General features: G+C 65.1%; 53 protein-coding genes (1 of these 53 running past the window's edge). 29 read left to right on the forward strand and 24 right to left on the reverse strand.

Annotation, left to right across the window (positions count from 1 at the left end; all coding sequences use genetic code 11):
- The 4 genes from GR158_RS08030 to GR158_RS08045 form a co-directional block, all read right to left on the reverse strand.
- Positions 1-407, reverse strand: the 5' portion of a protein-coding gene (locus tag GR158_RS08030; protein ID WP_160870675.1) for a 16S rRNA (uracil(1498)-N(3))-methyltransferase. Its footprint begins 331 nt before the window's first position; only the first 407 of its 738 coding nucleotides appear in the window; it begins with the start codon at positions 405-407; its stop codon lies off the left edge, out of view.
- Between the two features lie 10 nt (positions 408-417).
- On the reverse strand, positions 418-1,920 hold the full coding sequence (locus GR158_RS08035; RefSeq protein ID WP_160870676.1) for an inorganic phosphate transporter: 1,503 nt from the start codon (positions 1,918-1,920) through the stop codon (positions 418-420).
- Between the two features lie 71 nt (positions 1,921-1,991).
- Positions 1,992-2,504, reverse strand: coding sequence for an NUDIX hydrolase (locus tag GR158_RS08040; RefSeq protein WP_134649042.1), 513 nt, complete (start codon positions 2,502-2,504; stop codon positions 1,992-1,994).
- Between the two features lie 83 nt (positions 2,505-2,587).
- The gene (locus GR158_RS08045) at positions 2,588-3,382 is read right to left on the reverse strand and encodes a FadR/GntR family transcriptional regulator (RefSeq protein ID WP_134649041.1); all 795 of its coding nucleotides are present in this window, start codon (positions 3,380-3,382) and stop codon (positions 2,588-2,590) included.
- A 141-nt stretch (positions 3,383-3,523) separates the two neighbouring features.
- Here GR158_RS08045 and GR158_RS08050 point away from each other — a divergent pair, with 141 nt between their 5' ends.
- Positions 3,524-4,801, forward strand: coding sequence for a DUF3422 family protein (locus GR158_RS08050; protein ID WP_160870677.1), 1,278 nt, complete (start codon positions 3,524-3,526; stop codon positions 4,799-4,801).
- 15 nt (positions 4,802-4,816) lie between these two features.
- Here the strand turns inward: GR158_RS08050 and GR158_RS08055 are convergent, their stop codons facing one another.
- Together GR158_RS08055 and GR158_RS08060 are read right to left on the reverse strand one after the other, a co-directional pair.
- Positions 4,817-5,326: a hypothetical protein gene (locus GR158_RS08055; RefSeq protein ID WP_160870678.1), complete on the reverse strand. Its 510-nt coding sequence runs from the start codon at positions 5,324-5,326 to the stop codon at positions 4,817-4,819.
- Between the two features lie 15 nt (positions 5,327-5,341).
- Complete coding sequence (locus GR158_RS08060; protein WP_134648981.1) at positions 5,342-6,238, reverse strand: LysR family transcriptional regulator; 897 nt, start codon at positions 6,236-6,238, stop codon at positions 5,342-5,344.
- Positions 6,239-6,344: 106 nt separating this feature from the next.
- Between GR158_RS08060 and GR158_RS08065 the strand changes: the two genes are divergently transcribed.
- From GR158_RS08065 to glcF, 3 genes are read left to right on the forward strand one after another with little or no spacing between them, the layout of a single operon-like run.
- Positions 6,345-7,781, forward strand: a complete 1,437-nt coding sequence (locus GR158_RS08065) for an FAD-linked oxidase C-terminal domain-containing protein (protein ID WP_160870679.1) — start codon at positions 6,345-6,347, stop codon at positions 7,779-7,781.
- Positions 7,778-8,977, forward strand: a complete 1,200-nt coding sequence (locus tag GR158_RS08070; protein ID WP_160870680.1) for an FAD-binding protein — start codon at positions 7,778-7,780, stop codon at positions 8,975-8,977. Before GR158_RS08065 ends, GR158_RS08070 begins: the two co-directional genes overlap by 4 nt.
- A 14-nt stretch (positions 8,978-8,991) precedes the next feature.
- On the forward strand, positions 8,992-10,314 hold the full coding sequence (gene glcF / locus GR158_RS08075) for a glycolate oxidase subunit GlcF (protein WP_160870681.1): 1,323 nt from the start codon (positions 8,992-8,994) through the stop codon (positions 10,312-10,314).
- 35 nt (positions 10,315-10,349) lie between these two features.
- On the opposite strand, the gene GR158_RS08080 is transcribed toward glcF, so the two are convergent.
- Positions 10,350-11,054 (reverse strand): L,D-transpeptidase, encoded by a 705-nt coding sequence (locus GR158_RS08080; protein WP_160870682.1) that lies wholly within the window; start codon positions 11,052-11,054, stop codon positions 10,350-10,352.
- 192 nt (positions 11,055-11,246) lie between these two features.
- The gene (locus tag GR158_RS08085) at positions 11,247-11,987 is read right to left on the reverse strand and encodes a L,D-transpeptidase (protein ID WP_134648977.1); all 741 of its coding nucleotides are present in this window, start codon (positions 11,985-11,987) and stop codon (positions 11,247-11,249) included.
- Between the two features lie 211 nt (positions 11,988-12,198).
- Here GR158_RS08085 and GR158_RS08090 point away from each other — a divergent pair, with 211 nt between their 5' ends.
- Both GR158_RS08090 and GR158_RS08095 read left to right on the forward strand, forming a co-directional pair.
- A complete protein-coding gene (locus GR158_RS08090; protein ID WP_160870683.1) occupies positions 12,199-12,828 on the forward strand; it encodes a DNA-3-methyladenine glycosylase I in 630 nt (209 codons plus the stop codon).
- Positions 12,829-12,985: 157 nt separating this feature from the next.
- Positions 12,986-13,204: a hypothetical protein gene (locus tag GR158_RS08095; RefSeq protein ID WP_134648975.1), complete on the forward strand. Its 219-nt coding sequence runs from the start codon at positions 12,986-12,988 to the stop codon at positions 13,202-13,204.
- Between the two features lie 118 nt (positions 13,205-13,322).
- On the opposite strand, the gene GR158_RS08100 is transcribed toward GR158_RS08095, so the two are convergent.
- From GR158_RS08100 to GR158_RS08110, 3 genes are all read right to left on the reverse strand, one after another.
- Entirely contained in the window at positions 13,323-13,691 is a 369-nt protein-coding gene (locus GR158_RS08100; protein ID WP_160870684.1) for a DUF305 domain-containing protein, read from the reverse strand.
- Positions 13,692-13,760: 69 nt separating this feature from the next.
- Complete coding sequence (locus GR158_RS08105; RefSeq protein ID WP_160870685.1) at positions 13,761-14,075, reverse strand: hypothetical protein; 315 nt, start codon at positions 14,073-14,075, stop codon at positions 13,761-13,763.
- Positions 14,076-14,114: 39 nt separating this feature from the next.
- Entirely contained in the window at positions 14,115-14,552 is a 438-nt protein-coding gene (locus GR158_RS08110) for a hypothetical protein (protein ID WP_160870686.1), read from the reverse strand.
- Between the two features lie 287 nt (positions 14,553-14,839).
- Between GR158_RS08110 and hisS the strand changes: the two genes are divergently transcribed.
- The 6 genes from hisS (at position 14,840) to GR158_RS08140 (ending at position 23,480) form a co-directional block, all read left to right on the forward strand.
- Positions 14,840-16,354, forward strand: a complete 1,515-nt coding sequence (gene hisS / locus GR158_RS08115; protein WP_160870687.1) for a histidine--tRNA ligase — start codon at positions 14,840-14,842, stop codon at positions 16,352-16,354.
- 194 nt (positions 16,355-16,548) lie between these two features.
- Complete coding sequence (locus tag GR158_RS08120) at positions 16,549-17,682, forward strand: ATP phosphoribosyltransferase regulatory subunit (RefSeq protein WP_160870688.1); 1,134 nt, start codon at positions 16,549-16,551, stop codon at positions 17,680-17,682.
- Positions 17,679-18,374 carry an ATP phosphoribosyltransferase gene (hisG, locus tag GR158_RS08125; RefSeq protein ID WP_134648969.1) on the forward strand — a complete coding sequence of 232 codons (696 nt, stop codon included), beginning with the start codon at positions 17,679-17,681 and terminating at the stop codon, positions 18,372-18,374. The genes GR158_RS08120 and hisG overlap by 4 nt, the downstream gene beginning before the upstream one ends.
- Positions 18,375-18,477: 103 nt before the next feature.
- Positions 18,478-19,185: a glutathione binding-like protein gene (locus GR158_RS08130; RefSeq protein WP_160870689.1), complete on the forward strand. Its 708-nt coding sequence runs from the start codon at positions 18,478-18,480 to the stop codon at positions 19,183-19,185.
- A 91-nt stretch (positions 19,186-19,276) separates the two neighbouring features.
- Positions 19,277-20,494 (forward strand): NAD(P)/FAD-dependent oxidoreductase, encoded by a 1,218-nt coding sequence (locus tag GR158_RS08135; protein ID WP_371731630.1) that lies wholly within the window; start codon positions 19,277-19,279, stop codon positions 20,492-20,494.
- A gap of 187 nt (positions 20,495-20,681) precedes the next feature.
- Complete coding sequence (locus GR158_RS08140; protein ID WP_160870691.1) at positions 20,682-23,480, forward strand: EAL domain-containing protein; 2,799 nt, start codon at positions 20,682-20,684, stop codon at positions 23,478-23,480.
- A gap of 9 nt (positions 23,481-23,489) precedes the next feature.
- On the opposite strand, the gene GR158_RS08145 is transcribed toward GR158_RS08140, so the two are convergent.
- From GR158_RS08145 to groES, 3 genes are all read right to left on the reverse strand, one after another.
- A complete protein-coding gene (locus GR158_RS08145; RefSeq protein WP_134648965.1) occupies positions 23,490-23,936 on the reverse strand; it encodes a hypothetical protein in 447 nt (148 codons plus the stop codon).
- Between the two features lie 487 nt (positions 23,937-24,423).
- Positions 24,424-26,064, reverse strand: coding sequence for a chaperonin GroEL (gene groL / locus GR158_RS08150; protein ID WP_160870692.1), 1,641 nt, complete (start codon positions 26,062-26,064; stop codon positions 24,424-24,426).
- A 53-nt stretch (positions 26,065-26,117) separates the two neighbouring features.
- Complete coding sequence (groES, locus tag GR158_RS08155; RefSeq protein ID WP_134648963.1) at positions 26,118-26,414, reverse strand: co-chaperone GroES; 297 nt, start codon at positions 26,412-26,414, stop codon at positions 26,118-26,120.
- A gap of 318 nt (positions 26,415-26,732) precedes the next feature.
- On the opposite strand from groES, the gene GR158_RS08160 reads away from it, so the two are divergent.
- From GR158_RS08160 to GR158_RS08180, 5 genes are all read left to right on the forward strand, one after another.
- Positions 26,733-27,581 carry a TIGR01459 family HAD-type hydrolase gene (locus GR158_RS08160; RefSeq protein WP_160870693.1) on the forward strand — a complete coding sequence of 283 codons (849 nt, stop codon included), beginning with the start codon at positions 26,733-26,735 and terminating at the stop codon, positions 27,579-27,581.
- A gap of 19 nt (positions 27,582-27,600) precedes the next feature.
- Positions 27,601-28,581 (forward strand): bifunctional riboflavin kinase/FAD synthetase, encoded by a 981-nt coding sequence (locus GR158_RS08165; RefSeq protein ID WP_160870694.1) that lies wholly within the window; start codon positions 27,601-27,603, stop codon positions 28,579-28,581.
- Between the two features lie 263 nt (positions 28,582-28,844).
- Positions 28,845-31,733 (forward strand): isoleucine--tRNA ligase, encoded by a 2,889-nt coding sequence (gene ileS, locus GR158_RS08170; RefSeq protein WP_160870695.1) that lies wholly within the window; start codon positions 28,845-28,847, stop codon positions 31,731-31,733.
- Between the two features lie 176 nt (positions 31,734-31,909).
- The gene (locus GR158_RS08175) at positions 31,910-32,524 is read left to right on the forward strand and encodes a hypothetical protein (protein ID WP_134648959.1); all 615 of its coding nucleotides are present in this window, start codon (positions 31,910-31,912) and stop codon (positions 32,522-32,524) included.
- A 4-nt stretch (positions 32,525-32,528) separates the two neighbouring features.
- A complete protein-coding gene (locus tag GR158_RS08180; RefSeq protein ID WP_160870696.1) occupies positions 32,529-33,014 on the forward strand; it encodes a GNAT family N-acetyltransferase in 486 nt (161 codons plus the stop codon).
- Positions 33,015-33,021: 7 nt separating this feature from the next.
- Here GR158_RS08180 and GR158_RS08185 read toward each other — a convergent pair whose 3' ends face one another.
- On the reverse strand, positions 33,022-33,324 hold the full coding sequence (locus GR158_RS08185) for a hypothetical protein (protein ID WP_160870697.1): 303 nt from the start codon (positions 33,322-33,324) through the stop codon (positions 33,022-33,024).
- A 5-nt stretch (positions 33,325-33,329) separates the two neighbouring features.
- Complete coding sequence (locus GR158_RS08190; protein WP_160870698.1) at positions 33,330-33,773, reverse strand: nucleoside deaminase; 444 nt, start codon at positions 33,771-33,773, stop codon at positions 33,330-33,332.
- Positions 33,774-33,842: 69 nt separating this feature from the next.
- Here GR158_RS08190 and GR158_RS08195 point away from each other — a divergent pair, with 69 nt between their 5' ends.
- From GR158_RS08195 to GR158_RS08205, 3 genes are read left to right on the forward strand one after another with little or no spacing between them, the layout of a single operon-like run.
- Positions 33,843-35,714: a pseudouridine synthase gene (locus GR158_RS08195; protein WP_160870699.1), complete on the forward strand. Its 1,872-nt coding sequence runs from the start codon at positions 33,843-33,845 to the stop codon at positions 35,712-35,714.
- A gap of 6 nt (positions 35,715-35,720) precedes the next feature.
- Positions 35,721-36,281 (forward strand): 16S rRNA (guanine(966)-N(2))-methyltransferase RsmD, encoded by a 561-nt coding sequence (gene rsmD, locus GR158_RS08200; protein WP_160870700.1) that lies wholly within the window; start codon positions 35,721-35,723, stop codon positions 36,279-36,281.
- Positions 36,282-36,308: 27 nt separating this feature from the next.
- Positions 36,309-37,178 (forward strand): patatin-like phospholipase family protein, encoded by an 870-nt coding sequence (locus GR158_RS08205; protein WP_160870701.1) that lies wholly within the window; start codon positions 36,309-36,311, stop codon positions 37,176-37,178.
- Between the two features lie 20 nt (positions 37,179-37,198).
- On the opposite strand, the gene GR158_RS08210 is transcribed toward GR158_RS08205, so the two are convergent.
- Positions 37,199-38,983 carry a monovalent cation:proton antiporter-2 (CPA2) family protein gene (locus GR158_RS08210; RefSeq protein WP_160870702.1) on the reverse strand — a complete coding sequence of 595 codons (1,785 nt, stop codon included), beginning with the start codon at positions 38,981-38,983 and terminating at the stop codon, positions 37,199-37,201.
- A 108-nt stretch (positions 38,984-39,091) separates the two neighbouring features.
- Between GR158_RS08210 and GR158_RS08215 the strand changes: the two genes are divergently transcribed.
- From GR158_RS08215 to lpxK, 6 genes are all read left to right on the forward strand, one after another.
- A complete protein-coding gene (locus GR158_RS08215; protein WP_160870703.1) occupies positions 39,092-40,438 on the forward strand; it encodes a TldD/PmbA family protein in 1,347 nt (448 codons plus the stop codon).
- A 4-nt stretch (positions 40,439-40,442) separates the two neighbouring features.
- Complete coding sequence (locus tag GR158_RS08220; RefSeq protein ID WP_160870704.1) at positions 40,443-41,246, forward strand: 3'(2'),5'-bisphosphate nucleotidase CysQ; 804 nt, start codon at positions 40,443-40,445, stop codon at positions 41,244-41,246.
- A 59-nt stretch (positions 41,247-41,305) separates the two neighbouring features.
- Positions 41,306-41,542 carry a DUF4170 domain-containing protein gene (locus tag GR158_RS08225; protein ID WP_134648949.1) on the forward strand — a complete coding sequence of 79 codons (237 nt, stop codon included), beginning with the start codon at positions 41,306-41,308 and terminating at the stop codon, positions 41,540-41,542.
- Between the two features lie 107 nt (positions 41,543-41,649).
- Positions 41,650-42,966: a lipid IV(A) 3-deoxy-D-manno-octulosonic acid transferase gene (waaA, locus tag GR158_RS08230; protein WP_160870705.1), complete on the forward strand. Its 1,317-nt coding sequence runs from the start codon at positions 41,650-41,652 to the stop codon at positions 42,964-42,966.
- An 11-nt stretch (positions 42,967-42,977) separates the two neighbouring features.
- Positions 42,978-43,712 (forward strand): HAD family hydrolase, encoded by a 735-nt coding sequence (locus tag GR158_RS08235; protein WP_160870706.1) that lies wholly within the window; start codon positions 42,978-42,980, stop codon positions 43,710-43,712.
- Between the two features lie 106 nt (positions 43,713-43,818).
- Positions 43,819-44,856: a tetraacyldisaccharide 4'-kinase gene (lpxK, locus tag GR158_RS08240; RefSeq protein WP_160870707.1), complete on the forward strand. Its 1,038-nt coding sequence runs from the start codon at positions 43,819-43,821 to the stop codon at positions 44,854-44,856.
- 106 nt (positions 44,857-44,962) lie between these two features.
- On the opposite strand, the gene GR158_RS08245 is transcribed toward lpxK, so the two are convergent.
- The gene (locus GR158_RS08245) at positions 44,963-45,199 is read right to left on the reverse strand and encodes a DUF2093 domain-containing protein (RefSeq protein WP_134648945.1); all 237 of its coding nucleotides are present in this window, start codon (positions 45,197-45,199) and stop codon (positions 44,963-44,965) included.
- 125 nt (positions 45,200-45,324) lie between these two features.
- Positions 45,325-47,124 carry a DNA mismatch repair endonuclease MutL gene (gene mutL, locus GR158_RS08250; protein WP_160870708.1) on the reverse strand — a complete coding sequence of 600 codons (1,800 nt, stop codon included), beginning with the start codon at positions 47,122-47,124 and terminating at the stop codon, positions 45,325-45,327.
- Between the two features lie 265 nt (positions 47,125-47,389).
- Here mutL and GR158_RS08255 point away from each other — a divergent pair, with 265 nt between their 5' ends.
- From GR158_RS08255 to GR158_RS08265, 3 genes are all read left to right on the forward strand, one after another.
- Positions 47,390-49,132: a response regulator gene (locus tag GR158_RS08255; RefSeq protein ID WP_160870709.1), complete on the forward strand. Its 1,743-nt coding sequence runs from the start codon at positions 47,390-47,392 to the stop codon at positions 49,130-49,132.
- Positions 49,133-49,273: 141 nt separating this feature from the next.
- Positions 49,274-50,629: a bifunctional diguanylate cyclase/phosphodiesterase gene (locus GR158_RS08260; RefSeq protein WP_134648942.1), complete on the forward strand. Its 1,356-nt coding sequence runs from the start codon at positions 49,274-49,276 to the stop codon at positions 50,627-50,629.
- Positions 50,630-50,725: 96 nt separating this feature from the next.
- Positions 50,726-51,061, forward strand: coding sequence for a PilZ domain-containing protein (locus tag GR158_RS08265; RefSeq protein WP_134648941.1), 336 nt, complete (start codon positions 50,726-50,728; stop codon positions 51,059-51,061).
- Positions 51,062-51,132: 71 nt separating this feature from the next.
- Here the strand turns inward: GR158_RS08265 and GR158_RS08270 are convergent, their stop codons facing one another.
- The 5 genes from GR158_RS08270 to GR158_RS08290 all read right to left on the reverse strand — a co-directional run bounded on the left by GR158_RS08270 (position 51,133) and on the right by GR158_RS08290 (position 55,280).
- A complete protein-coding gene (locus GR158_RS08270) occupies positions 51,133-51,804 on the reverse strand; it encodes a PRC-barrel domain-containing protein (RefSeq protein ID WP_160870710.1) in 672 nt (223 codons plus the stop codon).
- Between the two features lie 207 nt (positions 51,805-52,011).
- Positions 52,012-52,896 (reverse strand): SMP-30/gluconolactonase/LRE family protein, encoded by an 885-nt coding sequence (locus GR158_RS08275; RefSeq protein WP_160870711.1) that lies wholly within the window; start codon positions 52,894-52,896, stop codon positions 52,012-52,014.
- Complete coding sequence (locus GR158_RS08280; protein ID WP_160870712.1) at positions 52,893-53,531, reverse strand: 2-dehydro-3-deoxy-6-phosphogalactonate aldolase; 639 nt, start codon at positions 53,529-53,531, stop codon at positions 52,893-52,895. The genes GR158_RS08275 and GR158_RS08280 overlap by 4 nt, the downstream gene beginning before the upstream one ends.
- 52 nt (positions 53,532-53,583) lie before the next feature.
- Complete coding sequence (locus tag GR158_RS08285; protein WP_160870713.1) at positions 53,584-54,519, reverse strand: 2-dehydro-3-deoxygalactonokinase; 936 nt, start codon at positions 54,517-54,519, stop codon at positions 53,584-53,586.
- On the reverse strand, positions 54,519-55,280 hold the full coding sequence (locus tag GR158_RS08290; RefSeq protein WP_160870714.1) for an SDR family NAD(P)-dependent oxidoreductase: 762 nt from the start codon (positions 55,278-55,280) through the stop codon (positions 54,519-54,521). Before GR158_RS08290 ends, GR158_RS08285 begins: the two co-directional genes overlap by 1 nt.
- Positions 55,281-55,381 lie beyond the last annotated feature (101 nt).

Consider the following 55,381-nt stretch of genomic DNA (forward strand, 5'->3'; position numbering starts at 1 on the left):
GCGGCCTCCACGGCATTCGCCTCCAGCCGCTCGAGATTGGTGATCTTGCCCTGCACGTGCTGGGTCATCACCGGCTGAAGCACGCCGGCGCCCATTTCCACCGCCTTCTGCACGAGATAGTCCAGCCGCCCGACCTTGAGCGGCGCGAACAGGTAATGCAGGTCGCAAGGGGCGGGCTGCGGGCGCGTCTGTTCGACGGGGGTCAGCACGAGGCGCTTGCGGGTGGGGAAGGACAGCGTGGCGCGCCATTCCCCGTCCCGCCCGTTGAACAGCAGCACCGCGTCGTCTTCGCCCATGCGCAGCACGTTCGTCAGGTAATGAAAATGGTCCTTGGAGGCTTCGAACGGCTGGTCCGCCGCAAGCGCATCGTTCACGAAGAGGCGCTGCATCCGGTAATTGGCACGCATGATCGGTCTCTCAGCTGAACACGGCGTTGAGGGCGAGGAAGACGAGTGCGGACAGCACCGCCGAGATCGGCAGCGTCACGATCCAGGCGGAGACGATCGTCATGAAGTGGGAGCGCCGAACCAGATAGCGGCGGCGTGTCTCGTCGGGATTGGCGGGTGGCTCTTCGGGTGCGATGCCGTTGCCGCGGCTGCGGATATAGTCGATGCGGCGCTGCGAATTGCGGGTGTACCATTCGCGAAACAGGCCGACCCCGAAGACGGCGCCGACGGCGATATGCGTCGAGGAGACCGGAATGGCGAAGGCCGATGCCGTCAGCACCGCCACGGCGGAGGAGAGCGCCACGCAGAAGGCGCGCATCGGGTTGAGCTTGGTGATCTCGCTGCCGACGATGCGGATGAGGCGCGGACCGAACAGCAGCAGGCCGAGCGAGATGCCGAAGGCGCCGATGACCATCACCCAGAGCGGAATGCCGGTATTTCCCGAACCACTGCTTTCACGTAACGCCACGACGACGCCGTAGAGCGGACCGACCGCATTCGACACGTCGTTGGCGCCGTGAGCAAAGGACAGCAAGGCCGCCGAACAGATCAGCGGCAGACGAAACAGCGTGCGCAGAGACTGGTTGCGGTTGTCCAGTCCTTCCGCGTGCCGGCGCACGATCGGGCGCGTGACGAAATAGGTCAGCACGCCCACAGCCAGGCCGACCAGCAGGGCTGTGCCGAACGGCATATGATAGAAACCATTTGTGCCGCCGGTGGCGAGAAACGCCGAGAAAGCGCCGGCCATGATGGCGACGAGAACGGGAACCCAGGTCTTTGCCGCCGCGATCTTGTCCTCGCGGTAGATGATCGTTTCCTTGATGAAGAACAGGAACAGCGCGGCAATCACGCCGCCCAGGATCGGTGAGACGGTCCAACTGATGACGATGAGCCCCATCGCGTCCCACTGCACGCTGTGCAGGCCGCTTGCCGCGGCACCCGCGCCGATGACGCCGCCGATGATGGCGTGCGTGGTGGAGATCGGTGCATTGGCGAGGGTCGCGATGTTGATCCAGATCGCGGCCGAGACGAGCGAGGCCATCATTGCCCAGGCAAAGACCTCGGGGCTGGGGAAGTTCGCGCGGTCGAGAATGCCGGAGGCGACGGTCTCGGCAACGCCGCGACCGGCCAGAAGCGCGCCCGCGATCTCGAACACGGCTGCAATCGCCAGCGCGCCGCCCATACTTATAGCGCGGGCGCCCACCGCCGCCCCCACATTGTTCGTCACGTCGTTGGCGCCGATGTTCATGGCCATGTAGGCGGCCAGCGCGGCGGTGACGGCGATGACGAGAACGCCGGGCGTGCCGGTGGCGAATGTATGGGCGATGGCCATCGTCAGGAGCAGGAAGACCAGTGAAATTCCCGCACCCGTCCAGGAGCGCAGCACGAAATGCGTGGCCTGTTCGGTGAGGGTGAGTTTTTCCAGGTCCTTGTCCAGCGTCGGCTTGCGAAGCTGGACTTGAGAATTGGCCATTCATGCTGCTCCAGTTTTGCCGAGAGGCAGTAACGCCTCAAGGCATAGGCGGCAATATGGCGGAGGCCGTGTCAGGCGCCGGTCGTGCCGTTTTTTGCGATCGGGGGAAGCCCGGAGAGGATTTTCTGCTCGAAGGCGAGGAAGAGCTTCTTCAAGCCCGGCTCCTGAACGCGGTTGGCCGCCTCGGCACAATCGACCCATTCGGCGCGCCGCTGGTTCTTTTCCGGGAAATTCTTGCAGATGTCGTCTACGGCCAGCGCGAAGACGCGCACCCGGCAATCGACCTTCAGCCCTTCAGGCAGGCCCTTCATGTAATGATAGTCGCCGATCGCCTCGTCCGCGATCACCCCCTTGACGCCGGCCTCTTCCCAGGCTTCACGCGCTGCCGCTGCGGCGGCGCTCTTGCCGTCCATCGGCCAGCCCTTCGGTATGACCCAGCGCCCGGTATCGCGGCTGGTGATCAGCAGCACTTCGACCGCCGAGCGCTTCTTTTTCAGCCGGTAGCACAGCGCGCCATACTGTTCCCGGACGGGCCTGCGGAACATGAGCTGGACGTCGCTTGCGATGCGGCTGAGAATGTTCAAGGTCTTTTTCATTCCTCGTGTCGGGACGTGCGTGTCGAGTCGCTTTGTGACATATCTTGCTTGCGCGCAGATTGCAGCGCAAGTCAGGCTTTTGCGGGAAGATTGCGCTTTTGCATGCGCAGCTGGGAAATACGTTGCCATTCGCCGCTGCGTTCGGCGTCGCGGATAGCGACGGCAATATAGTCCATATGCGCCTGAGCGGCATTTCGTGCCGCGTTTCCGTCACGGGCCATGATGGCGGCGTAGATCGCCTCGTGCTGCGCGAGAAGGTGTTCGCGGGCTTCCTGCGAGGAGAAAACGAGATGGCGATGGAAAAAGATCCCCTGCGCCAGCAGCCGGTAGCAGGAGCGCAGCGTGTGCAGGAGCACGATGTTGTGCGCCGCCTCGCCGATGGCGTTGTGCAGCTCGACATCCGTCTCCAGTTCGTCGTCGAAGGAGCCGCCGGCGTGGGCGTCCCGCATCGCATCCATGATGCGGGTCAGCATCTGGCGGTCATAGTCCGTCGCCCGGCGGGCGGCGAGTTCGGCGGTGATGCCCTCCAGCTCGCGCCGGTATTCGATATAGTCGCCGGTCGCGCGCTGGTGACGGGCGATGAGGTCCACGACAGCCGGCGAGAAAACCTGGCCGATGATATCGGCGACATAGGTGCCGCCGCCGTGCTGGCTGATGAGCAGGCCTCGGGTTTCCAGCGCCTTCAGCGCCTCGCGCAGGATCGGCCGGGAGACGTCGAGGCGCTTGGAAAGTTCGCGCTCGCCCGGCAGCCTGTCGCCATCGCGCAGCACGCCTTCCAGCAGCAAAAGCTCGATCTGCCGCACGACCTCGTCGGCGGTGCGGTCATGGCTGATGGGGGCAAAGAGGTCGAACGCGGTTTCGGTCACGGCGCGATAGTACCAACCGACACGGAAACTGGTCAACAAACTTGTCCAATCCTCATCGTTGGCCTGCGTCAATGCGCCTCATCACCGGCGCCCTGACATTTGTTAAGAAAGATCTGTTGCACATGAGGGGAAGGTGCAGACATGGCAAAGGGCAGCTTCGCCTTTCCGCAGGCGACAATGCGTGCGCAGGCTCTTGGCGAGATCCATGCACGGCCGTATGCGCTCGTGCCGTCGCCGCGCGTCATTTTCCAGCTTGCATTCCTGACCGAGGGCGGCTCGGCCGTCGATCACGCCGTGATGGGCGAGTTGTCGCGTTCGCGCGGGGTCTCGCCGCCCGGCCGCGATTCCAACCACCACGCGCTGAGCTGGGGGCAGGGCACGCTGCGCTGGGAGCGGCACACCGAGTTCTCGACCTATTTCTGGGATGCGCCGGCGCCGGAGACCTTCGGCGGCGAGGTGCCCGTCCACCCGTTCGGCGACAGCTTTTCGCCGCCCGGCACGCTGATATCGGGCATTCGCCTGGAGATCCGCCCGGATTCGCCGGAAACGCGGGCGGCGATCGCCACCTTCGATCCCACCAGCCTCTGTTATAGCGAGATCAAGAACGGCCAGGGCGTCATCGTCACGGATTTCCGCCAGAACGGCGACGGACTGACGCCGATCCTCGTCGTCGACAAGGGCATGACGGAAGCCGGGCGCGGCGCGCTCGTCCAGCGCCTGCTCGATATCGAGACCTACCGCACGCTCGCCATGATGGGCCTGCCGCTCGCCCAGTCGCTGTCCCCGGAAATCCGTCGCATCGAGGACGGGCTGACGGGCATCACCAATGCGATGAAGCAGCACGCCCGCGACAAGGCCGACGCGCTTCTCTCCGAGATCACGCGCCTTGCCGCGGAACTGGAGGCGAATGCCGCGCTCAGCCTCTACCGGTTCGGCGCCAGCCGCGCCTATTACGGCATCGTGCAGGAGCGCATCCGCACACTCGCGGAAACCGCCGTGCCCGGCTATGAGACGCTCGGCTTCTTCCTGGAGCGTCGCCTGGCGCCCGCCATGCGCACCTGCCAGTCCGTCGAGGAGCGGCAGGCCAACCTGTCGCGCAAGCTTGCCCGCGCCACCGCGCTGTTGCGCAGCTGGATCGACGTGGAGCTGGAACAGCTCAACACGTCGCTGCTGAATTCCATGGATCGCCGCGCACGGTTGCAGCTTCGCCTGCAGCAGACCGTCGAGGGCCTCTCGGTGGCGGCGATCTCCTATTACGTCGTCGGTCTCTTCGGCTATGTCGCCAAGGCGGCGCACGGGCTTGGCGTGCCGGTGAAGCCGGAAACGGCGACCGGCATCGCGGTGCCTTTCGTCATCATCGGCATGTGGCTTCTCGTCCGCGCGATCCGCAACCGGCATGCCGAGGAAGACAAGCACTGAGACGATTGCGCCGGCTCAGGTGGAGAGGTCGCACATATAGCGCGGCACACCATCGATGACGGAAAAGCCGGTCTGCCATCCGAGGCCCGACTCGTCCTGCGCGGTCAGTTTCGTCTGCGCGGCCTCGCCCCGCGCCTTGAAGGTCTCTTCCGCCTGCTTCACCGCGCCTGCCGGGAAAATCACGGCGTGGGAGCTGAAGCCGCTTTCGAGTGCCGTGATGAAGACCTCGATTTCCTGCACGGGCACGCCGCGCCAGGTGCCGCCGCTTACCGGCAGGGTGATGTGCAGGTACTCGTCGACGGGCGCGACGGTCGGCGGACCGAAGACCGTCTCGTAGCCGGCCGGAATGACGATGTCGCCTTCCTTGCGGGCAAAGGCGTAGCTCGATTGAAGCAGCGTCGCGAGCCCGTCGCTGTAGTCGCAGGCGTCGTCGAAGCCTTCGAGCAGCGGATCGAGCGGCGCGGCGAGCGCCGGGGAGGCCATGAGCCCGAAGGCAAGTGCGAGCATGCTCAGTCTGCCAGTCATGTCTTCCTCCTTTGGTCAATGTTCCCAATAGGGCGTGGAACCATAGAGTTCGGCGAGATAGTCGATGAACAGCCGCACCTTGATCGGCAGGAATTGCCGGCTGGGATAGACGGCGGACAGGACCACGTTGCGCGAGCCTTCATATTGCGGCAGCACCTGCACGAGCCCGCCATCCTTCAGCGCCGGCCCCACATCCCAGCTTGAGCGCAGCGCAATTCCCATGCCGGAAAACACCGCCTCGCGCACCACCTCGCTGGAATTGGTGTAGAGCGGCCCCTGCGGCCGGAAGCTAACGCTGCCCTCCGGACCTTCGAGCCGCCAGAGGTCCTGCGTGTGCGGCGGCAGGCAGACATGCGCGGCGAGGTCGGCAAGTGTCGCGGGCATGCCGTGCCGGGCGATGTAGTCGGGCGAGGCGCAGAGCACGCGCCGGACCGGCGCAAGCCGCCGCGCGACCAGCGAGGAATCGGAAAGTTCCCCGATGCGGATCGCCAGGTCGAAACCGTCGCCGACGATGTCGGAGAAGTCGTCCGTCAGCACGAGATTGACGATCAGTTCCGGATAGGCATCCATGAAGCCCTTCAGATGCGGCGCGATATGCAGGCGGCCGAAGGATGTCGGGGCGGAAAGGCGCAGCGTCCCGCGCACCGCACCCGACCGGCCGGACACGAAGGCTTCCGCCTCCTCGATGCCGGCGAGAATGCCGACGATGCGCTCGTAGAAGCCCTGTCCTGCCTCCGTCAGCGAGATCTGCCGCGTGGTGCGCTGGAAGAGGCGGGTGCCGAGGCGCTCCTCCAGTCTTTTCACGCGCTTGGATACGACGGCTGGGGAAAGACCCAATGCCCGCCCCGCTGCCGACATACTTCCCATGGAGATGACGCGAGAGAAGATTTCGAGATCGCCGAGATTGGTCATTCCGTCGCGCCCATTGTTTCCGTAGCGGATAAAATGCTTATCATTTGCACCGGCTGAGAGAAAGTGGTAAAGAAAACAGACCACTTGTGGATTGGGGAGGCAAAATATGGATCAGATCGCGTTTCTGGAGCCGCGCCCGGCGGTTCTTTCGCGCCGGCGTGAAATCGTCGCCGATCTCCTCGATCTCCTGCCCGAAGGCTGTCTCGTGCATGAGCCGCGTGAACTCGTTCCCTTCGAGACGGACGCCTTCGTGTCCTATCGCCGCCTGCCGCTCGCCGTCGCCCTTCCCGAGACCACGCAGCAGGTCGCCGCGGTGCTGAAATACTGTCATCGTTACGGCGTGCCGGTCGTGCCGCGCGGCGCGGGCACCTCGCTTGCCGGCGGTGCGATCCCGCAGGAGGATGCCGTGGTCATCGGCCTTTCCAAGATGGCGCAGATCCTGGAGGTCGATTTCGCCAACCGCACCGCGACCGTCCAGGCCGGCGTCACCAATCTTGCGATATCCGATGCCGTCTCCGCCGACGGCTATTTCTACGCGCCCGATCCGAGCTCGCAGCTCGCCTGCACCATCGGCGGCAATATCGGCATGAATTCCGGCGGCGCGCATTGCCTGAAATACGGCGTGACGACCAACAACCTGCTCGGCGTCAAGCTCGTGCTGATCGACGGGACGATCGTCGATCTCGGCGGCAAGGCGCTCGATGCGGGCGGCCTCGATCTTCTCGGCGTCGTCTGCGGCGGCGAGGGGCAGCTTGGCATCGTCACCGAGGCGACCGTGCGCCTCGTCGCCCGGCCGGAAGGCGCGCGTCCCGTCCTCTTCGGCTTTGACTCATCGGAAGAGGCCGGCGCCTGTGTGGCCGATGTCATCGGCGCCGGCATCATCCCCGTCGCCATCGAATTCATGGACAAGCCGGCCATCGAGATCTGCGAAGCCTTCGCGCAGGCCGGCTATCCCATGGATGTCGAGGCGCTGCTTATCGTGGAGGTCGAGGGCTCCGAGGCGGAAATGGACGCCATGCTCGCCAGCATCATCGAGATTGCCGGCCGCCATGGCGTCAAGGTCGTGAAGGAATGCCAGTCCGCGACCGAGGCGGCGCTCATCTGGAAGGGCCGCAAGTCGGCCTTCGGCGCAACGGGCCGCATCGCCGATTATATCTGCATGGACGGCACCGTGCCGCTCAGCCAGCTGCCGCATGTCCTGCGCGGCACGGCCGAGATCGTCGCGAAACACGGCCTGCGCGTCGCCAATGTCTTCCATGCCGGCGACGGCAACATGCACCCGCTCATCCTCTTCAACGCCAATGATCCCGACGATGCCGCGCGGGCGGAAGCCGCCGGCAACGAAATCCTGAAACTGTGCGTGGATGCCGGTGGCTGTCTGACCGGCGAGCACGGCGTCGGCATCGAGAAGCGCGACCTGATGCGCCACCAGTACAGCGAGGCCGATCTCGCCCAGCAGATGGCCGTCCGCGCCGCCTTCGATGCGCAATGGCTGCTCAATCCCTCCAAGGTCTTCCCGCTCGAAGGGCGCCCCGCCGCATGACACCGATCCATGAACCGCTCTCCGAAGAGGCCGCAGCGCGCCTCGTCATGATCGCCGGCCTGTCCGCCACGCCGTTCTCCATTTCCGGTGGCGGCACGCGCAGCCTGCTGCCGGCCGCCGATGGCGCCGAGCAACTGTCGACGCGCGGCCTCAACGGCATCGTCGCCTATAATCCCGCCGAGATGACCATGACGGCGCGGGCGGGAACGCCGCTTGAAAAGGTCGAAGCAGCCCTTGCCGAAAACCGCCAGATGCTGGCGTTCGAGCCGGTGGACCTGCGCGGCGTGCTCGGCTCATCTGGCATTCCCACCATCGGCGGCGTCTTTGCGACCAACGCCTCCGGCCCACGGCGCTTCGTGGCGGGTGCTGCGCGCGACAGCCTGCTCGGCGTGCGCTTCGTCAACGGCAAGGGCGAGATCGTGAAGGCCGGCGGCCGCGTGATGAAGAACGTCACGGGCCTCGATCTCGCAAAGCTGCTTGCCGGATCGCACGGTTCGCTCGCGCTCCTGACGGAAGTCACCTTCCGGGTCCTGCCGATGCCGGAAACTGCCGTCACCATCGTCATCTCGGGTCTCAACGACGCCGAGGCCACGGCGGCGATGGCGACCGCCATGGCCCTGCCGGTCGAAGTCTCCGGTGCCGCGCATCTGCCCGAAAGCGTGCGGGGCCGGTTTGCCGGCGGCGCGCTGCCGGAGGGAGCGGCGACCGTGCTTCGGCTCGAAGGCCTTGCCGCCTCCGTTTCGGTCCGGGCGCAGAAGCTCGCCGATGCCATGGCCGGCTTCGGTGCGGTCTCGCAATGCGATGCCGGTCTGACACAGCGCCTCTGGCGCGAAATTCGCGATGCCGCGCCCTATGCGGATGGCACGTCGCGCCCGCTCTGGCGGGTTTCCGTTGCGCCCACGGCCGGCCAGCAGCTTGTCGCGGCCCTGCGCCTCGAAGCCGGTGTCGATGCCTTTTACGACTGGCAGGGCGGTCTCGTCTGGCTGCGCATGGAAAGCGACCCGGAAGCAGCCTTGCTGCGCCGCTATATCAAGGCCGTCGGCGGGGGCCATGCCACTTTGCTGCGCGCCCGGCCGGAGGTGCTTTCCACGACGGAAATCTTCCAGCCGCAAACCGACGCCGTCACCGCCCTCCAGACCGCCGTGAAGGCAAGTTTCGATCCGGGCGGGCTTTTCAGATCCCGCATGATCGGCTGACAGGACACCCGCTGATGCAAACCAATTTCACCGCCGAACAGCTTGCCGATCCGCATGTCGCAACGTCGGAAAAGATCCTGCGCAAATGCGTGCATTGCGGATTCTGCACGGCGACCTGTCCGACCTATGTGACGCTCGGCAATGAGCTGGATAGCCCGCGCGGGCGCATCTATCTCATCAAGGACATGCTGGAAAACGGCCGCCCGGCGGATGCCGAGGTGGTCACCCATATCGATCGCTGCCTCTCCTGCCTCGCCTGCACGACCACCTGTCCCTCCGGCGTGGACTACATGCATCTGGTCGATCACGCGCGCATGCATATCGAGGAGACCTACAGGCGGCCGTTCTGGAACCGCCTGACGCGCAACATCCTGGCGGCGACGCTGCCCTATCCGTCGCGCTTTCGCCTCGCGCTGAAGGCTGCGGCGCTCGGCCGGCCTTTTGCCGGATTTTTCAAGCGCTTCAAGGCCTTCGAGCCCTTCGGCGCGATGCTGGATCTGGCGCCGAAGACATTGCCCAAGGCCTCCGCCAGCTCGAAGCCGGGCACATATGACGCCGCCGGCGAGCGTCGCGGGCGGGTGGCGATCCTGTCCGGCTGCGCCCAGCCGGTGCTGAAGCCCGGCATCAATGAAGCGACGATCCGGCTTCTGAACCGGCTCGGCGTCGAGGTCGTGGCGCCGGCCGGCGAGGTCTGCTGCGGTTCGCTCGTCCACCATATGGGCCGGGAGGCACAGGCGCTGGAGGCCGCGCGGCGCAATGTCGATGTCTGGCTTGAGGAAGTGGAGAAGGGCGGGCTCGACGCCATCATCATCACTGCCTCCGGCTGCGGCACGACGATCAAGGATTACGGTTTCATGCTGCGGCTCGACCCCGTTTATGCGGGCAAGGCGGCGCGCGTCTCGGCCCTCGCCAAGGACGTGACGGAATATCTCGCGACCCTCGACCTGCCACAGCAGGAGGCGAAGGGGCTAACGGTCGCCTATCACTCGGCCTGCTCCATGCAGCATGGCCAGAAGATCACCATGGCGCCGAAGACGTTGTTGAAGAAGGCGGGCTTTACGGTGCGCGATCCTGCGGAAGGCCATCTCTGCTGCGGCTCGGCCGGCACCTACAATATCCTCCAGCCGGAAATCTCGGCCAAGCTGAAGGCGCGCAAGGTCAAGAACATCGAGGCGACGAAGCCCGACCTCATCGCCACCGGCAATATCGGCTGCATCACACAGATCGCGACCGGAACCGCCGTGCCGATCCTGCATACGGTGGAATTGCTCGATTGGGCCTATGGTGGCGAGAAACCCGTGGCGATCTCAAACCTTGCAACGAAAATGCCGGCCTGAGGCCGGCATTCTCTGACCCAAGCAAGTCCTGGCCGTTATCCGCCGAAGCCGAAGAGCGTGCCGAAGAAATCCACGCCGCGGTCGTTGTAGTTGACGGCGCCCTGCCGGTTGCCGGGACCGACGACGACGACCTTGGTGCCGACATCGGCGCGGGCGTAGAGATGCTCCACATCCTTGTTCATCATGCGGATACAGCCCGACGACATGTTCTGGCCGATCGTCCAGGGCTGGTTCGTGCCGTGGATGCGGAAGATCGTGTCGCGGCCGCCCTGGTAGAGATAGAGGGCGCGCGCGCCGAGCGGGTTGTCCTCGCCGCCGGCCTGCACGACGGGCAGGATGCGGCCCTTCTTGGCCTCGCGGCGGCGCATCTCGGCCGGTGGCGTCCAGCTCGGCCATTCGGCCTTGCGCCCCACCTTCACCACGCCCGACCAGCCGAAGCCGTCACGCCCGACGCCGATGCCGTAGCGTGTCGCCCGGTTCTTGCCCTCGACATAGTAGAGGAACTTGTTGTTCGTATCGACGATGACGGTGCCCGGCGCCTGGTCGGTGACGAAGCGGACCTTGGTGCGCTTGTACTTCTGGGCGACCTGCTTCTTGCTCTGCTGCACGAGCACGACGTCGCGCGCGGGGCCGGCCTGGTTCTCCTGCCGCGCGCCGGGAAAGGCGCTGGCCGCTGTCGCCGGCATGATCGCCGTGACGGCGACGGCGGCCGCCAGCAAGATCGATGCGTATGTCCGCATGTTGAATTCCCTCTCAATCCTCAATTCCGCAAGGCTAGCCGAGTCCTGATCAAATTCAAGTCGGCCTGCCGGAAGCGGAACGGTTGCGGGGGCGGATTTCTTCGAATTCTTTCGACGGTGCCTGCGTAAAACGAAAACATCTCCGGCAGCGGGGCGGCCGGAGATGTTCGAATTGCTTGGTGTCGTGCGGCGTCAGATCACGATGACCTTGGTGCCGACCTTCACGCGCTCGTAGAGATCGACGACATCTTCGTTGCGCATGCGGATGCAGCCGGAGGAGACCGCATAGCCGATCGTCCAGGGCGCATTCGTGCCGTGGATGCGGTAAAGTGTCGAGCCGAGATACATGGCGCGCGAGCCGAGCGGGTTTTCCGGTCCGCCTTCCATGGAGGCCGGCAGGTAATGGCCCTTTGCGGCCTCGCGCGCGACCATTTCCTTGGGCGGGGTCCAGCGCGGCCACTCGGCCTTGCGGGTTACGGTATGCGTGCCGGCCCATTCGAAGCCGGGCTTGCCGACGCCCACGCCGTAGCGGCGGGCCTTGCCATCGCCCATCACGAGATAGAGGAATCGGTTGTTGGTATCGATGACGATCGTGCCGGCCTTGTGCTTGCTGTCGTAGGAAACGATCTGCGGCAGATACATCGGGTCGAGCTTGGAGCGCACGGGCCTCTGCGCCTGGCCGGTCGCCGACACCTGCTCCACGCGGGCGACGCCGTCGCGGCGGATGACGCGGCGCTGCTCCACCCGCTGGCGCTGGATGATGCGGCGCGTATTGGCGGCGGGCTGCGCGCCTTCGCCGGTCAGCTGCATCAGCCACGGCGCGGTGAGGTCGGGGCTGACGATGACGGGCGGGCGGCTGCCGTACCGGTCGTTGGCGTGGGCAACCGTCGTGGTGCTCAGCAGGACTGCTGCTAGAAGGGTTCGTATCAACATCGGACGTACTCACTACTGATCGTCGCCGGTCTGCGCCGCCCCAATGCGGCGCCGGTTCGGGAAAATGCTTGCACCGTCAGATGAAGCGAATGGTAAACGGCCGTTCATTAAACATGCACGATGCCGATAAAGCGTTGAGTAGGGTTATTGCCGGCTTTCCAAAGGTGGTTGATGAGTGGTAAACGCGAACAAACAGGAAACGGAGACGGCGATGACGGAACGCGGATTGTCGGTGGGCGAGGACGGCAAGACGCGGTGCGCCTGGCACGGCAACCTCGACGACTACCGCCGTTACCATGACGAGGAATGGGGCCAGCCCGTCACCAGCGATATCCGTCTTTTCGAGAAGATCTGCCTGGAAGGGTTCCAGTCGGGGCTGTCCTGGCTCACCATCCTGCGTAAGCGGGATGGGTTCCGTGCCGCCTTCGCTGGCTTCGATTTCGACCGCGTCGCGGCGTTCGGCGAGGACGATATCGCGCGCTGCCTGGCCGACCCCGGCATCGTGCGCCATCGCGGCAAGATCGTCTCGACCATCAACAACGCGCGCCGCGCGCAGGCCCTGCGCGACGAGTTCGGCACGCTCGCCCGCTATTTCTGGAGCTTCGAGCCGGCCCCCGAGGAACGTCCGGCACGGGTGGACTGGGTGACGATTTCCGCCAACCCGACGACGCCGACATCCGTGCGCCTTTCGAAGGACCTCAAGAAGCGCGGCTGGACCTTCGTCGGCCCCACGACCGTCTATGCCTTCATGCAGGCCATGGGGCTCGTGAACGACCACATCGAAGGTTGTTGCTGCCGTGCGGAAGTAGAATGGAAGAGAAAAACGCTCAAAAGGCCATAAATCCGGACTTGTCCTGGCAAACAGCTATTTGATTTCGCAACGAATCATGTAGCTTAAGGTTGAGCGGCGAATTCATACATCGACAAGTCTGGGGCGACGTGTACACGTATGGTCGCGCGGTGCCGCTTTATGCTGAATGATTTGGCATGGGGGATTCATGGCGCCAAACCGATCTGCAATCGACGATACCCGGCTGGAGCTCTGGGCCTGTGACAAGGCGCAGGAGATCATGTTGCGCGAGGGCTTTCGTCTCATCCGGTCCGCACGAAGCGGCTCTAACACCGAACTGCGCGAAACGAGCCTGATGATGGCCCGCGCGATCGCCGCCTCGCTTGTCGAGGCCTCGGCGACGAGCCGGCCGCCGGCGGGCGAGTGAGCGATTGAAGACCCGCCGGTTCCGGCGGGTTTTTCATTCGGTCATATGGTCATCGCCCGTGTAGCGAAACGAGAGAAGCCCGCCTTGCGGCGAGCCTCCCGGTCTTCTCTGATGCGGTCTACTTGGCGTTCTTCGCCAGCCACGCTTCCATCATCCTGATCTCGCCCTCCTGGGCGGTGATGATCTCCTCGGCGAGCTTGCGGATGGCCGGGTCCTTGCCGTGTTCCAGCTCGACCTTCGCCATGTCGATGGCGCCCTGGTGATGGGCGATCATGCCGCGCACGAAATCCACGTCGGCATCGCCGGAGAACGGGATATCCATACCCTCATGCATCTTCGCATTGGCGTCCATGAAGGCCTGCGTGGATGCGCTGGCCGAAGGCTCCGCCACCATCTGATGGCCGGAGTGATCGGCCTCCTGTGCCATGGCCGGCAGGGAGAAGGCGAGCGTGAGGGCTGCACCAAGAAACAGGGTCTTTGCGTTCATTGTCTTTTCCAGTTCTGAAAACGGTTGATGATCGGACGCAAGGCGCGTCCGCATGTCATGCAATCGCGTTCAGGATCGGGGAGGGGGATCGAGCGGCGAAAGCGCACGGCCGGCAAGGCGCGGCTCGGCGCTGGACATGCGCGCGGAAATGTCGAGCCGCCGGCTTTCGGGGAAAAGCGTTTCCGCTTCTATCGCAAAACACGCGGCACATGCGACGGGATGGGCGGCCGGCTTGGATTTCCCATGGTCGCCGGAGCCGTGGTCATGCATCTGCACGGCCTGCGCCGCCGGTATCTGGGCCGCATGCAGCGTCCCCGCCATTGCCGGCACCCAGCCGGCGAGAACGGCGCCCAGAATGGCGAATATGAGGAAGAGCGTCCGCATGCATCAGAGATAGGCGCGTGCGGCGCAAAAGGAAAGGCCTCAGTTCAGCAGGGCCGGCATGGTCGAAGTCGTTTCGAGACAGCGCCGCGCGGTGGCGAAGGTGCCGACGATCGCGCCGCCCGTCGCGGTGATTTCCGAATGGCCGAAGCAGAACACCGGGCGGTAGAGGCCCGCCATGGGGCGGATCGATGTGCCGAAGCTGATATCGGTCGCCACGGTGGCGGCTTCCTCCAGCGCCAGCAGGATCTTGTGCCAGTCGGCGGGGTCATAGGGCTGGATGATGTCGAGGATGCCGCAGGTCTGGCCGGCCACACCGTGGAAGGCGGCGGTCTGCGGTCCGATCCAGACAATGCCCGTCGCGAGGTCCGCGCTCCAGGATTCGCAGACGAACATGTGGTCCAGTTGATCCGCCTTGATGCCGATGAAGTCTGCGACGGACGAGCGTTGCGCGCGGGAGATTGTCGATTTCGATGCCATTCGGTCGGTCCGGGCTGCTGTCGTCGCTGTCCGGGAGGACAAGCGGGCGGCGGCAAACCACACCCAGCCCTGCGTATGGTCGCCGTCTTTTCATACACACGTTCACTGGCAGCAACGACTGCGCGAGTGAGCGTTCGCTTTCATACGCCGAGCCGCAGCCGAAATCCACTAAAAGGAGAGCTGCCGGTTCGGTTCCATCAAAAAGGGCGTGTCTTTGCGCCCTTGCCGCTTCCGGCCCAATCCGCTAGGGAAACCGCAACGGAAATACAGGAATTTCGGCCGTCCCGATGAGCGAAAAGCAGAAGAAACCGCAGAAGCTGAAAGCCCGCCTGCCGCGCGGCTTTGTCGACCGCGAGGCTGCGGATATCCGCGCCGTCAACGAGATGACCGCAAAGATTAGCGAGGTCTACGAGCGCTACGGCTTCGATCCCGTTGAAACGCCGCTCTTCGAATATACCGATGCGCTCGGAAAGTTCCTGCCCGACAGCGACCGCCCCAACGAGGGCGTCTTCTCGTTGCAGGACGATGACGAGCAGTGGATGAGCCTGCGCTACGACCTGACGGCGCCGCTTGCCCGCCATGTCGCGGAGAATTTCAACGAGATCCAGCTGCCCTACCGCACCTACCGCGCGGGCTATGTCTTCCGCAACGAGAAGCCGGGCCCGGGCCGCTTCCGCCAGTTCATGCAGTTCGATGCCGACACGGTCGGTGCCGCCGGCGTCCAGGCGGATGCCGAGATGTGCATGATGATGGCCGACACGATGGAAGCCCTCGGCATCAAGCGCGGCGACTATGTCATTCGCATCAACAACCGCAAGGTTCTGGACGGCGTGCTCGAAGCCATCGGGCTCGGCGGCGATGACAAGGCAGGCGCACGCCTGACCGTGCTGCGCGCCATCGACAAGCTCGACAAGTTCGGACCGGAAGGCGTGAAGCTTCTGCTCGGCCCCGGCCGCAAGGACGAGTCCGGCGACTTCACCAAGGGCGCCGGGCTGAGCGAAGAGCAGATCGAAAAGGTGCTGTTCTTCGTCGGTATCCAGGATTACGCGGCAAGTGCCGGCGATCTGGCCAAGCTGGTCGAAGGCACGGCGAAGGGCGGCGAGGGCGTCGACGAGCTGAACCAGATCGGCCATCTCGTCACCTCTGCGGGTTACGGCCCGGAGCGCATCAAGATCGACCCCTCCGTCGTGCGCGGCCTCGAATACTATACCGGCCCCGTCTTCGAAGCCGAGCTGCAGTTTGCCGTCACCAACGAGAAGGGCGAGAAGGTCGTCTTCGGGTCCGTCGGCGGCGGGGGCCGTTATGATGGTCTCGTGTCGCGCTTCATGGGCCAGCCGGTCCCGGCCACGGGCTTCTCCATCGGCGTCTCGCGCCTGATGACGGCGCTGAAGAACCTCGGCAAGCTCGGGCAGGATGACGTCGTTGCCCCCGTTCTCGTCACCGTCATGGATGGCGACGTCGAGAGCATGGGCCGTTACCAGCGCTTCACCCAGGACCTGCGCAATGCCGGCATTCGCGCCGAAATGTACCAGGGCAACTGGAAGAAGTTCGGCAACCAGCTGAAATATGCCGACCGCCGCAACGCCCCCGTCGCCATCATCCAGGGCGGCGACGAGCGCGCCGAAGGCGTGGTGCAGATCAAGGACCTGATCGAGGGCAAGCGCCTCTCCGGCGAAATCGAGGACAACACGTCGTGGCGCGAGGCACGCGTGGCCCAGGTGTCCGTGCCGGAGGCCGAGCTGGTGGCAAAGGTCCGGGAAATCCTCGAGGCGCAGGCCGAAGACCGGGCGCGGGCCGGCTGAACGATGAACGTCGTGCTGCATGCCCCCCTCATCCGCCTGCCGGCACCTTCTCCCCGAGGGGAGAAGGGAGGTGTTGCGGTCTCGCGTTTCCCCTTCTCCCCTCGGGGAGAAGGTGGCCCGAAAGGCCGGATGAGGGGGGCGTGCCGCCGGCAGGCCGGAGGGGGGTATACTTCCCCGCGGCCGGAGCTTTTCCCATGCCTTTGATCAACCTGCCCGCCTTCGCTCTCGACCTCGTCGCCGATCTGGAAGCACGCGGTACCGAGCGTGTCGATACGCCGGTCATCCAGCCGGCGGAGCCTTTCCTCGACATGGCCGGCGAGGACCTGCGCCGGCGCATCTTCATGACGGAGAGCGAGACGGGCAAGAGCCTGTGCCTGCGCCCCGAATTCACCATTCCCGTGTGCCTGCGCCATATCGAGACGGCGACCGGCACACCGAGGCGCTATGCCTATCTCGGCGAGGTCTTCCGGCAGCGCCGCGAGGGATCGAGCGAATTCTACCAGGCCGGCATCGAGGATCTTGGCGAGCCGGATGTGGCGCGCGCCGATGCCCGGGCCGTCGGCGACGCCATTGCCGTGCTGACCAACCGCCTGCCGGGCGTCTCCCTGTCCGTGGTGCTGGGCGATCAGTCGGTGTTCGAAGCGGTGGTCGCCGCCTGCGGCCTGCCGGCCGGCTGGCAGAAGCGGCTGGTCCACGCCTTCGGCAACCAGACGCAGCTGCAACGGTTGATGGATACGCTCTCCAATCCCGCCCCGTCGGGCATTTTCGGTCCGGAAGTCGAACGCCTCGCCATTCTCGGCAAGCTCGACGACGAGGCGACGCTGATCGCTCATATCGACGCGACGATGGAAGCGACCGGCTATTCCACCAATGCCAGCCGCAGCCCCGCCGATATCGCGCGCCGCCTGCGCGAGAAGATGGAACTGGCGAGCACGCGTCTTGATGCGCGCACGCTGGCGCTGCTTCGGGAGTTCCTCGCGCTGGAATTGAGCCTTGCGGACGCTCCGCGGGCACTCGCCGCCTTCGCCGAGAAGGCCGGCCTGTCACTCGGGGAGGCGCTCGCCCGCTTCGAAAGCCGCGTTGCCGCCTTGCGCGAGGCCGGGGTGGACCCGTCCGCCGTGATCTATCGCGCCGCCTTCGGCCGCCCGCTCGACTACTATACCGGCCTCGTCTTCGAGATCACGCCTGAGCGCGATCCGCTGGTTCTTGCCGGTGGCGGGCGCTTCGACCGGCTGCTGACGCTGCTCGGCGCCAGGGAGCGTATTCCCGCCGTCGGCTTCTCGCTTTGGCTCGACCGCATCGCAAGCGTGAAGGAAGCTGCGGCATGACCATCACCATCGGCCTTCCCTCCAAGGGGCGCATGAAGGAGGATTCGTCCGCCATTCTCGCCCGTGCGGGGTTTTCCGTTGTCGCCGTCGGCAACGATCGGTCCTATCGCGGCCGCGTCGAAGGGCGCGACGATATCGAGATCGCCTTTCTCTCCGCCTCGGAAATCTCGCGCGAGATCGCCAACGGCACCGTCGATTTCGGCGTGACCGGTGAGGATCTGGTCCGCGAGGGGCTGGCGGAGGCCGATGCGCGCGTCGAATTCTGCGCCCGCCTTGGCTTCGGCCATGCCGATGTGGTCGTCGCCGTGCCGGAAATCTGGCTCGATGTCGATACCATGGCCGATCTCGGCGATGTCGCCGCCGATTTCCGCGCCCGCCACGGCCGCCGCCTGACGATCGCCACCAAGTACTGGCGTCTCACGCAGCAGTTCTTCTCCGGCAATCACGGCATCCAGCTCTACCGCATCGTCGAAAGCCTCGGCGCCACGGAGGGCGCACCGGCCTCCGGCTCGGCTGATATCATCGTCGATATCACCTCGACCGGGTCGACGCTGGTCGCCAACCACCTCAAGATCCTGTCCGATGGCGTGATCCTGAAATCGGAAGCCTGCCTCGTGCGCGCCCGCAAGCCCGAGCATGAGGGCAATCCGGTTGTGGCTGAGATCATCGACGCGGTGCGTGGGGCGCTCTGACGGGCAGGGGCCTTTCGGCTTCCACCGGAATTTTGTCGAGGCCACCCTGACATCGCCCGTCCACCTGTCCTATCTATGCGCTCCCGTGTCCAAGGAGCCGTTCATGTCCGACCTTTCCGCCTTCCCGATCACCAAGAAGTGGCCCGCCAAGAACCCCGATATCATCCAGCTCTATTCGCTGCCCACGCCGAATGGTGTGAAGGTCTCGATCGCGCTTGAAGAGCTCGGCCTTCCCTATGAGGCCCATCGCATCGAGTTCGGCCCGGATGGCGTGAAATCGCCGGAGTTCATCTCGTTGAACCCGAACGGCCGCATTCCCGCGATCATCGATCCGAACGGCCCGGACGGCAAGCCGATCGGCCTTTTCGAATCCGGGGCCATCCTCGTCTATCTCGCCGAGAAGACCGGCAAGCTCCTCCCGGACGATGCCGCCGGACGCTATGAAACGCTGTGCTGGGTGATGTTCCAGATGGCGGGTGTGGGCCCGATGCTGGGCCAGTTCGGCCATTTCTTCAAATATGCCGCCGACAAGGTCGCGAACAACGCCTATCCGATGGAACGCTACCGCGACGAGTCCAAGCGCCTGATCTCCGTGCTGGAAGCCCGTCTCAAGGACCGCCAGTGGATCATGGGCGACGAATACACCATCGCCGATATCACCACCTTCCCCTGGGTGCGCGGCGCCGATATCTTCTACGGCGGCAGCGAGGCGCTCGACTATGCGGGCTTCCCCTCCGTCCGTGCATGGATCGAGCGTTGCGTCGCCCGCCCGGCCTCCGCCAAGGGTCTTGAAATCCCGGCAAGCGCCTGACGCGAACGCAAAAACCGGTGGCGCGGCGCCTGTTGACGCCACCGGGTACGACGGGCTACCTCTCGGAAAACAAGAGCGGGACGGAAACATCGTGACGGGAAGACTGGTTGTTGTGGGCGGCGGTCAGGCCGCCTTTGCCCTCGTTGCCAAACTGCGTGCGCTAAAGGACGAGCGGCCGATCACCATCGTCGCGGCTGAGGCAAGCCATCCCTACCAGCGGCCTCCGCTCTCCAAGAAGTATCTGCTCGGCGAGGCGGACCTTTCCCGCCTCATGTTCCGCCCGGAGAACTGGTATCCCGAAAACAATGTCGAAATCCGCCTGTCGACCGAGGTGACGGCGATCGATCGCGCGGCGAGGACCGTCGCGCTCAGCGATGGCTCGACGCTGCATTACGCCTTCCTCGCGCTCGCCACGGGCGCCACGCCGCGCCGCCTGCCCGCCGAGATCGGCGGCGACCTGGAAGGCGTGTTTACCGTACGCGACTATCGCGATGCCGACCGTCTCGGTCTGGAAATGCAGGAAGGCCGCCGGGCGCTTGTCATTGGCGGCGGTTACATCGGCCTGGAAGCGGCCGCCGTCGCGCGGGGCAGGGGGCTGCATGTCACTGTCATCGAAATGGCCGAGCGCATCCTTGCCCGCGTCGCGTCGCCCGCGACGGCGACGATCCTCAAGGCCATCCATCACGCCCGTGGTGTCGATGTGCGCGAGAAGACCGGCCTGGTACGCCTGCTTGGCGAGAACGGCCGTGTCACCGGCGCGGAACTGACCGACGGTTTCGTGCTGCCGGCCGATGTGGTGATCGCCGGCATCGGTGTTACGGCAAACGACCAGCTCGCGCGCGCCGCCGGGCTGGAGGTGGCCAACGGCATCGTGGTGGATGAACACGCCCGCACCTCCGACCCCGCCATCTTCGCCATGGGCGACTGCGCGGTCCTGCCCTTCGAAGGAAACCGCGTCCGGCTCGAATCGGTGCAGAACGCGGTCGACCAGGCCGAGGCGGCAGCTGCCGTCATCGCCGGCGGCGACGCGCCCTATGAGCCCAAGCCCTGGTTCTGGTCCGACCAGTATGATGTGAAGCTCCAGATCGCCGGCTTCTGCGCCGGCTTCGACGACACGTTCGTGCGCCCCGGCCAGCGAGAAGGCAGCGTTTCCGTTTGGTACTTCCGGCAGGGGCGGCTGATCGCGGTCGATGCGGTCAACGATGCCAAGGCCTATGTCGTCGGCAAGAAGCTGATCGAGATGGGGCGCACCCCCGAGCGCGCAGCGCTGGAAGACCCGGCGACCGACCTCAAGGCCTTGACTCTCTAAGGCTTTAGCCCCGATGGTTGTGCTGCGCGCAGGGCGCCCTCGAACGCGGTTGCATATTTTCGAAATCTATTAAGTATGACGGAAGATGGAACCCGATAGCCGGCTTCCGTAACGTGAAGGGTTTATCGATTCTTCAGGATTGACGGCGTTTTTAGCGGTCACATAGCCCCACCCGGTAACCGTCTTCATGCTGTATATCCTGACCTGCCTGACCGTTGAGCACGACCTTCGTCTCGTCCTGCTCGCCGCTCTCATCTGCTTCCTGTCCTGCTACGTCGCGGTGGTGCTCACACAGCGCGCACTCGTCTCCGGCGGCGCGGCGCGGATGCTCTGGCTCGGTGCGGCGGGCGCTTCCAGCGGCTTCGGCATCTGGGCTACCCACTTCATCGCCATGCTGGCCTACGATCCCGGCATGGAGATGGGCTTTCTCATGGAGCCGACGCTTGTTTCCCTGGGCGTCGCCATCGTGGTGACGGCCGCGGGGCTTGGCGTCGCGACCTATGTCTCGGGCCTGAGCGCGGTGCTCGCCGGCGGCCTGCTGCTTGCCGCGGGCGTCACCTCCATGCACTATATCGGCATGTCGGCGGTGGAACTGCCGGGCACGCTTTTCTTCGACAAGACCTATGTCGCCGCTTCGGTCGTCAGCGCCGCGCTCTTCAGCACACTGGGACTGATCTGCTGCTTGCGGCCGGCACCGCGTGCGCGCGACCGCGCGCTGGCCACCAGCCTGATCGCGCTCGGCGTCGTTTCGCTGCATTTCACGGCCATGGCCGCCGTGCGCATCGAACCCGGCCTCATGCCGGTGAACGGCCAGACAATGCTGTCGACGGGCATCATGGTGCCCCTTATTGCGATCGTTGCTTTCTCGCTGCTCGTCGCGGGACTGACGGCTGCCGTTTTCGCCCGCCAGGCCGAGATGACCGCGAGCGAGAACACGCGCCGCTTCTCCATGCTTCTGCAGGGCGTGAAGGATTACGCCATCTACATGCTGGACGCAGACGGGCGGGTGGCGAACTGGAACGACGGCGCCGAACGCAAGATGGGCTTTACGGCCGGCGAGATCGTCGGCCAGCACTTTTCACGCTTCTACAGCGCCGAAGATCGTGCGGCGGGCGAGCCCGAGCGCGCCCTGCGCATCGCGCGCGAGCAGGGAAAGTTCGAGACCGAGGGCTGGTGCTACCGCAAGGACGGATCCCGTTTCTGGGCCAACACGGTGATGGACCCGATCCATGACACGAGCGGTGATCTTGTCGGCTATGCCAACATCACCAAGGACATCACGCAGGACAAGGCCGATGCCGACCGTCTGGCGGAGGTGACGAAAAACCTCGACCTGGCGCTGGAGAACATGTCGCAGGGGCTCTGCCTGTTCGACAAGGACGAGCGTCTGCTGCTCGCCAACCGGCGCTACAGCGAAATCTTCGGCTTTCCCGAAGGCGGTATCAAGCCCGGCATGACCCTTCGGGAAATCATCGACCTCGGCGTTGCGGGCTTCCTCTCCGATCCGGAAGCGCGGCAGGCAAGGGCGCGGGATATCTATGCGCGCCGCCGCGCTGCGCTCCAGACGCGCGAGGTCGATGCCATCGTCGAGAAATTCTCCAGAGGCGTCTCCGTGCAACTCTATCATCGCATCCTGCCCGACGGTTCGTGGGTCGCGACCTATGAGGACGTGTCCGAGCGCCTGCGTTCCGAAGAGCAGATCTCCTTCCTGGCGCGTCACGACAGCCTGACGGGCCTGCCCAATCGCGCGAGCTTCAACGACCGGCTCGAGGCCGATCTGCTGTCCGCCCGCCGGTCCGGTGGCAAGGTGGCGGTCATCGCCATCGACCTCGACAAGTTCAAGGAGATCAACGATACGCGCGGCCATGCCGCGGGCGACGAAGTGCTGGCGACGCTCTCGCGCCGCATGCAGGCGAGCCTTGGCGCCAACGAGACCATCGCGCGGTTGGGTGGGGATGAATTCGCCGCCTCCAAGCGCTTCGAGGACATGACGGAACTGACCGGCTTCATCCAGCGCCTGGAAACGTGCCTCAGCGAACAGATCCGCATCGATGGCTATGATATCCGGCCGGGCGCCAGCCTAGGCGTCGCCATCTATCCCCAGGATGCCGACAATATCGGCGCATTGCTCAACAATGCCGACCTCGCCATGTACAGGGCGAAGGAGGCGCTGACCCAGACCGTCTGCTTCTACGAGGTCTCGATGGACGAGGCAGCCCGGCGCCGTCGCCTGATCGCAAACGACCTGTGGCAGGCTGTCAGGCGCGATGAGCTGGAACTGCACTATCAGGTCCAGAAGGCCGTCCATACCGGTGAAACGCTCGGTTACGAGGTTCTGCTGCGCTGGCACCATCCGGTCCGCGGCACCATCCCGCCGTCGGATTTCATTCCGATCGCCGAGGAATGCGGCGCCATCCTGCCGATCGGCGAATGGGTGTTGCGCGAAGCCTGCCGCGAGGCGGCCAGCTGGGAAAATGCGCACAAGATCGCCGTCAATCTCTCGCCGGTCCAGCTCGGCAATGCCGATGTCGCCGACCTCGTGCAGCGCGTGCTGCAGGAAACCGGCCTCGATCCACGCCGGCTGGAGCTGGAAATCACGGAATCGACCATCATCGGCGACAAGGAACGGGCGCTCGAAACGCTGCGCCGGATCAAGGCTTTCGGCGTTACCATCGCCATCGACGACTTTGGAACCGGCTATTCGTCCCTGGAAACGCTGCGTTCCTTCCCCTTCGACAAGATCAAGCTCGACCGCAGTTTCATGAGCGAGGTGGAGTCGAGCCCCGAAGCCAAGGCCATCATCCGCGCCATCCTGGCGCTTGGCCACACGCTGCGCGTCCCGGTGCTGGCGGAAGGCGTGGAGACGCGCAACCAGCTCGATATCCTGCTCGACGAGGGCTGCGACGAGGCGCAGGGTTATTTCCTCGGGCGCCCGATGCCGATGGAGCGCATCCGCGCGGCCCGCAAGGCGAGCGAGGCGGCGTAGCCGTTTCGCCTACTGCCGCTTGAAGCGTCGGCCGGCAAGGTCGATCTGGAAGCGGGGGAAGATGAAGACGCCGATGATCGTGCCGGCGTATTTCTCTTCCAGCCCCGTCGATTCGCCGACGCAGAACACCGGCTGGCGCGGCGTGCCATCCAGATGAATGGTCGTGGAAAAGCAGAAGGAAGACGAGGAGGCGGCTGCCTGCTCGAACAGCTCCAGCACGCGGGTGCGATCCAGCGGTTCGTAGCACCGGATGAGGTTGAGCAGCCCGCAGGTCCGCTCCGTCATGCCGTGCGCCAGCGTCGCCTTCTCGCCGAGCGTGAAGAGACCGTTGGAGAGATCGCCCGTCCAGCGCTCCGTCACGCAATATTGGGTGAGGAGCTCATTGTCCGTCTCGTCGAATTCCATCGAACCCGGCAGAAAGGGCGACGAGAGATCAGTCTTGATTATCTTGAACACCTACGACCTCAGGCAGTTGCTCGAATTTGACCGAGATGCCATGGGCGATTGCGCCGCACGACATGCTAAAAGCGTGCATCGACGAGCTCCCCGAAGCTGGCCGCCACACTTCTCTATGAACTGAACTGCATCCGGCGCCGCTGTGCATATCGGGTCGGACGTATGCGGAGAAGACCGTCGCTGCCTCTCCGTCAAGGCCATGGCGGTTTCGTAATGCCGTGGGGATAGTCGCAGGCGGATTACCGGAAGCAATGATACCGGGTTTTCAGCGCCTTAGGCCCCCCTGTGAATCTTTAAAGCTCACTTGGGGCGCCTTTATAGTTGGTTTTTTAGAGCCATCAACGGCTTTTTGAAAATTATTATACGGACGGAAAAATTCTTCTTCCGGAAACGATGCAGGTCCGGGTGCGGCAAAACAAAAAGGGCGGCCCGAAGACCGCCCTTTCGTAACTGAACCGGTTGGCTCAGATGTGAAGGCTTTCGCCTATCACATCATGTCCATGCCGCCCATGCCGCCCATGCCGCCAGGCATGCCGGCCGGAGCGTCCTTCTTCGGCAGTTCGGCGATCATCGCTTCCGTCGTGATCAGCAGCGAGGCAACCGAAGCAGCGTTCTGCAGAGCCGTGCGGACAACCTTGACCGGGTCGACGATGCCGAGCGAGATCAGGTCGCCGTATTCGCCGGTCTGGGCGTTGTAGCCGTAGTTGTCTTCGTTCTTCTCGAGGATCTTGCCGACGACGATGGAGGCTTCGTCACCTGCGTTGTCAGCGATCTGGCGAACGAGGGCCTGGAGGGCGCGGCGGATGATGTTGATGCCGGCTTCCTGGTCTGCGTTCTCACCCTTGACGGTGATCTTCGTGGACGAACGGAGCAGGGCAACGCCACCGCCCGGTACGATGCCTTCCTGAACGGCAGCGCGCGTCGCGTTGAGGGCGTCGTCGATGCGGTCCTTCTTTTCCTTCACTTCGACTTCCGTCGAACCGCCGACGCGGATGACGGCAACGCCGCCAGCGAGCTTGGCAAGGCGTTCCTGCAGCTTCTCGCGGTCGTAGTCGGAGGTGGTTTCTTCGATCTGGGCCTTGATCTGCGCGACACGGCCTTCGATTTCAGCCTTCTGGCCGGCACCGTCGACGATCGTCGTGTTTTCCTTGGAGATCGAAACCTTCTTCGAACGGCCGAGCATGTCGAGCGTTACGTTTTCGAGCTTGATGCCGAGGTCTTCGGAGATGACCGTGCCGCCCGTCAGGATGGCGATGTCTTCGAGCATGGCCTTGCGGCGGTCGCCGAAGCCCGGAGCCTTGACGGCAGCGATCTTGAGGCCGCCACGCAGCTTGTTGACGACGAGCGTTGCGAGGGCTTCGCCTTCGACGTCTTCAGCGATGATGACCAGCGGCTTGCCGGTCTGGACGACGGCTTCGAGAACCGGGAGCATCGCCTGGAGGTTCGAGAGCTTCTTCTCGTGCAGGAGAATGAAAGCGTCTTCGAGGTCGGCGACCATCTTTTCCGGGTTGGTCACGAAGTAGGGCGACAGGTAGCCGCGGTCGAACTGCATGCCTTCGACGACTTCGAGTTCGGTTTCGGCGGTCTTGGCTTCTTCAACCGTGATGACGCCTTCGTTGCCGACCTTCTGCATGGCTTCAGCAATGTCGAGACCGACCTGCTTGTCGCCGTTCGCGGAGATCGTGCCGACCTGGGCGACTTCTTCCGACGTGTTGATCTTCTTGGCCTTGGCCTGGAGATCCTTGACGACTTCGGCAACGGCAAGGTCGATGCCGCGCTTCAGGTCCATCGGGTTCATGCCGGCGGCAACGGCCTTGTGGCCTTCGCGAACGATGGCCTGGGCCAGAACGGTTGCGGTCGTCGTGCCGTCGCCGGCAATGTCGTTGGTCTTGGAAGCGACTTCGCGAACGAGCTGGGCGCCCATGTTCTCGAACTTGTCTTCCAGTTCGATTTCCTTGGCGACGGAAACGCCGTCCTTGGTGATGCGCGGTGCGCCGAAGGACTTGTCGATGACGACGTTACGACCCTTCGGGCCGAGCGTTACCTTGACTGCGTCTGCGAGAACGTCGACGCCACGCAGCATCTTTTCGCGCGCGGTGCGGCCGAATTTGACTTCTTTGGCTGCCATTGTGAGGACTCCTGAATTGATATCAGCGAATTGCGGAACGGGTTACCGGCTGATCAGCCGATGATGCCCATGATGTCGGCTTCCTTCATGATCAGAAGGTCTTCGCCGTCGAGCTTGACTTCGGTGCCCGACCACTTGCCGAACAGGACGCGGTCGCCAGCCTTGACATCCAGCGGGATAACCTTGCCGGACTCGTCACGAGCGCCGGTGCCGACAGCGACGATTTCGCCTTCCTGCGGCTTTTCCTTGGCGGTATCCGGAATGATGATGCCGCCCTTGGTCTTGGCTTCGGATTCGACGCGACGAACGACGACGCGGTCGTGAAGCGGGCGGAAGGTGGTGCTTGCCATTGTCTAATCCCTCGATCAAATGACATTGCGGACCCGAACGGGTCCGATGGATTATTGTTAGCACTCATCGTTGGAGAGTGCTAGCGGCTCCGAGATAAGGGGGGCTTTCTCTCGAGTCAAGAACCGCGCTGGCAAAATTCTTTGCCATGGGCGGTCGCCGCGGCCGGCAGATGGGAACCTCCTGCCACGCCATCAAGGCACGCGTGTGAATTTTCGCAACTTTGTCTGTGGATGCGCCAAAATTGCAGGGAGAGACTTGTTTTCTTGGCGTCGCTTTGCGATGTCACGCGGGCCTGATTTCGATACGGAACTCCCCTCATGGCCCAGCGCATCCAATCCATCCGCGACATCGCCGACCGCTACGACGTGATGCTCTGCGACGTCTGGGGCGTGCTGCACAACGGGGTGGAGGCCTTTTCCCACGCGTCCGAAGCGCTTGCCGAAGCCCGTGCCGCCGGCATGACCGTCGTTCTCATCACCAATTCGCCGCGCCCCCATCCCGGCGTAAAGGTGCAGATCCGCGGACTGGGCGTGCGTGACGATGCCTATGACCGCATCGTCACCTCCGGTGACGTGACCCGCGCGCTGATCGCCAAGGGGCCCAGGAAGGTCTATTTCATCGGCGCCGAGAAGGACCTGCCGTTGCTCGATGGTCTCAACGTCGAGCCTGTCGGCATGGACGAGGCCGGTATCGTCGTCTGCGCGGGCCTGCGCGAGGACGACACGGAAACCGTCGAGGACTACCGCGAGGAACTCGCGGCACTGGCCGCCCGCAAGCTGCCTTTCATCTGCGCCAACCCGGATCTCGTCGTCGAGCGCGGCCACAGGCTCATCGTCTGCGCCGGCGCACTCGCCAAAGCCTATGAGGAGCTCGGCTGCACGACGGAGATTGCCGGAAAGCCGCACCGCCCGATCTACGACAAGGCGATCGCCGAGGCGCGCGACGTGCGCGGCGACGTCGACCTGTCGCGGGTCATTGCCGTGGGCGACGGCATGCCGACGGATGTGTGCGGCGCCGAGGCCTATGGCCTGGATGTGCTCTACATATCCGGCGGCATCCACGCCCAGCATTATGTCGAAGGCGGCCGCACCGACGAGGCGAAGCTTGCTGCCTTCCTGGATCAGGAACGGGCCCACCCGAAATGGTGGATGCCCCGGCTACAGTGACGGGACGGAGACGGTCGTCATGACGGTATTTCACAGGAACGAGACGAAACAGCCGCTGCCGGAGCATCTGCGCGGTGGCGTCATCGCCATCGGCAATTTCGACGGCGTGCACCGCGGCCACCAGGCCGTGCTGCAACGGGCGCTGGACATTGCCAAAAGCCGCGGCATCCCGGCCCTGGTGCTGACCTTCGAGCCGCATCCGCGCACGATCTTCCGGCCGGATACGCCCGTTTTCCGCTTGACGCCCGCCCCCCTCAAGGCCCGTATCCTGGAGGGCATGGGCTTTTCCGCCGTCATCGAATACCCGTTCGACCGCACCTTCTCGGAAATGTCGGCGCACGATTTCATCGGCGCCGTCCTGCTCGAATGGCTGCACGCCTCGGAGGTCGTCACCGGCTTCGATTTCCACTTCGGCAAGGGCAGGGAAGGCGGCCCCGCCTTCCTGATGGCCGCCGGACCGGACAACGGTTTCGGCGTGACGCTGGTCGATGCCTTCCGCGACGAGAACGCCTCGGTCATCTCCTCCAGTGTCATACGCTCCCTGCTCGGCGAGGGCGCCGTTTCTGAAGCCGCCGGCCTGCTCGGCTACCGCTACACCGTCGAGGCCGAGGTCATCGACGGCAAGAAGCTCGGCCGCACCCTCGGCTATCCCACAGCCAACATGGCGCTTCCGCCGGAAGTGGAACTGCGCAACGGCATCTACGCCGTGCGCTTCCGCCGTCCCGACGGCAGCCTGCATGACGGCGTCGCAAGCTACGGCCGCCGCCCCACCGTCACGTCGAACGGCGCGCCGCTGCTCGAAACCTTCCTCTTCGACTTCTCCGGCGATCTCTACGGCGAAATCTCCGCCGTCTCCTTCTTCGGCCATCTGCGTGATGAACTGAAATTCGACGGTCTCGACGCGCTCGTCGTGCAGATGAAGCGCGACGAGGAAGAAGCGCGCGCGCTTCTCTCCGGCGTGCGCCCGCTCGGGGACATCGACCAGCGTCTCTGTTTCTGAGGTGGCGATCTAGCACCGCCCTCCAAATATCCTCCCGCAGTCTTTTCAAACCGCCGAAAACCCCGTAAGACCGCGCGCATGATGCTCCACCGGCTGACCATCGATCTGCGAATTAGTGGCCCGGCCTTCCGCGCGCTCTGAGCGAGGCCGGAAGGTCCGGGATTTCGGGCGTTCCTGAAGCGCCCCCGCCGTCATTGCCGGTGCACTGACCGATATTCCCCGCATGCGCACAAAGCGCGCGAACAAAGACGATAGCCATATCCATGACCGATACGCCTGAAAAAGTCGATTATTCGTCCACACTCAACCTGCCGCAGACGGATTTCCCGATGCGCGCCGGCCTGCCGCAGAAGGAGCCGGAAACGGTGGCCCGCTGGCAGCAGATGAACCTCTACAAGAAGCTGCGTGCCTCCGCCGCCGGCCGCGAAAAATTCGTGCTGCACGACGGTCCGCCCTATGCCAACGGCAACATCCATATCGGCCACGCGCTGAACAAGATCCTCAAGGACGTCATCACCCGCTCTTTCCAGATGCGCGGCTATGACGCCAATTACGTGCCCGGCTGGGACTGCCACGGCCTTCCCATCGAGTGGAAGATCGAGGAGAAGTACCGCGAGAAGGGCAAGAACAAGGACGAGGTTCCGGTCAACGAGTTCCGCCAGGAATGCCGTGACTTCGCGAGCGGCTGGATCAAGGTCCAGGCGGAGGAGTTCAAGCGTCTCGGCATCGAGGGCGACTTCGAAAATCCCTACACGACCATGGCCTTCCACGCCGAAGCCCGTATCGCCGGCGAGCTGCTGAAGATCGCCAAGTCCGGCCAGCTCTACCGCGGCTCCAAGCCCGTCATGTGGTCGGTCGTCGAGCGCACGGCGCTGGCCGAAGCCGAAGTCGAATATGCCGATGTCGAGAGCGACACGATCTGGGTGAAGTTCCCGGTGACAGAGGGGCCTGCCGATCTCAAGGGCAACTTCGTCGTGATCTGGACGACCACGCCCTGGACGATCCCCGGCAACCGCGCCATCTCCTTCTCGTCGCGCTTCCCCTACGGCCTCTACGAGGTGGAAAGCGCCACGAACGATTTCGGCCCGCAGCCGGGCGAAAAGCTGATCTTCGCCACCCGTCTGGCCGATGACTGCGCGGCCAAGGCCAAGGTGACGCTGAAGTTCCTGCGCGATGTCGCGCCGGAAGAACTGTCGGCACTCGTCACCGCCCATCCGCTCGCACCGCTCGGCTACACCTTCCAGGTGCCGCTGCTCGATGGCGATCATGTCACCGACGATGCCGGCACGGGCTTCGTGCACACCGCCCCCGGCCACGGCCGCGAGGACTTTGATGCCTGGATGGCCGAGGCCCGCAACCTCGAGGCGCGCGGCATCTCCGCGAAGATCCCCTTCACCGTCGACGATGCCGGCTTCTACACCGCCGAAGCCCCCGGCTTCGAAGGCGCGCGCGTCATGGACGACAACGGCAAGAAGGGCGACGCCAACGATCGCGTCATCAAGGCGCTGATCGCCGAAAACAACCTCTTTGCCCGCGGCCGCCTCAAGCATTCCTATCCGCATTCCTGGCGTTCGAAGAAGCCGGTCATCTTCCGCAACACGCCGCAGTGGTTCGTCTATATGGACAAGGAACTCGGCGACGGCACCACGCTGCGCTCGCGTTCGCTTGCCGCGATCGACCAGACCCGCTTCGTGCCGGCCTCCGGCCAGAACCGCCTGCGCGGCATGATCGAAGGCCGCCCGGACTGGGTTCTTTCCCGCCAAAGGGCATGGGGCGTACCGATCGCCGTCTTCGCCGATGAAAAGGGCGACGTGCTCGTCGATGAGGACGTCAACGCCCGCATCCTCGAGGCGTTCGAGAAGGAAGGCGCCGATGCCTGGTTCGCCGAAGGCGCGCGCGAACGCTTCCTGGGCAACCGTGCGGGAGAAGCCTGGACGCAGGTCATGGACATCCTCGATGTCTGGTTTGACTCGGGCTCGACCCACACCTTCACGCTGGAGGACCGCCCGGACCTGAAATGGCCGGCCGACGTTTATCTCGAAGGCTCCGACCAGCATCGTGGCTGGTTCCATTCGTCGCTGCTCGAAAGCTGCGCGACGCGCGGCCGTGCGCCCTACAATGCCGTCGTCACCCATGGCTTCACCATGGACGAGAAGGGCGAGAAGATGTCGAAGTCCAAGGGCAACGTCGTCTCGCCGCAGGACGTCATGAAGGAATCGGGCGCCGATATCCTTCGCCTCTGGGTCATGACGACCGACTACTGGGAAGACCAGCGCCTCGGCAAGACGATTATCCAGACCAATATCGATGCCTACCGCAAGCTGCGCAACACGGTGCGCTGGATGCTGGGCACGCTGGCGCACGACACGGGCGAGGAGATCGCCTATGCCGACATGCCGGAGCTGGAAAAGCTCATACTGCACCGGCTGGCGGAACTGGATGCGCTCGTGCGGTCGGGCTACGATGCCTTCGACTTCAAGAAGATCACCCGCGCGCTCATCGACTTCTCGAATGTCGAGCTCTCGGCCTTCTATTTCGACGTGCGCAAGGATGCGCTCTACTGCGATGCCCCGTCCTCGCTGAAGCGCCGCGCAGCCCTTGCCGTCATCCGCAAGCTCTTCGATTGCCTCGTCACCTGGCTCGCCCCGATGCTGCCCTTCACGATGGAAGAGGCCTGGCTCTCGCGCAAGCCGGATGCCGTCTCGGTGCATCTGGAGCAGTTCCCCGACGTGCCGGCCGAATGGCGCAACGATGCGCTCGAGGCCAAGTGGGAGAAGATCCGCGCGGTGCGTTCGGTCGTCACGGGCGCGCTGGAAATCGAGCGCCGCGAGAAACGCATCGGCGCTTCGCTGGAGGCGGCTCCGGTCGTTTACATTGCCGATCCCGAGCTTCTGGCTGCCCTCGAAGGCCAGGATTTCGCGGAAATCTGCATCACCTCGGCCATCACGCTGGTTGCGGGTGAGGGCCCTGCGGATGCCTTCCGCCTTGCGGAAGTCCCCAAGATTTCGGTCGAGCCGAAGCTGGCGGAGGGGCTGAAATGCGCCCGTTCCTGGCGGATCACGACGGATGTCGGTTCCGACCCGGAATATCCTGACGTCTCGGCCCGCGATGCGGCTGCGCTGCGCGAAATCGGTTTCCGCCGCGCGGCATAAGCGCCCGCTCTGTTGACGGCCGGTTCTTTCCGGCCGTCGATTTGCCGGCATGAATTGCACTTGGCGGCTTCATCCGGTAATGCTGCCTGAAAATGGTCGGATTGTTCCGCCATGGCACGGCGGACTTTTGCCGTGGAATGAGTTTTCTGCGTACCGGCTCTGCTGGAAGGGTATTCATGGGAATGACGCGAAATATTCGGGTACGGACCGGCCTGTTCGGCCTTCTCGGCGGCAGCCTCCTTCTGACCGGCTGCATGGGCCCGACCTACGGCACCGACAAGACCGCCGGCGAGCAGCTGATCGACGACCTCGGCAACGCCGTGATGATCCAGCCGGAAAACAAGGACGCCAAGAAGGTTCGCTACCAGCCGCGCGGCGGTCTCGTCGTGCCGAGGGACAAGACGGCGCTGGCCAACCCGCAGCAATCCGTCGCGTCCAAGGACAATCCCGAATGGCTTGAGAATCCGGAAGACATGCGCGAGCGCCTGCGCGCCGAGGCGGACGAGAACGCCAACGATCCCCGCTACCGCTCGCCGCTCGCCAGCCAGAATACGACGGCCCGCCAGATGAGCACGGCAGAGCAGACGCAGGCCTATCGCGAAGCACGCCGCCTGCAGATGGGCGCCTATTCCGATCAGCGCCGCTACCTGAGCGACCCGCCGACCGAATATCGCAGGATTCCCGAGGAGGCCCAGGCCGATCTCGGCGAGCCTGAGAAGCAGAAGGAACGCCGCCGCAAGAAGGAAGCCAGGGCCGCCAAGCAGGGCGGTTCCAGCTGGTGGCCGTTCTGACATCATGACCGGCTATCGAATCCGGCCGGCGACGGTCGATGACGCCGCCGTCATCCTGCGCTTCATCCGCGAGCTTGCGGAGTATGAAAATGCCCTATCCGAAGTGGCCGCGACCGAGGAAAGCGTCGTGGCGTCCCTCTTCGGCGAGGGTTCGGTGAGCTACGCGGCCATTTGCGAGACGGAAGACGGCGAACCGGCCGGCTCCGCCGTCTGGTTCAAGACCTATTCCACCTGGCAGTCGAAGAACGGCCTCTATCTCGAGGACCTCTATGTGACGCCCGCCCATCGCGGCGGCGGCGTCGGCAAGATGCTGCTGCGCTACCTGGCGCGCCTTGCCATCGAACAGGATTGCAGCCGTTTCGAATGGAGCGTGCTCGACTGGAACGAGCCTGCCATCCGCGTCTACGACGCTATCGGCGCCGAGCCGCAGACGGAATGGCTGCGCTATCGCCTAACGGGCGACCGCCTGAAACAGTTTGCCGAGGGGTGACACCCACTCAGCCGCTGCGCCGGGCAAGCAGGATGAGATGAAGCGCATGCGCGCCGAGAAAGGCGACGCAGACCGGCAGGATCGCCACGATCATCCCGCCATTCATGGCGATGACGATGAGCACGACGGCGGCTAGCGCTGGCGTGAACGCGAGTGCGGCATCACGTGGCAGCGACCAGTTCGGCTTCCCCTCACGGTTCCATTGCATGGTCAGCCGTTCTGCACGCGGCGCGATGCGACGTGCGGCGAGAACGGACATGGCGACCATCAGGCCCAAGGTGATGACAATGATAGCGGTGGCAAGTGACATCGTTCTCAGCGCCTTTCCATGAAGAAATCCTTCAAGATCTCCGCCGCTTCCACGCCGCTGATGCCGGAATAGACCTCCGGGGCATGATGGCAGGTGGGCTGCGCGAAGAAGCGCACGCCGTTGTCGACGCCGCCGCCCTTCGGGTCTTCCGCGCCGTAATAAAGCCGGCGGATGCGGGCAAACGAGATGGCGGCCGCGCACAGCGTGCAGGGTTCGAGCGTCACGTAGAGGTCCGCGCCCGCCAGCCGCTCCTGGCCGAGCGTGCGGGCGGCCTCGCGGATGACGGCGACTTCGGCATGGGCCGTCACATCATTGTCGGCGCGCGTGCGATTGCCCGCCTGCGCCACGACCGCGCCGTCCATGACGAGCACGGCGCCGACGGGCACTTCACCGCGTTTGCCGGCGGCGCGGGCCTCGGCCAGCGCGATCTCCATGAAGCGATTTGTCATAGCGGAACGAATTCCTCTTAACCCGGGGCGTCTGACCTGATAGGACACGCGAAAACGCAGGCAACACAAATGACATCCAAAGACAAGCCAAAACGGCCGGGCGCGAAGCCCGCGGGCCGCGATACCAAGCCGCGTGGCGCCGCATCGGCGGCCGCGGGCAAGAAATCCTTCGGCGGCAAGCCGGCGGGCAAGAAGCCGTTTGACGGCAAGGCGGCGCCGCGCGACGGCAAGCCTGCCCGCGCCGCCAAGCCGGCACCTGCCGCGCCGGCCGGGGCCGAACTCGCGCCCGAACGCATTTCCAAGCTGCTCGCCCGCGCGGGCGTGGCCTCGCGCCGCGATATCGAGCGCATGATCATGGAAGGCCGCGTCAGCGTGAACGGCAAGGTGCTGGAGACCCCGGTGCTCAATGCCAGTTTCGCCGACCGCATCGAGGTGGATGGCGTGCCGGTGCGCGGCATCGAGCGCACGCGCCTGTGGCTCTACCACAAGCCTGCCGGCCTCGTGACGACCAATGCCGATCCGGAAGGCCGCCCGACCGTCTTCGACAACTTGCCCGAAGAACTGCCGCGCGTCATGTCCATCGGCCGCCTCGACATCAACACCGAAGGCCTGCTGCTGCTGACCAATGACGGCGGCCTCGCCCGCATGCTGGAGCTGCCGACGACCGGCTGGTTGCGCCGCTACCGCGTGCGCGCCCACGGCAAGATCGAGCAGGCCGATCTCGACAAGCTGAAGGAAGGCATCGCCGTCGACGGCGTGCTCTACGGCTCGATCGACGCGACGCTCGACAAGGCGCAGGGCTCCAATGTCTGGCTGACGCTCGGCCTGCGCGAAGGCAAGAACCGCGAAGTCAAGAATGTGCTCGGCGCGCTCGGCCTCGACGTCAACCGGCTGATCCGCATTTCCTACGGCCCCTTCCAGCTCGGCGAACTGCCGGAAGGCCACGCCCAGGAAATCCGCGGCCGCACGCTGCGCGATCAGCTCGGCCCGCGTCTGATCGAGGAATCCGGAGCGAATTTCGACGCGCCGCTCTTCGACCACAAGGCGGATGAGGATGCCGCCGCCAAGCCGGTGAAGCCCCGCGAGGAGGCGTCCGCCTGGAGCGAGCGTCCGGCAGAGCGTCGCGAGAAGCCCGCCGGCCGCCGTGATGGCGATCGCCGCGAGCAGGCCCGCGCGCGGCTGGATACCAAGCGCGACGACCGGTTCAGTGACAAGCCGCGCGGTGGTTCGCGCGACCGGGATCGCGAGGGCGACCGCTTCGAAAGCAAGCCGAAGCGCGAGCCTGCGAACCGTGCCCGCAAGTCCAATGTCTGGATGGCGCCCGGCGCCCGTCCCGTTGCAGAAAAAACAGCCGATGCGTCGGCGGAAGGCGTGAAGCGCGAGCCGCGCGTGCGTCCCGAAGGTGCGCCCAAGACCAAGCGTTATGGCCGCACGGCCGATGGCGCGCCGACCCGCACGGCCAAGAAGTTCGATCCGGACCGCAAGGGTTTCGACAGCAGGGGCCCGGCCCGCGGCCGTCCCGGTGACGATCGTGTGGAAAAGCCCCGCATCCTGAAGACGCGCGACGAGGACGGCGAGTGGATCCGCGCCTCCGAGCCGGAAGCCGGTGGCCGTGACGATGGCGGCCGTGGCGGCTTCGGACGCAAGCGCTCCGGCGCCGGCGATGACCGCGCACCCCGCGATTTCGGCGACCGCAAACCGCGTGCGCAGGGCGAGCGTTCCTTCGGCGACCGTCCGGCCCGGGGTGAACGCTCCTTTGGCGACCGCAAGCCACGGGCAGAGGGCGAACGCTCGTTCTCCGACCGTCCGCCGCGCCGCGACGGTGGCAAGTCGTTCGGCGGCAAACCCGGCGGCAAGTCCTTTGGCGGAAAGCCCGGTGGCGGCAAGCCGGGCGGCGGCCGTCCTGCCGGCGGCGGCCGTCCGCGCGGCAAGGGCAAGTAATCCGCCGTGCGGATCGTCGGCGGAGAATTTCGCGGCCGTTCGCTTGCAACGCCGAAGTCGGACGATATCCGTCCGACGACGGACCGCACGCGCGAAAGCCTGTTCAACATCCTCTCCCACGCCTATCCCGAGGCCCTTGACGGAACGCGCGTGCTCGATCTCTTCGCGGGCACCGGTGCCGTCGGCTTCGAGGCGCTGTCGCGCGGCGCGCGCGCCGTGCTCTTTGTCGAGCAGGGCGTGGAGGGCAGGGGGCTGCTGCACGCCAACACGGAATCGCTCGGCGTGATCGGTCGTGCCAAGATCTTCCGCCGCGACGCCACGTCGCTCGGCGGCATCGGCACGATGGAACCGTTCGATTTCCTCTTTGCCGACCCGCCCTATGCGAAGGGTCTCGGCGAGCGTGCGCTCGACGCCGCCGCCCGCGGCGGCTGGCTCGTCGAGGGCGCCCTTGCGATCCTCGAGGAGCGCGCCGATATTCAACCCGCCGCCGTCGACGGTTTCGAGCTTCTTGAAGTCAGGACGTTCGGCGAAACGCGCATGCACTTCTATCGTTACCGGTCCGGCTGAACGGTGCCGGCCGCGGAGACCTGAGCGATGACCGATGCCCTCGTTTCCCCGATCGCGCCACGCCCCGCCGGCCCGACCGTCGCCATCGCGCTTGGAGGCGGTGGCGCCCGCGGCCTCGCCCATATCCACGTCATCGAAGTGCTCGACGAGTTCGGCATCCGTCCGGTGCTGATCTCGGGCGCGTCCATCGGCGCGATCATGGGGGCGGCCATGGCCTGCGGCATGACGGGCCGTGAGATCCGCGAGCATACGCTGGCCACCATCGGCAGACCCGGCCAGATCATGAACCGCCTCTGGAGCCTGCGACCATCAGGGCTTTCGCAGATGGTCTCCGGCGGTTTCAAGTTCGGGCAGTTCAATCTGGAACGCATGCTGAAGGCCTTCCTGCCCGACCGTGTACCGGAAACCTTCGAAGCGCTCGATATCCCGATGAAGGTCATCGTGTCGGACTATTACGCGCAGCGCGAATGCGTCTGCGAGCGCGGCCCGCTGTTCCCGGCACTTGCCGCATCCGCCGCCTTGCCCGCCGTCTTCCGTCCTGTCGTCATCGACGGCCGCGTGATGATGGATGGCGGCCTGTGTAACCCGATCCCGTTCGATCATCTGGCCGGCCGGGCCGATATCACCATCGGCGTCGACGTCATCGGCCAGCCGCCGTCGGGCACGGCCGAATTGCCCAACAGCATCGACAGCCTCTACGGCGCCACGCAGCTGACCATGCGGTCCATCGTCACGCTGAAGCTTGAAAAGGGCGCGCCCGACATCTTCCTCCAGCCGGAGGTCGGTCGCTTCCGGGTGCTGGATTTCGCCAAGGCGGCGGAGGTGCTGAAAGCATCCGAGGGTATCCGCGATGTTCTCAGGCGCGCGCTCGACGAAAAACTCTCCCGTACGGGCTGAAGCCGGCGAGCCGGCAGGGCTCAGACATCCTCGTCGGCGTCGGCCATCTGGTTCTTCGGCCTGACGAGCGGTTCCGGCTTCACCGGCGCGGAATGCAGCATATGCCGCCCCGCCGCCAGTCCTTCCACCGCCTGGAGTTCCAGCCGCGCCTCGTCGCGGCGGCGGATATCGTCGCTGATGGCCACCGCGTCATCGGGCTCGACGCCGAGTTCCTCCAGCGTTTCGCGGCCGAAAACGAGCGCGGATTCGAATGTTTCGCGCACGTCGTGCTGCACGCCGCGGGCACGCAGCGAGAGCGTGTGAATGCGGTCATAGGAACGCACGAAGACGGTGGCGTTGGGATATTCCGACTGGACGAGATCGACGATGCGGTCCGTGGTGGCCTTGCCGTGCGTGCAGACGGCGACGATCTTCGCCCGTTCGATGCCGGCCGCACGCAGCACGTCCTTGCGCGTGCCGTCGCCAAAATAGATGCGGAAGCCGAAATTCGCGGCCTGGCGCACACGGTCCGTCGAATGGTCGATGACCGTCACCTCGCGGCCGCCGGCCAGCAGGATCTGGGCGGCGATCTGGCCGAAACGCGAAAAGCCGATCATCAGCACGTCGGCGCCGGCGCCCTCGAAATCCTCTTCCATCTCCTCTTCGGGATCCTCCACCAGCAGGAAACGGGAGAGGGCGGCGGCAATCGGCGTCAGCGCCATGGATACGGTCACGACGGCGATCAGCAGCGAGGCGAGCCCGCCGGAGAAGATGCCGGCCGCGGCTGCCGCCGTGAAGAGCACGAAACCGAATTCACCGCCCTGCGGCAGCACCAGCGCGATCCGCACCGCATCGTTGTGCACGGAGCCGGTGAAGCGGCAGAGACAATAGATGACGAGGCCCTTCACCAGCATGACGGCGGGTGTCGCGATCAGGATCGTCAGCCAGCTCGCGAAGATCACGTCGAGATGCAGCGACAGGCCGACCGCCATGAAGAAGAGGCCGAGCAGAATTCCGCGGAAGGGCTCCACGTCCGCTTGCAACTCGTGGCGATAGGAGGAATCGGCAAGCAGCACGCCGGCCAGGAAGGCGCCCATGGCCATGGAAAGCCCGGCCATCTGCAACAGCATGGCGGCAGCGAGAACCACGAACAGCGCCGCCGCGATCATGGCCTCTCGGGCGCCCGTGCGCGCGATGATCTGGAACAGCGGGTTGAGCAGGTAGCGGCCGGCGACCAGCAGGGCGGCGATCGCCCCGACCGCGACCATGAAATCGTGGAAGGCGCTTGTCGTGTCCTCGGGCGCCTGTTCGGCCAGAAGCGGTATCAGCGCCAGGAGCGGCACGATGGCGAGGTCCTGCAGCAGGAGCAGTGAGAAGGCGCGCTGGCCGTAGCGCGTATTGGTGTCGCCCCGCTCATCGAGGATCTGCATGGCAAACGCGGTGGAGGACAGTGCAAGGCCGAAACCGATGATCAGCGCACCGTCCCACTCCTCCAGTCCGAAGAGCAGCACGAGCCCCGCCAGAATGAGCCCGGTCACCACCACCTGCGCGATGCCGAGCCCGAAAATGTCGTGGCGCATCGACCACAGGCGCGAGGGCTTCAGCTCCAGCCCGATCAGGAAAAGCAGGAACACCACGCCGAGTTCGGCGACGCCCAGCAGCTCTTCGCCATCGCGGATCTGGTGCAGGATCGGGCCGATCACCACGCCGGCCGCGAGATAGCCGAGAATGGTGCCGAGCCCCAGCCGCTTGAAGATCGGCGCGGCAAGAAGCGCCCCGCCGAGCATCATCAGGACCTCGTTGTACGAGCTGTGGGTATATTGCATGCGGAAGGCTTTCTCTGCGGGGTGGCGGCTGCACGGCAAAAAAGGAACGACCTCCCTTGATGCCTGTGTCGGCGCACAATAAATGGGGCATCAAAGAAAGGCCAAGTCATGTCACAGACAATCGATTCCGCAAGCCTTCTCGAGCGCGCCGGTGAACTTATCGACCGCGCCATTCAAGCGGGGGCGGATGCGGCCGATGCCGTCGTCGTCCGTGGCCGGTCCTCGTCGGTGAGCGTGCGCCTCGGCAAGGTCGAAGGCACCGAGGCCTCCGAAAGCGACGATTTCTCCCTGCGCGTCTTCGTCGGAAAACGCGTCGCCAGCGTCTCGGCCAATCCGGGCTTCGACCTGAAGGTGCTTGCTGAGCGCGCCGTGGCGATGGCCAAGGCCTCGCCGGAAGATCCCTTCGCGTCGCTCGCCGCCGAAGGTGACCTTGCCAAGGAATGGCCGGACCTCGATCTCTTCGACCCGACCGAGGTCTCCGCCGACCAGCTCACCGAAGCGGCCCTTGCCGCCGAGGCCGCGGCGCTTGCCGTTTCCGGCATCACCAATTCCGGCGGCGCCGGCGCATCCGCCGGCATGGGCGGGCTCGTGCTGGCCACCTCCCATGGCTTTTCCGGCGCCTACAGCGCCAGCCGCTTCGGCCGTTCCGTCAGCGTCATCGCGGGCGAGGGCACGAAGATGGAGCGTGACTACGACTTCGATTCTTCGCTGTATTTCGCAGAATTGCGCGATGCCGAGGAGATCGGCCGCGAGGCCGCCGCCCGCGCCGTGCGCCGTCTCAACCCGCGACAGGTGCCGACAGCGAAAAACGTGACGGTGGTCTACGATCCGCGCGTGGCGCGCGGCATTGCCGGCCATATCGCCGGCGCGATCAACGGCGCCTCCGTCGCCCGCAAGACGAGCTTCCTGCGCGACCGCATGGGCAAGCAGGTGCTGAAGGCGGGCCTTTCCGTTACCGACGACCCGCTCATCGTGCGCGGTCCCTCGTCGCGTCCGTTCGATGGCGAGGGCGTCACCGGCAAGCGCCTCGCGATGATCGAGGACGGCGTGCTGCAGCACTGGTTCCTCTCCACCTCCACGGCCAACGAACTCGGCCTGAAGACGAACGGTCGCGGCGTGCGTGGCGGCACGTCGGTCAGCCCGGCCTCCACCAACCTTGCGCTGGAGCCCGGGGATATCTCTCCGGAAGACCTCATCCGCTCGGTGGGCAACGGTTTCTACATCACCGAGCTCATCGGCCAGGGCGTCAACATGGTGACGGGCGAATACAGCCGCGGCGCCTCCGGCTACTGGATCGAGAACGGCGAACTGACCTTTGCCGTCTCCGAGGTGACGATCGCCTCCAACCTCGTCGACATGTTCCTGCGCATCACGCCGGCAAACGACATCGACCGCTCGTTCGGCGTGGCGGCGCCGACGCTTGCCATAGAGGGCATGACGCTTGCGGGAACGTGACCCCATGCCTCCCGCCGGAGATTGGGCCGCCGATCTCGACCTCCTCGTGGGGGCCGCGCGGCTGGCCGGCGCCAAGGCGCTGGAATTCTTCCGCAAGGGGCCGGAAGTCTGGTGGAAGAACGGCGGCCGCTCGCCGGTGAGCGCTGCCGATTTCGCGGCAAACGATATCCTCAAGACGGAGCTGCTCGGCGCCCGGCCCAATTACGGCTGGCTGTCGGAGGAGACCGACGACGATGCCGCGCGCCTCGGCTGCGAAACCGTCTTCGTCATCGATCCCATCGACGGCACGCGCGCCTTTATCGGCGGCAAGGACATCTGGTGCGTCAGCGCTGCCGTCGTGCATGAGGGGCGACCGGTTGCCGGCGTTCTCTTCGCGCCCGCGCTCGATGAACTGTTCACGGCATCGGCCGGCGGACCCGTGCTGAAGAACGGCGCACCCATTGCCGTGACCGGGCCGGACGACACGCGTGCGATGCGCGTGGCGGCGCCCGAGGACATGGTGCGCGACATAGACCGGAGGCGGATCGGCGACATGAGCCGTATCGCGCATGTGCCCTCGCTTGCCTATCGTCTCGCCATGGTGGCGGACGGCCGCATCGACGCGACGCTGGTCAAACGCAACGCGCACGACTGGGATCTGGCGGCCGCCGACCTCATCCTTGAGCAGGCCGGCGGGGCCCTCGTGTCGCTGGACGGCGCGCCGCTCGTCTACAACCGGCCGGCCGTCAGCCACGAGACGCTGTGTGCGGCCGGGTTGTCCCGGCTTTCCGGGCTTGTCGAGGCCGCACGCGACCTCTCCGACCATTGACCTTTCATGCGGAATACCGCAAACCGTGAGCCGAATTCGGCACAATAAAGAGAGAAGACATGACCGATACGACCGAACCCAAACAACTCCTTCATCTCGTTTTTGGCGGCGAACTGAAGACCCTCGACGACCTGCAGTTCCGCGACCTCGACAGCCTCGATATCGTCGGGATCTACCCTGACTATGCGAGCGCACTCGTCGCCTGGAAATCCAAGGCCCAGCAGACCGTGGACAATGCGCATATGCGCTACTTCATCGTGCACATGCACCGTCTCCTGGACCCGCGCAAAGGCTGAGCCGACGTCACCGACCCCGTCCCGCGCGGCTTGACCGCGCCGGACAGAAAGACCGGACCCTTCATGATCCTCCATAGCCCGAAAGCCCGAACGAAGGTGTCTTGCCGATGAGCAGCCGGCTCGCCCGCCTCACGCTTTCGATCTACCGCTGGGGAGGCGTCGCGCTCTACCCCGTCATCGGCCCGTATCTGGCGGTGCGCGCCGCCAAGGGCAAGGAAGAGCGCGCGCGCCGCCGCGAGCGCTACGGCGTGGCGGGCGTGCCGCGCCCGGCCGGCCCGCTGGTCTGGTTCCACGCCGCAAGCGTCGGCGAGACCAATTCGATCATTCCGCTCATCAAGGAAGTGCGCCGCCGCGGCATCGCGGTGGTGCTGACGACCGGCACCGTCACCTCCGCGAAGGTCGTTCACGACCGGCTGGGATCTGACGTCATCCACCAGTATGTGCCGCTCGACCTGAAGCCGGCGGTCAGTCGCTTCCTCGAATATTGGCATCCCGATCTCGCCATCATGGCGGAATCGGAAATCTGGCCGATGACCATCCTGGAACTGAGCCGGCGCCATATCCCGCAGGTTCTGGTGAACGGCCGCATCTCCGATCGCTCCTTCCCGCGCTGGCAGCGCCGCCAGGCCTTCGCCGAGGCGCTGTTCGAGAATTTCGCGCTGGTCATCGCCCAGTCGGATGTGGACGCGGAACGGTTCAGTGCGCTCGGCGCATTGCCGGTGACGGTATCCGGCAATCTCAAGGTCGATACCGACGCGCCGCCGGCCGATGCAGAGGCGCTTTCGACCTATCTCGGCCAGATCGCCGGCCGCCGGACCTGGGCGGCGATCTCGACCTTCGAGGGCGAGGAGGCCGCCGCCGGCAACGTGCACCGCGCCCTGAAGGAGCGCACGCCCGGCCTGCTCACCATCGTCGTGCCGCGCCATCCCGAGCGCAGCGACGCCGTGGCGGATATGCTGGCGGCGCGTGGCCTCAAGGTCGTCAGGCGCACGTCCGGCGAACCGCTGACGCCGGAGACGGATATCTTCCTCGGCGACACGATCGGCGAGATGGGGCTCTACCTGCGCATGACGGAGGTCGCCTTCGTCGGGCGTTCGCTCTTTGCCGAGGGCGGGCAGAACCCGCTGGAGCCGGCCATGCTCGGCTGCGCGATCCTGTCGGGCGGCAACGTCCAGAATTTCCGCGAGACCTATCAGAAGCTTGCCCGAAACGGCAGCGCCAAGATGGTGCGCGACGTCGAGATGCTGGCCAAGGGCGTGCACTATCTCCTCAACAACGAGGAGATGCGCCGGCAGATGATCGATGCGGGCCAGGAGACGGTGCAGGAAATGCGCGGCGCGCTGCGCGCCACCGTCAAGGGCCTCGAACCCTATATCAATCCCCTCACCGTGAAGGCGCGGCTCCACCCGCGCCAGTCCTCCTGAAAGGACGCGACATGACGAAGGCCGACGCGATTTCCGGTATCCTGTTCGACAAGGACGGCACGCTGCTCGACTATGCCAAGAGCTGGGTGCCCGTGAACTACGAGCTTGGCCGCATCGCCGCCAAGGGCGATGAGGACCTTGCCCGCAAGCTGCTCGTCGCCGGCGGCATGGACCCGGATACCGGCTATGTCACGCCCGACAGCCTGCTGGCGGCCGGCAATACGGTGGAAATCGCCGAGGGCTTCGTGGCGGCCGGCGCGCCCTTCACGGTGGAAACGCTCACCACCCATTTCGACGGGCTTTTCGCCAATTCGGCGCAGCTGGCCGTCGCCGTCACCGATCTTGCCGCCTTCTTCGGCACCATGCATGCGCGCGGCTACCGGCTGGGCGTCGCCTCGTCCGACAACGAGGCCTCCATCCGCGCGACGGCCAAGCGCTTCGGCTTCGACGGCTACCTGCATTATGTCGCGGGCTATGACAGCGGCTACGGCGTCAAGCCTGAACCGGGCATGGTGCTGGGCTTCTGCGCCGCCACGGGGCTGGAACCGCATCAGGTCGCCGTGGTCGGCGACAACAACCACGATCTCCACATGGGGCGCAGTGCCGGTGCCGGTGTCACCGTCGCGGTGCTGACCGGCACGGGCTCGCGGCAATCCCTGTCGGAGGCGTCGGACTATTGCCTCAACGACATCACCGAACTGGTGCCGCTCTTCTCGGGCGCTGCCGCCGCGCGTCCGGTGGCGTGAACGCCGCCTCGGCGACGCACCCGCTCATTGGCACGATGGTTGATTTCCGCACCGTTCTCGCGTTTCTTGTGCCGTCGAACGGGCAGGGGTGCCTGCGGGGGATGAAATGGTAAGTGAAGCGCCGCCGTTCTGGTGGACGAAGCCCGACTGGCGAGCCCGGGCGCTCTGGCCGATCTCGCACCTCTACGGGTGGATTGCGGGGCGACGCATGCGCAGCCGCCGCCGCGCGCAGGTGCCGGTCCCTGTCATCTGCGTCGGCAATTTCACGGTGGGCGGTGCCGGCAAGACGCCGACGGCCGTCGCCATTGCCCGCGCCGCCAGCGCGCGGGGCCTGAAACCCGGTTTCCTGTCGCGCGGCTATGGCGGTTCGCTCGATGTTACCACCGTGGTCGATCCGCATCACCACCGCGCCCGTGCCGTCGGCGACGAGCCGCTGCTGCTTGCCCGCGAGGCGCTGACGGTCATCTCCCGAAAGCGCATCAAGGGCGCGTTGAAGCTGGTGGAAGAGGGCGCCGACCTCATCATCATGGACGACGGTTTCCAGAGCGCGCGGCTTGTCTTCGACTACGCGCTTGTCGTCATCGACACCCGTCGCGGCATCGGAAACGGCCACCTCGTTCCGGGCGGACCGGTGCGCGCGCCGCTCGGTGAACAGATGCGGCAGGCAAGCGCCCTGCTTGCGATCGGCGACGGCGCGGCGGCCGACAGGCTGATCCGCCAGGCCGCGCGCGCCGGCAAGGCGATCCATCCAGCAACGCTGGTGACGGTCGGTGCCGGCGATCTCGCAGGGCAGGCCGTCATGGCCTGGTCCGGCATCGCCGACAACGAGAAGTTCTTCCGGACCGTGCGGGAAACCGGCGCGCAGCTCCAGATGACGCGGTCCTTCCCGGATCACCATTTCCTCGGCGAGGACGAGGTGGCCGAGCTGCTTCAGCAGGCCGAAGACCTGGGCTGCGGGCTCGTCACCACGGCCAAGGACAGCGTGCGGCTCGGCGGCGGGCACGGGCGGTCTGAGGAATTGCAGGAAAAGAGCCGGGTGATCGAGGTGGAAATCCGGTTCGATGACCCGAAGGGCCCGGATGCGATCATCGACGCAGCGATCGCCAATGCGCGGCAGCGCAAGCTGCAACCCCCGGCGGGGTGAAACCCTAGAGCAATTCCGGTGAACGTAGGTTCACCTCCACTGCTCTAATTCTTTGTTTTTACGCATTTCCGGGCGCAAAACCGGGCACACTTTTGCTGGAAATGCTCTACCGCTTCTGCGTCGGCAGCGCGCCCGCGCGCTTCTCGGCATCGAGCGAGGCCGCGCAGCTGATATAGGCTTCCTGCCGCGCGACGCTCCAGTAGCGCAGTTCCTCGAGCGGGATCGTTTCGCCGGTCATCGCGCAGATGACGTGCGAACCCGGCATCAGGATCTGGAAATCGCCGTCGAGGTAGCGGATCTTCGCTTCCCGACTGCCGTTGCGGCCTTCAAAACGGTTCATCATCGATTTCAGTATCCGTATCACTGCTGGCAATTCCGCTTCGGCAAACGGTCCGTATCCGGAATTACGTCAAGAAAGCTTCATGGTGCATATCGCGGCGGGGGCCAAATTTCCAGCGCTTTCGCCGTTCAGCTGCGCCCGAACAGACGCTCGATATCCGACAGCTTCAGTTCGATATAGGTCGGGCGGCCGTGATTGCACTGGCCGGAGCCGGGTGTGGCTTCCATCTGCCGCAGCAGCGCGTTCATCTCTTCGGGCCGCATGCGCCGCCCGGAGCGCACCGAGCCGTGGCAGGCCATGGTCGCTGCGAGGTATTCGAGCTTTGCCTTGAGGCCGTTCGCCGTGTCCCACTCGGCAAGCTCGTCCGCCAGCTGGCGGATGAGGCCGGTCGCGTCCATCTCGCCGAGCATGGCAGGCGTTTCGCGCACCGCGATCGCGCCCGGCCCGAAGCGCTCGATGCCGAGCCCGAGTTTGGCGAACTCGTCGGCATGGGCGACCAGCCGGTCGCAATCGTCTTCCGGCAGGTCGACGATTTCAGGGATGAGCAGCGCCTGCGCGGGCACCGCGCGGGAATGCAGCGCGTTGCGCATGGCCTCGAAGACGAGCCGTTCATGCGCCGCGTGCTGGTCGACGATGACCAGCCCGTCCTGCGTCTGCGCGACGATATAGTTCTCGTGCAGCTGCGCGCGCGCCGCCCCGAGCGGGTGATGCTGCGGCGGTGCATCGTCCGGCACCGGCTCCTGCGCCGTGAAAACCGGCTCGCTGCGCGCCGATGGCGTTGCGAATTCGGCAAAGCCGGTCTGCGCGGCGCGAAGCGGCATCGATGCCGCCGGCTCGAACGGGCGATAGGGCGAGGCGGCGGGCGTCCAGGGCGTAGCGGGGCGCTGTGCTTCCGGCCGGAAGGCGCGCATCAGGCCGCTGGCGCCCGTCGTGGCCGCCCGGTCGCCCTCGCGTCCAAGCGCCTCGCGGATCGCGCCGATGACGAGGCCGCGAACCAGCCCCGGATCGCGGAAGCGCACGTCGGATTTGGCCGGATGCACGTTGACGTCCACCAGCGCCGGATCGATCTCGATGGACAGCACCGCGACCGGGTAGCGCCCGTGCGGAATGGTTTCGGCATAGGCCGCCCGCAGCGCCGACCAGAGAAGCTTGTCCTGCACGGGCCGGCCGTTTACGAAAGCGAACTGATGGAGGCTATTGCCGCGATTGAAGGTCGGCAGGCCGGCGAAGCCCGTCAGCCGCACGCTCTCCCGCTCCGCATCGATCTCGATGGCATTGTCGCGGAAATCCCGGCCGAGCACCTGTGCGATGCGCGCAAGGCGATCGGTCCCGGTCGCGGGAAATTCGAGCGTCGTCCGGTCGGAACCCGACAGCACGAAGCGCACATGCGGGAAGGCGATGGCCATGCGCCGCACGACGTCGGAAATCGCTGACGCTTCGGCCTTCTCGCTCTTCATGAACTTCAGCCGCGCCGGCGTGGCGAAGAAGAGGTCGCGCACCTCCACCACCGTGCCGCGGTTGGCCGCCGCCGGGCGCACCGGCTCGACCTTGCCGCCTGTCACGCTGATCTCGGCGCCTTCGCTGGCTTCCGCCGTGCGGCTAAGCAGCGAAAGGCGCGCGACCGAGCCGATGGACGGCAGCGCCTCGCCTCGAAAGCCGAGGGTGCGGATATCCAGCAAGTCGGTGTCGAGCTTGGAGGTGCAGTGCCGGCGGATCGCCAGTTCCAGCTCGCCGGGCGCCATGCCGCAGCCGTTGTCGGTGACGCGCAGCAACGTCTTTCCGCCGCCCGCGGTGGCGATCTCGATGCGCGTCGCGCCCGCGTCCAGCGCGTTTTCGATCAGCTCCTTGGCGGCGCTGGCCGGGCGCTCGATCACTTCGCCGGCCGCGATCTGGTTGATGAGGGTTTCGGAAAGCTGCCTGATGGTCATGGCGCCATTTTCGCGGATTCGCGCGGCCCCCGCCAGTGGTCTTGGCCGCTTATCCCGGCTTGCGCGTGCCTGATGCGGCCAAGAGATTTAATCAGGCTTTAATAAAATGCTGCGAACGTGCTGTTTGGCTTGTATGAGCACAAGCGTGCCGGTCGCCCGGCGGACGATTTCAGCGCGGCTGGCCGCTGTCATTCCCATGTCCAAGAGCGCGTGAAGCGCCGATCAGCATGTTAGCGGGAATGCCAGACAGGCAGGGGTGGCCAATATGAATGATGTAGCGCCGTCAGACGCGCACATCCGGCTGGGAATGTTCGAGGCCGCGTGCGATATCCTCGCTGCGGCCGTGATCGTGTACGACAAGAACGACTGCCTCGTCTTCGCCAGCCGCCAGGCCCTTCGCTACTTTCCCATTCCCGTCGAAATGCTGACCCCCGGAACCCGCCTGCGCGATGTGCTGGGCGCGATCTTCGACAGCGGCATGCGCTATGGCATCACGCCGGATCAGCGACACAAGGCGATCAACCGCGAGGAATGGATCTCCAGCCGCATTTCCGCCCATTGGCGCGAGCAGCACGATGCCGTCGAGCGGGTTGGCCGCGACCGATGGATTCATTTCCGCAAGCGCCGCCTGCCGAGCGGCTACAATGTCAGCACCTTCGTCGATGTGTCCGAGCAGAAGAAGCAGGATGAGCAATGGCGCCTTGACCTCGAGCGCATCGCGCTGACCGAGGATATCCTGGAAACCCTGCCGTCTCCGGTCGTGATCAAGGATCGCAACCTGACCTACATCGCGGCGAACAAGGCTTTCTGCGCGATCTATGGGGCGAGCGCCGAAACCATCGTCGGGCGCTCTTCCTGGGCCTTTGCCGATCCGGAAACCGCCGAGCGGATCGAGCAGGGCGATCGCTCGGTCCTGAAGACCGGCGAACCGACCAGCCTGGCCGAACACATCATTCGCGCCGACGGTTCCGATCTCTACACCATCACCCACAAGTACCGCATCGGCGCACCCGAACATTACGTCATCGTCACCGTCATGCAGGACGTCACCGCCTATGCGCGCGATCAGGTTGCCGATCTTGCGTCGGCCGACGCGGTGCTGCGCGTGGCCGGCGGCTTCATCGAGGCGCAGAACTGCTTCGATCCCGTTCGCGAGGCCGAACACCGGCTGCTGCTCGATCAGCTGGACCCCGATGAACTGCGGACGATCGCCGGAAAGCGCGTGCTTGTCGTCACGGACAATCCGCATATCGAGGATATTCTGGTTGCAGCACTCAAGGCGCGTGGCGCGGAATGCTGCGCCGTTCGCAGCGTACCGGAACATCACGCCTTCCTCGCCGCCGCCGCTGCCGGCGGATTGAGCCTCGATTATATTGTCATCGACAGGAACCTGCCGGCGCGCGAGGCCATCGCCGACAATGACTACGGAATTGAAACGCGCCTGATCACGCCCGACGATATCGGCCCCGATTTCATGCGGACCCTCGTCGATAGCCACGAACTCCTGTCGGAGGACGCCTCGCCGCTCGGCGAGATCGTCGTCACGCCGGCAACCTTTGCCGACGACTGGTACATCGCAACCGACATCACGACGATGCTGCCCGGCGCGGTGGGTGACGTCGAGGTGCTGGTGGCGGAAGACAACCAGATCAACCAGTTCGTCTTCTCGCAGATCCTCGAGGGCATGGGCGTCTCGCACCGCATCGCCGAGAACGGGGAGGAGGCGGTCATGCTGTGGCGCAAGCACCAGCCGCGCCTCGTGCTGATGGATATTTCCATGCCGCTGATGAACGGCATCGATGCCGCCAAGGAAATCCGCGACGCGGAGAAGCTGACGGGCACGCGTACGCCCATCGTTGCCGTCACCGCCCAGGCGCTGAACGTGGACATGCAGAACTGCATGGATGCCGGCATGGACGATTACATCACCAAGCCGGTAAGCCCCGACATGATCGAGGCCATCTACCGGCGCTATGTGAACCGAAGGGCGGAGAAATCCGTCGCTTAGATCGGGAGAGGAAGGGTCAACCCCCCATATTTAGGGAGGTTGGTGGGCAGGACTGACGATGCCGCGCTATGCATTTGTTAACGCTCATGGCGCATCGTGAAGCAGTCTCCGGAGGTCGAGTGCAAGTACGGGTAATCATTAATGAAGTCTGCTGATCACGCGGCGCTGGATGTTTCCCAGACTGACCTCCATGCCATGGCCTATACCGACCCGCTGACCGGGCTGGGCAATCTGTACCGACTGCGTGACAAGGTTCGCCAGATCGCCAAGGAGCGCGAGGAGGACCCGGCGCCCTTCGCCATCGGCATCGCCAATCTCGACGGCTTCAAGCCCATCAACGATCTGTTCGGCCCCCGCGCCGGCGACGAGATCCTCTGCCAGGTCGCCCATCGCCTGAAAGCCTGCGTGCCGGATGGCGCCACCGTCACGCGCCATGGCGGCGACGAATTCGCCTTCGTGCTGCCGCTCGTCTTCGAACGCAAGGGCGCGGAGAAGATCGGCCAGATGCTGCGCGAGGTCCTGTCGGCGCCCTTCGATCTGGGCGACCGAAACGTGCGCCTGTCGGCCTCCTTCGGCTTTGCGATCTACCCCTTCGCCGGCGAGGACTTCACCGAGCTTCTGAAAAGTGCGGACACCGCGCTTTATCGCTCCAAGCGACGCGGCCGCGGCCAGATCACCGTCTATTCCCAGGAAATCGCCCAGGAGATGAAGCGGGCGACGCAGCTCGAACAGGCACTGCGCAACGCCATCATCGCCAACGAGGTGGATGTGCATTTCCAGCCGATCGTCAGCCTGCGCGATGATACGGTGGTCGGCTTCGAGGCCCTGGCGCGCTGGTGCGATGCCGATCTCGGCTATGTCTCGCCGGCCGTCTTCGTACCGCTCGCCGAGGAACGCGGTTTCATCGATGCGCTCTCCGACACGCTGCTGCGCAAGGCTGCCGAAGCGGCGCTTTCCTGGCCGAAGGAACTCTTCCTCTCCTTCAATCTCTCGTCCGCCCAGCTGATGGATCCGAAGACCGCCTTCAACACGCTGGCGATCCTCAACCGCGTGGGGCTGGATCCTCGCCGGCTGGAGCTGGAAATCACCGAAACCGCCGTCATGACGGATGCCGACACGGCCCAGAAGATCGTCTGCGAGCTGCGCGCGGCGGGCGTGCGCATCTCGCTGGACGATTTCGGCACGGGCCAGTCGAGCCTCGGGCGGCTGCGCGATTTCACCTTCGACAAGGTGAAGATCGACCGCGCCTTCGTCTCGCGTATTTCCAACGACAAGGCATCCGAGCACATCATCAAGGCCATCGTCACCATGTGCGAGGGGCTCGATCTGGCCGTCGTTGCCGAGGGCATCGAGGACTTCTCCGAGGCGCTGAAGCTCAAGGCGCTCGGCTGCGGCATGGGGCAGGGCTATTTCTACGGAAAGCCGGCGGACGCGGTGGCGACCATGCGCTACCTTGCCGATCGCTATGTCACCGTCGAGGGCCGCGCCGCATCCTAAGGGTGCGTTTACCAATTCTCAACGCTGTCCATTAGCGGGGCAGCAAGTGTTTCTCACTACCCTGCGTTCATGTCGGCGACGATGGGGGTGTGCTGAATGACGACGATCAAGGATATGCCCGTCCGGGCAAGCAATCGTTCCAGCGTGCGGCTTTTCGCGACGGTGAAGATCATGCACCAGTCGACGCGGGCGCGCGTCGTCGATCTCTCGCCCAGCGGCATGGCCTTCGATATCGAAAAACCCCTTCAGGTCATGCCGGGGCAGCTCGTGACGGTCGAGAGCGAGGAGCTTGGTCGCCTCAGCGGCACGGTGCGCTGGTATTCCAACGGCCGTCTCGGCATCCAGTACAAGCTGTCGACCAACGCGCTTGCGCAGATCACGTCCTATTTCCGTTTCTTCCACGAAGAGGTGCGTCCGGTCCTGCGCCGCTGACGCCCGCCATTTCCGTGCACGAAAAAGCCCGGTGGCGCTCGCCACCGGGCTTCTTTCGTTCAGCCTGAGGCTTATTCAGCCGGCTGCGTCGTGGAGGGCAGGGTGCCCGAAGTCGTCGACGACGTGGTCGAATTGTCGACCGGCTGGTTGGCCTGACGCTCGGAGACCTGCTGCGCCTTGGTCTTGAATTCCGGCGCTGCCTGCAGGCTTTCGGCGGTTTCGGTCGTGGTCAGCTTGACGTCGTCCGAATCCGGAACCTGCGTGATCGCGATCTTCTCGAACGGCACGGCAACCCACTTCTCGCCGATACCCAGGAAGCCGCCGACACCGATCACCGCAGCGTCAATGCCGCCGCTCTTTTCCATGATCAGGTCGGAGATCTTGCCGATGCTTTCATCGGCGCTGTTGTAGACCGACTGACCGATATAGGTGTTGGCGCTGATCTGCTCATCCGACTGGGCGGTCAGATACTCGTCACCGGCAGCGGCGGGAGCCTGGGCCGTGTCTTCGGTCGGGGTCGTGGCCGGCGTTTCGGCCGTGTTCTGGTCAGTCGTTGCGCCGGGGGTCGCAGCGGTGTCGCCGGGGGTCGTGCCCGTGGCGTCATCGTTGGTCATGCCGGGCTGCTGTTCCATCGTCTGGCCGGCTGCGGGCTGGTTGGTGTCCTGTGCATATGCCGCAGGAGCCAGGGCTGCGCCAAGGAAAAGTGCACCAGCGGCAACGGAGGTAAGAAGTTTCTTGCTCATGATAAACCTGCCTTTCGTCTCGTTGGTATCAAGGCGCGGCGGTCTCAAAGTGTCCTCCGCACCGGCTGATGCACACACAACGGTGACCCTGGGGTTTGGTTCCGATAAAATTTGCCTCATTTTTGATGTCCGCCATGCAAAAGGAGCGGCTCTTGCCCGGACAGGTCCCGGGCAGCCGCTCCCTCATATCGACGGTCAGGATCGCCCCTAGAGTTTGAAATGCGGCTCGAAACGGCCGTTCACCGTGATGCCCAGCTCGAAGGTCTGGCCGGCATGCGGATCCTTGTCGCGGGCGGCTTTATCCATGCCCTGCCACGCCGATGTCACCAAAAGGCGGTCGGCTTTTGCGCCGATGAAGGCGGGGCAGCTCGACTGCGAGGCCGGCACCAGGTGGCGGGCGATCTTCGTGCCGTCGGGCGTATAGACGTCCACCGCATTGGCGCCCCAGCGCGCGTTCCAGATCAGCCCGTCGGCATCGCAGACCGCACCGTCCACGCCGCCGGGCGTTGCCGACTGGTCGCTCAGCACCTGCGGCGCGCCGGTCGGCAGGCCGGTGGCCGGATCGAGCGTGACGCGCATGAGGTGGTTCACATCCGTGTCGGTGAAATAACCGACGCTGCCATCCGGCGAAAAGCAGATGGCATTGGGAATGGTGATATCGGAATAAAGCTTCGTCACCCGCTCGCCTGCGACGTGGTAGATCGCGCCGGCATGCGTTTCGGACTTGCGCCCCATCGTGCCGATCCAGAGTGCGCCGGACGGATGCACGCGTCCGTCGTTGGAGCGGTTGCCCGGCTTGTCTTCCAGCCTGGCGAAGGGGCTGAGCTTGCCATCGGCAACCGTGCGGATGAAGAGGCCCTTGTCGGATGCGATGAGCTGCCGCTCGGCATCGATGACGGCCAGCACGCTGCCGAGGAAAGGCAGGTCGTGCACGGTCTTCTTCATGGTGGCGAGTTGCAGCTCATGCAGCTTCTGCCCGATGATGTCGAACCAGAAGGCGGTGTCGGTCGCCGGATCGTAGGTCGGGCCTTCGCCCAGCGCGCTGTCGACATCGCACAGGACGCGGCCGGTAAATGCATGGGTGTCTGTCATCGTTTTCCTCCATAAACGGCATCATAGGCGTCGAGCGTGGCCTTGGCGCGCGTGCGCACCGCGGCGCCGTCCATGCCCACCTTGTAGAGACTGGAGCCGAGGCCGAAGCTGCGGATGCCGATGGCGGCATAATCGCCGAAGTTCTGATCCGACACACCACCCACGGCGGCGATTTCCAGGTCCGGCGGCAGGATGGCGCGGATCGCCTGGATGCCGGACGGGCCGAGCGCGCTGGCCGGGAAGAATTTCAGGCCCGTCGCGCCGGCCCGCGCGGCGGCAAGCGCCTCGGTGGGCGTAAAGACGCCCGGCATCGTGACCATGCCCTTGGCGGCGGCGGTGGAAATGACGTCAGGCTCGACATTCGGGCTCACCATCAGGCGCCCGCCGACATCGGCAAGGCGGTTCACGTCGTCGACGGTCAGCACGGTGCCGGCCCCGATGAGGCAGCCCTCCGGCGCCATCTTCACGGCGATCTCGATGGACTTGAACGGCTCCGGCGAGTTCAGGGGGATTTCGATGGCCGTGAAGCCGGCCTCGATCAGCGTGCCGACGACATCCTCCGTCTCGTGCGGCTTCAGGCCGCGCAGGATGGCGATCAACGGGTACTTCATCGGCGGGAAGGGGATGCGGCTCATTGTTGCGACTTTCTTCGAGCGTTCCAGCCGACGAGGTCGGCTACTTGAATGACTAGAGCGACCAGAGGGCCTTTGCGCCGGCGGCAAGGCCGTGACGCACCGCCGTATCGGCATCGATGACGGTAGGGGCGAGGCCCGCGGCGGCCAGCGCCTGTTCGTAGAGCATACCGAGCGAGCCCGACGCGACAAGCGTCACGGGCGTGTCCTTCGCCGCCAGCGAGAGGGCGCCGGCGATCTCGAGCCCGATCAGCGTGCCGGACAGACGCGCCTTGGCATCGTCAGATGAAAGCCCCGCAATCAGCGAGCCCGCCCGCACGGAAAACATCTGGCTCGTCGCCAGCGCCGGATTGGCGATCATGCGCGTGACGGCCGCCCGGAAGGCGGCATTGTCGGGAGCGATCGCGCCGGCATCGGCAACCGCGTGGCTGAGGATCGTGTTCTTCGCGATGGCGTCGAACAGTTCGCCCGTCATGAAGGTCGAGAAGCCCTCCACCTTGCCCGCCGAGAGCCGCACCCATTTGCTGTGGGTGCCCGGCATGCAGACGAGATGGTCGCCGTTGCCGAGTTCGGCGGCGGCACCGAGAAGCTGGGTTTCCTCGCCGCGCATGACGTCGGGTGCGGTCGCGTCGCGCTGGGCGAGGCCGGGCAGGATGCGGATGTCGGCCGCGACACCGGGCACCCGCACGGCGGCGGCGGGCATGGCGGAAAGGGCAGCCGGCGTGTCGAGATAGCCGGCCTCCACCCATCCCTGCTTCGCGCCGGCCATGCCGCAGATCAGCACGGGCAGGTCCTCGGGCGCGGAAATGGCGGCGAGATGGCTTTGCAGCACCGCGGCAAAGCCGGTGCGGGCTGCGGTCGTCATGCCTTCGCCGCTGCGGCGTTCGGCAAGGACGGTTTCGTCACGGCCGATGAGCCAGAGGCGAAAGCTGGACGTTCCCCAGTCCACGGCCACATAGGCGGCGTCGGTGGGGGAAGCGGTTTGGGTCATCAGAGCATGCCTCCATCGGCAATGAGCGTTTGTGCGGTGATGGCGGCGGATGCGTCCGATGCCAGGAAGAGACAGGGGCCCACCATATCCTCGGCAACGAGGGAGCGCTTCAGGCATTGCCGCGCGATGCCGGCGGCGGCATCGGCCTCGTCGACCCAGAGCCGCTTCTGCCGTTCGGTCAGCACCATGCCGGGCAAGATGGCGTTGACGCGGATATTGTCCGGCCCGAGCTTGCCGGCGAGTGACTTCGTCAGGCCGATGATGCCGGCCTTCGCCGTGGCATAGGCGGGTAGTTCTCCCATATTGAGCAGGTAGGCGATGGAGGAGAAGTTGACGATCGCCCCGCCGCCGCCCCGGCGCATGGCCGGCACGACCGCCTGCGCGGCGAAGAACTGGTGGCGCAGGTTTACCGCCTGGCTTTCGTCCCAGCCATCGGGCTCGATGGCGTCCAGTTCCTGCCGATCGTCGCGCGCGGCATTGTTGACGAGAACGCGGATGCCGCCGAGCACGGAGATCGCCTCATCGATCGCGCCGCGCAGGGCCGCGATGTCGCGCAGGTCCGCCTTGATGAAATGAGGCCGGTGGGCGGCCGTTTCGGCCAGTTGCGCGACCAGGGCGCGGCTTTCGGCTTCGGCGATGTCGAGAAAGGCCACGCGGGCGCCCTCGGCGCAAAAGGCCGCGACCAGCGCCGCCCCGATTCCCGAACCGCCGCCGGTGATCAGAACGCCCTGTCCCGCCAGGTCCGGATAGCGGCTCGCCATCGTCTCCTCCCATTTAGTTCCATTATTCGGAACGGAGTTTGATTATTCGGAATTATTTCGCTAGGCTGCCGCCCTGTCAAGAGTTGAGCGGAGCGGCGCAG

It is taken from the genome of Shinella sp. AETb1-6, from assembly GCF_009826875.1.
Classification (GTDB): domain Bacteria; phylum Pseudomonadota; class Alphaproteobacteria; order Rhizobiales; family Rhizobiaceae; genus Shinella; species Shinella sumterensis.

Excerpts from the sequence above, each read along its gene's own strand:
- GR158_RS08275 (WP_160870711.1), bottom strand. The coding sequence starts at position 52,896 with ATGACAGACACCCATGCATTTACCGGCCGCGTCCTGTGCGATGTCGAC.
- mutL (WP_160870708.1), bottom strand. The coding sequence starts at position 47,124 with ATGACCATCAGGCAGCTTTCCGAAACCCTCATCAACCAGATCGCGGCC.
- groES (WP_134648963.1), bottom strand. The coding sequence starts at position 26,414 with ATGGCAAGCACCACCTTCCGCCCGCTTCACGACCGCGTCGTCGTTCGT.
- hisS (WP_160870687.1), top strand. The coding sequence starts at position 14,840 with ATGAGCGAAAAGCAGAAGAAACCGCAGAAGCTGAAAGCCCGCCTGCCG.
- GR158_RS08235 (WP_160870706.1), top strand. The coding sequence starts at position 42,978 with ATGACGAAGGCCGACGCGATTTCCGGTATCCTGTTCGACAAGGACGGC.
- GR158_RS08195 (WP_160870699.1), top strand. The coding sequence starts at position 33,843 with ATGACATCCAAAGACAAGCCAAAACGGCCGGGCGCGAAGCCCGCGGGC.
- GR158_RS08260 (WP_134648942.1), top strand. The coding sequence starts at position 49,274 with ATGAAGTCTGCTGATCACGCGGCGCTGGATGTTTCCCAGACTGACCTC.
- GR158_RS08215 (WP_160870703.1), top strand. The coding sequence starts at position 39,092 with ATGTCACAGACAATCGATTCCGCAAGCCTTCTCGAGCGCGCCGGTGAA.
- GR158_RS08110 (WP_160870686.1), bottom strand. The coding sequence starts at position 14,552 with ATGGCATCGAAATCGACAATCTCCCGCGCGCAACGCTCGTCCGTCGCA.
- GR158_RS08120 (WP_160870688.1), top strand. The coding sequence starts at position 16,549 with ATGCCTTTGATCAACCTGCCCGCCTTCGCTCTCGACCTCGTCGCCGAT.
- GR158_RS08165 (WP_160870694.1), top strand. The coding sequence starts at position 27,601 with ATGACGGTATTTCACAGGAACGAGACGAAACAGCCGCTGCCGGAGCAT.
- GR158_RS08050 (WP_160870677.1), top strand. The coding sequence starts at position 3,524 with ATGGCAAAGGGCAGCTTCGCCTTTCCGCAGGCGACAATGCGTGCGCAG.
- GR158_RS08270 (WP_160870710.1), bottom strand. The coding sequence starts at position 51,804 with ATGAGCAAGAAACTTCTTACCTCCGTTGCCGCTGGTGCACTTTTCCTT.
- ileS (WP_160870695.1), top strand. The coding sequence starts at position 28,845 with ATGACCGATACGCCTGAAAAAGTCGATTATTCGTCCACACTCAACCTG.
- GR158_RS08085 (WP_134648977.1), bottom strand. The coding sequence starts at position 11,987 with ATGTTGATACGAACCCTTCTAGCAGCAGTCCTGCTGAGCACCACGACG.
- GR158_RS08225 (WP_134648949.1), top strand. The coding sequence starts at position 41,306 with ATGACCGATACGACCGAACCCAAACAACTCCTTCATCTCGTTTTTGGC.
- GR158_RS08220 (WP_160870704.1), top strand. The coding sequence starts at position 40,443 with ATGCCTCCCGCCGGAGATTGGGCCGCCGATCTCGACCTCCTCGTGGGG.
- GR158_RS08245 (WP_134648945.1), bottom strand. The coding sequence starts at position 45,199 with ATGATGAACCGTTTTGAAGGCCGCAACGGCAGTCGGGAAGCGAAGATC.
- GR158_RS08205 (WP_160870701.1), top strand. The coding sequence starts at position 36,309 with ATGACCGATGCCCTCGTTTCCCCGATCGCGCCACGCCCCGCCGGCCCG.
- GR158_RS08080 (WP_160870682.1), bottom strand. The coding sequence starts at position 11,054 with ATGCGGACATACGCATCGATCTTGCTGGCGGCCGCCGTCGCCGTCACG.
- GR158_RS08180 (WP_160870696.1), top strand. The coding sequence starts at position 32,529 with ATGACCGGCTATCGAATCCGGCCGGCGACGGTCGATGACGCCGCCGTC.
- GR158_RS08185 (WP_160870697.1), bottom strand. The coding sequence starts at position 33,324 with ATGTCACTTGCCACCGCTATCATTGTCATCACCTTGGGCCTGATGGTC.
- GR158_RS08190 (WP_160870698.1), bottom strand. The coding sequence starts at position 33,773 with ATGACAAATCGCTTCATGGAGATCGCGCTGGCCGAGGCCCGCGCCGCC.
- GR158_RS08265 (WP_134648941.1), top strand. The coding sequence starts at position 50,726 with ATGACGACGATCAAGGATATGCCCGTCCGGGCAAGCAATCGTTCCAGC.
- GR158_RS08065 (WP_160870679.1), top strand. The coding sequence starts at position 6,345 with ATGGATCAGATCGCGTTTCTGGAGCCGCGCCCGGCGGTTCTTTCGCGC.
- GR158_RS08035 (WP_160870676.1), bottom strand. The coding sequence starts at position 1,920 with ATGGCCAATTCTCAAGTCCAGCTTCGCAAGCCGACGCTGGACAAGGAC.
- waaA (WP_160870705.1), top strand. The coding sequence starts at position 41,650 with ATGAGCAGCCGGCTCGCCCGCCTCACGCTTTCGATCTACCGCTGGGGA.
- GR158_RS08095 (WP_134648975.1), top strand. The coding sequence starts at position 12,986 with ATGGCGCCAAACCGATCTGCAATCGACGATACCCGGCTGGAGCTCTGG.
- GR158_RS08290 (WP_160870714.1), bottom strand. The coding sequence starts at position 55,280 with ATGGCGAGCCGCTATCCGGACCTGGCGGGACAGGGCGTTCTGATCACC.
- GR158_RS08105 (WP_160870685.1), bottom strand. The coding sequence starts at position 14,075 with ATGCGGACGCTCTTCCTCATATTCGCCATTCTGGGCGCCGTTCTCGCC.
- GR158_RS08090 (WP_160870683.1), top strand. The coding sequence starts at position 12,199 with ATGACGGAACGCGGATTGTCGGTGGGCGAGGACGGCAAGACGCGGTGC.
- GR158_RS08210 (WP_160870702.1), bottom strand. The coding sequence starts at position 38,983 with ATGCAATATACCCACAGCTCGTACAACGAGGTCCTGATGATGCTCGGC.
- hisG (WP_134648969.1), top strand. The coding sequence starts at position 17,679 with ATGACCATCACCATCGGCCTTCCCTCCAAGGGGCGCATGAAGGAGGAT.
- GR158_RS08175 (WP_134648959.1), top strand. The coding sequence starts at position 31,910 with ATGGGAATGACGCGAAATATTCGGGTACGGACCGGCCTGTTCGGCCTT.
- GR158_RS08255 (WP_160870709.1), top strand. The coding sequence starts at position 47,390 with ATGAATGATGTAGCGCCGTCAGACGCGCACATCCGGCTGGGAATGTTC.
- GR158_RS08160 (WP_160870693.1), top strand. The coding sequence starts at position 26,733 with ATGGCCCAGCGCATCCAATCCATCCGCGACATCGCCGACCGCTACGAC.
- GR158_RS08285 (WP_160870713.1), bottom strand. The coding sequence starts at position 54,519 with ATGACCCAAACCGCTTCCCCCACCGACGCCGCCTATGTGGCCGTGGAC.
- groL (WP_160870692.1), bottom strand. The coding sequence starts at position 26,064 with ATGGCAGCCAAAGAAGTCAAATTCGGCCGCACCGCGCGCGAAAAGATG.
- GR158_RS08055 (WP_160870678.1), bottom strand. The coding sequence starts at position 5,326 with ATGACTGGCAGACTGAGCATGCTCGCACTTGCCTTCGGGCTCATGGCC.
- GR158_RS08060 (WP_134648981.1), bottom strand. The coding sequence starts at position 6,238 with ATGACCAATCTCGGCGATCTCGAAATCTTCTCTCGCGTCATCTCCATG.
- GR158_RS08280 (WP_160870712.1), bottom strand. The coding sequence starts at position 53,531 with ATGAGCCGCATCCCCTTCCCGCCGATGAAGTACCCGTTGATCGCCATC.
- GR158_RS08070 (WP_160870680.1), top strand. The coding sequence starts at position 7,778 with ATGACACCGATCCATGAACCGCTCTCCGAAGAGGCCGCAGCGCGCCTC.
- lpxK (WP_160870707.1), top strand. The coding sequence starts at position 43,819 with ATGGTAAGTGAAGCGCCGCCGTTCTGGTGGACGAAGCCCGACTGGCGA.
- GR158_RS08140 (WP_160870691.1), top strand. The coding sequence starts at position 20,682 with ATGCTGTATATCCTGACCTGCCTGACCGTTGAGCACGACCTTCGTCTC.
- GR158_RS08130 (WP_160870689.1), top strand. The coding sequence starts at position 18,478 with ATGTCCGACCTTTCCGCCTTCCCGATCACCAAGAAGTGGCCCGCCAAG.
- glcF (WP_160870681.1), top strand. The coding sequence starts at position 8,992 with ATGCAAACCAATTTCACCGCCGAACAGCTTGCCGATCCGCATGTCGCA.
- GR158_RS08100 (WP_160870684.1), bottom strand. The coding sequence starts at position 13,691 with ATGAACGCAAAGACCCTGTTTCTTGGTGCAGCCCTCACGCTCGCCTTC.